A 56,773-nucleotide genomic window follows, 5' to 3' on the forward strand; every position below is an offset into this window, starting at 1 on the left:
AACTCGGGGAATTTATGAAAACGGTGAAAGAATTAAATTAGAAAAATGAGAATCTGATGTATGATATTTTTTGTATCTTTGTGGAGATAATTTATATATTTAATAATTAAACCAACCGTTTATGAAGAAATACTTTTTTTACGGACTTTGTTTTTTTACTTTTTTTATAGGAAAAGCTCAAGAGATTAGTCCAGATCTTATTTTTGAAAATCCTTCTGTACAGGAAGATAATCGCTTACCAATGCGTTCAACTTATTTTGCATTTGAAAATAATCAAGTAGGTCAAAAAGAAAAATCAAATCGTTTTATGGATTTGAATGGTACTTGGAAATTTTTCTTTAATGAGGATGTTCGTAATATTCCTGAAAATTTTGAAGCTATAAATTTTGATGATTCTAAATGGGATAATTTTAAAGTACCCGCCAATTGGGAGTTCAATGGTTACGGAACGCCTATTTATGTTAATCATCCGTTTGAGTTTGCGGTGAAAAATCCAAATCCTCCTATTATTCCCAGAGATAAAACCCAACCGGTAGGTATTTACCGTCGTACGTTTGATTTGCCAGCCAATTGGGAAAATCAGGAAATATTTCTGCATTTGGGAGCTGTAAAATCGGCTTTTCGTTTGTATGTAAACGGAAAATATGTAGGGTTAGGGAAGGATAGTAAGTTGGAATCGGAGTTTAATCTCACAAATTTTGTTCAAAAAGGGAAAAATACGATTGCCATTGAGGTGCGTCGTTGGAACGACGGGAGTTATCTTGAAGCACAGGATTATTGGCGTATAAGTGGTATTCAACGCAATGTGTATCTGTATGCTCGTCCAAAGGTACATTTGTATGATATTTTTGTGAAATCGGGATTGACTAATAACTACACAGACGGAACACTTGAAGTAACACTCGAAGTTTTTAATCAAACGCCTCAAGACAAAGGAGATACTAAAATCAAGATGACTTTAATCGATTCCGAAGGAAATGTTGTATATAACCAAACGCAGAAAGCAATTGGATTAAGACGCCTTAACGGGAAAACTGTAATGCGATTTGAAGGGAAAATTCCGAATGTAAAACCTTGGTCGGCAGAGATTCCTAATCTGTATAAACTTTCAACAGAAGTTATAGCTTCAAACGGAGAACTTTTGGAAGTAGTTCATCAAAATGTAGGTTTTCGAACTTTGGAAATCAAAAATGCTCAATTTTTGGTAAATGGTAAAGCAGTTCATTTTAAGGGAGTTAATCGTCACGAATCACATCCCGAAACACATCACGTGATGACCAAAGAGCAAATGGAAAATGATATCCGCATAATGAAGGAACTGAATATGAATGCTGTAAGGTTATCGCATTATCCGAATGACCCATATTTTTACGAGTTGTGCGACAAATACGGCTTTTATGTTATTGATGAAGCCAATATTGAATCACACGGAATGTACTATGACCCTGAAAGAACTTTGGGGAACGACCCGGCTTGGGAGTATGCTCATCGCATTCGTATTGAGCGAATGGTACAACGTGATAAGAATCATCCTTCTGTAATTGCTTGGAGCTTAGGTAATGAGGCAGGAAACGGCTGGAATTTCTATAAGGCATACTTATGGCTCAAAGGTTTTGACACTACCCGTCCTGTGCAATACGAACGCTCTACAACCGAATGGAATACGGATATGATAGTTCCGCAGTATCCTGACCCAGATTATATGGTAAAATACGCCACCGGCAATCCGCAGCGTCCGTATATAATGAGTGAATACGCTCACGCAATGGGTAACAGTATGGGAAATTTCAAGGAATATTGGGAACTGATTGAAGATGAACGTTATCCATCATTGCAAGGAGGTTACATTTGGGATTGGGTTGACCAAGGAATTTACAAAACCGTGAATGGGAAACGTATTTTTGGTTATGGAGGTGATTGGGGAGATAAGAACACACCCAGCGACAATAATTTCTTAATCAATGGGGTTATCCGAGCGGACAGAACTTGGAATCCGCACGCTTATGAGGTTCGTAAAGTACATCAGGAAGTGAAATTTACACTAAACGAAGCCAAAAACGAACTCAACATCTTCAATAAATATTTCTTCAGAGACTTGTCAAATTATGTTTTTACCGCTCAATTACTCAAAAACGGAACTTCCGTAGAGACTTTAAACCTCGGAACATTCAGCGTTCCTCCACGACAATCGGTTAATGTGCCTATCCATTTCAAAATGAAGACAGATTACAAAAATGAATACCGATTATTAGTACAAGCACACATTATCAATGAGGAAGGACGTATGAAAGCAGGAACTTTTCTTGCAGAAGAAGAATTTTCACTGACAGAGCCTATTGAAAGCAAATTCGTTTCACAGTCTTCGGCGATTGAATTGACAGAATCGGCAAATAGTTTTACTTTGAAGAATAAAACGTTTTCAATTTCGTTCGACAAAACAACGGGACGCTTCTTTGATTATTCGGTTAACAAAACACAACTGATAGAGAAAGGTCCGGAGTTTTCATTATTCCGTCCGTTGAACGATAATGATTTTGGAGCGGGACTTAACCAAAGTGCTGACTATTTGAAGAATCCGAAATTGAAATTAGTTTCGTTAATTCCTCTGAAAAATATCGACAATAGTTACCAAATCACGGCAAAATACACACTTTTAAACGGAGATGCTTCTCTGGTGCAAATCTATACGATAAATTCCGGCGGAGAAATACGCGTAGAAAATCAGTTTAAGGCAGAAAAAGGCAAACATCCGCTTTTGTTACGTATCGGGAATGATTTGGAGTTGCCTAAATCGTTTGAAAATTTCACGTGGTACGGGCGTGGTCCTTGGGAAAGTTATGCCGACCGTAAGTACAGTGCGTCGGTGGGCTTGTATAAAGGCTCTGTAAAGGAACAATATCATCCGTATGTGCGTCCGCAAGAGTCCGGAAATAAAACCGATGTGCGTTGGGCGAGTGTAACTAACAAAAAAGGGAAAGGCTTCCGTATTGATTATCAAGGTGAATTGCTGAACGTCTCGGCATTGCCTTACCGATGGGAACAATTGTACCCTTCTTCCCAAAAAGGACAGGAACATTCCGAACTTTTGGAGGAAGACAAATCCAATCACTTGCGTATCGACCATAAGCAAATGGGAGTAGGCGGAATCGATAGTTGGCACGCCCTTCCGTTACACAAATATCGGCTTCCGTTTAAGGATTATTCGTACAGTTATGTGATACGACCTTTATAACACGTAAAAATGATAAATAGAAAAGACTGATTTTATATAATCGGTCTTTTTTTTGTAAATATTGGAAACCCCGAATCTTCAAGATGCTTGTTTTCTCCTTTCGGGAACACCCCGAATCCTCAAACCGCTTGTTTTCTTCTTTCGGGAACATCCCGATATGATAAAACACTCGTTTTCTATCTTTAGTGATTTGCTCAAAGCCTCAAACCATTCGTTTTTTATCTTTACCTAATTGATTGAAGTGTCAAAACACTTGTTTTCTACTTTCGCCTACTTGGTTGAAGCGTCAAAACACTTGTTTTCTGCTTTCGCCTACTTGGTTGAAGTGTCAAAACACTTGTTTTATACTTTCGCCTATTTGGTTGAAGTGTCAAAACGCTTGTTTTCTGTTTTCGCCTGTTTGGTTGAAGCGTCAAAACACTTGTTTTCTACTTTCGCCTATTTGGTTGAAGCCTCAAATCGTTTGTTTTCTGTTTTCGCCTGTTTGTAGCTAACTCACTTTAAATTGTCGGATTTTAGAATCCTCCTTTGAAGGAGGTGTCCGAAGGACGGAGGATGTTTTCTTAAGATTTACATCCCCCCTTCCCCCCTTCAAAGGGGGAATTAGTACAACAAACTATCTTGGATTAGATATACTAAGGAATTAGAAATCTGTAAGATATGGAAAATTGAGTAAATGAATGGTATTAACTTCTATTACGTTCTTCTGCATTTCCTCCCTCTCTTTTTTGTACCGAAATTTTGCTGTTTCCGAATTTATAGGTAAGAGAAAGACGTAGGTAACGCGTGTCGTAGTATTGACGATAGCTTTCTGTAATGCCTTGTTTTTCAATATGAGCAGTAAAAGTCATTATATCGGTTTTTAAAATATCATTTATGTTGAGGGCAAGGGTTAATTTCTTATCAAAGGTCAAATACTTAATGCCAAAATCCAAACTTGAAGACTCCGAAAGCTTCCTTGTATTGTCGTCCCACGGAAATTGATATTCGTACGATACGCTCGCTTGTAAAGTCTTGTTTTCATTCAGCATAAAAGTATTATGCAAATTTTGATAGCCTCTCCAACTTGTCATTTTATCGGGGAATACAGCAACATAAGGTCTTGCATCTTCATAAGTTACTACCATTGATGCAGAAACTTCCCACCACCAAAACAAATTTTTGTTAATATTCATTGATGCACTCCATTGATTGCTATTGGCAAAGTTTTCCCATTGGATTTGAGTTTCTTCCAAAGCAGGATTGTGATACGTAATTTGAGTTCGACTATCTTCTGTATCAGAGTATGATAACCGAAGCGTTAACCAGTTTTTGAAAGAATAGTTAAGCGTTGCCCCAAGTGAGTATGAAGGTAGTAAGAACGGATTTCCTACTACATACGATTTCGGATTTATATATTGCCTTCCCGGATTAAGTGAAAAAAACTGCGGACGAAAAATACGGCGGTTCACGCTTGCCGAAATACTGTGATTCTCATTGATTTTGTATTGCACGTACAGTGTTGGGAAGAATTTAAAGAAATTGCGTTGATGCGTTTCATTGTTTGCTAAAACGGAAACCCCTTTGGTCTGTGTATTTTCGCCTCGAACGCCTGCTTTTACGCTCCATTTCTTTCCGAAAGATTTTGCCCAATCGGCGTACAGAGCTTGGGTGTCTTCCGTATAAATAAAATGGTCGTTGTGAGTGAGAGTTCGTATTTGATTTTCATCACGAAAGTCGGATTGAGAGATATTATCGGTCTGTGTTCGTGAGAGTTTTGCTCCGAAAGAAAGATTTCCCCACGAAACAGGTATTTCTACATCGGTTTTAAAAGAATAATTATCGATTTGCTGCATAGAAAGAGCATTCCCAAGTAATTTTGGTTGCGTATTCAGTAAATAATTATGGAAAATTGTATTCAAATCTCCGTTTCTGTCTCTTTTATAATGGAAATAATCGGTATCGATGGTAAGTTTAGCTCCTTTCTCTCCGATTTTCTGCAAGAAATTCACATTTACAGACAAATTTTGTATTTTTTGAGGTGTGATTTGATGCGTGATGTATTCTTTTATCAGTTTTGGGTTGTTGTACAGATACGCACGATTTGCAGTAAAATGGTCGCTTGTATTTTCGAAAAAAGTTCCTATAAATTGAACACCGAAAGCACTTTTGTTAGTTATGTCATAGTTTAAATTCAGAAGGGGCGACCAAGTTTTTGCTTTATCTTTGGTTTCCAACCGATTTACCCAGTATTCTTGCGGGTACCAAAAGTGAATATCATTCTCGTAGTGTCCTTTGCCGTCCGTATATCCCAAATCAGCCAAAGCGGACAGCTTATTTTTTCGGTAGGAAAAGTTTACGCCACTGCGTGATTTCCCTTCGATTCCTTGTTGGTAAGAAGTCCGAAGTGTGGTGCTCCAATTATCTTCTTTGGCTTTTTTCAGTACGATATTGATGAGCCCCGCGTTGCCTTCGGCATCGTATTTGGAAGGCGGTGTGGTGATAACTTCAATCTTTTGGATATTGTCGGACGCTATGGATTTAAGGAAGTTAGTCAGTTCTTCCCCTGAAAGTTGCATTATTTTATCATTGACCATTACGCGTACGCCATTTTTCCCAACGATGGAAATGTCTTCGTTGTGAACTTGTACTCCCGGCGTGGATTTTAACGCTTCGAGGGCATCTCCGCCACTTGCCTGCACGGAGTTTTCCACATTGAAGACGAGTCTGTCCACTTTTTGCTCCACGAGTTTTTTCCGACCTTCAACAGTTGTGCCTTCCATCTGAATAGCTTCATCAATTTTTATAACGCCCAAATCGGTATTTTCGGAAATTGATACATTTTTACTTAAAAGTTCCGTTCCGAATTGCTCCAAAATGAGCGTGTAGTTGCCTTTTAGGATTTTTACAGAAAATTTTCCCGAAGCATCGGTAAGTGTTCCCTGTACAACTTTGTCGTCTTTTTTCAAGATGACATTCAGAAATTCAGCAGGTTTTTGTTGTTGATTTTTCACTTCTCCCGAAAGGGTGACTTCTTGGGCAGAAAGATTTATTGCCCATAGTAAAAATAAAAAAGAAAATATATGTTTCATAGCAGTTGTGCTTTTGGTTTCTACCTTAAAGACGCATAAAGATGGAAAATGTTACAAAAAATGAGGAATTTTACTAAAAAAAAAATGTACATTTGCCCAATAACACATTCAAACTTCGTGAAAGAGTTGTTCTTACATATCAAAAAAGCAAAATTCCTCTTATGGGGAATATTGATTTTGTTTTCGCTTACACCTTGTTCAGCGAAAGGATTTCTTTTTGATAGTGTTGAAGTTTCGTTTTTTAAGCCATTTCACAAAAATAGAACAACTGTTTTTTCGTTTCAATGCCAAAACTCTGTAGTTGAGAAGCAAAATACTCAAACAGAATACATTTTAAATATATTTGACAATCAGGAGGATAATTTGTTTTCTTCTGCTGAAATATATACTTCTGAAACGAAAATAAAAAAGGAGTATTTTTATCAAAATTCTATAAATGCTCCTCCTAAGTACATTCTTTTTAGGTGTTTAAGAATTCATTTAAGCTAACTTTTATGAGATGATGTAAAAGTATGATACCTTAAAAAAAGAAGTGTTTTTGTCAGGCTGAGCGTAGTCGAAGCCCTGCAATGATGAGGTGAAGTTGAAGCTCTGTAATTATGAGGCTTCGACTACGCTCAGCCTGACAATCAGAACTGCATCATACTTTTTATAACACGACCGTTTTTTGTAATAAAGTTTTAATATTAAAAAGAGTTTAAATGAAAAATAATACATTTCAAGAACAATTTTCGTCTTGGTCGGGATTGTTCGCTTTGTCGTTACGTTTGGTTATTGGTTGGACGTATTTCTCTGCCTTTTGGCGACGTGTAGTTTTAGAGGATAAACTTTCTTCGGAAGTAGCCGGTTATGTAGGCGAGAAGTTTAATCATTTTTTGCCTAATGCATTGGGAATAAAACCTTTGATTGAATATTTGGTTTCCAATCCTGAAAAGTTAGAATTTGCAATGATTTCCTTCACCATAGTAGAAGCTATTGTGGGGTTATTCATTATGTTAGGATTGTTCACACGTTTGATGAGCATTGGTGTATTTTCCTTAGCAATGGGAATTTTGTTGGGTTCGGGCTGGTTAGGAACTACTTGCTTAGATGAATGGCAGATAGGTGTTTTGGGCTTAGCCGGAGGTTTTACCATTTTCTTAACCGGTGGAGGATTCTATTCACTTGATGATTTCTTTATGCAAAAAAAATATGCTTTTACCTCCAAAAGATGGTTTAACTATTTGGGTTCAGGAGTTTTGGCAATCAGACAATTGAAGCCTTTAGTGTTGGTATTTTCACTGTTTATTTTCGCAATTACATTATTTACAAATCAGTATTTCCACGGAGGTGTATTCGGAAAGTTGCATAACAAATCGGTAAAGCCTAAAGTAGAAATTTCAAATGTGGTTTTGGCTGATAATGAACTCACTTTTGAGGTTTTTCGAGTAGAAGGAGCAGACGTTTATGGTTCTTTTTTGATTGAAATACAAGTTCTTGACGATGGAGGGCAAGTGATTAAAAATTGGGATATGAATTATCTGTCAAAATTCCCAAAAGATAAGATTAATAATCATTATGTTGCAAAAGTGAAACCAGGGAAACATAGTTTGATATTGCCTTTGGGAGCAAAAGCAGATTTGTCAGTTTCGTTAGGTGAGTTGTCTAAATCAGAGGTTAAAACGCTGAAACTTATTGATATTAGCGGAGCTGAATGGACTGCCGAAATACATTGATAGCAATGAAATTAACCGCAAGTATGAAGCTTGTTTGCTGTTATTAGGAAGATTAGTTAACTTTGCCTTATGCAAAGATTAAATTTTAAAGAATATTCCTTCCGATTAAAAAAAATAGATGGTAAAATATTTATTTTTGATGAAATTCGGAGGAAGTTTGTGATGTTACAGCCTGAAGAATGGGTTCGCCAGCACGTGATTCGTTTTCTGATAGAGGAAAAAAAGATGCCAAAATCACTGATAAACGTGGAAAAAGAAATAACTATCAATGGGTTAGCAAAACGCTACGATATAGTGGTTTTTTCAAAAAGTGGCGGTATTCTTTTGGTGGTGGAATGTAAAGCACCGGCAGTACAAATTTCACAATCGGTTTTTGACCAAATTGCACGTTACAATTTAATGTTGAAATCCGAACTTTTAATGATAACCAATGGCTTAAATCATTATTTCTGTCAGGTAGATTATGAAAAAGGTAAGTATCTTTTTCTGAAAGAATTGCCGGAATATGATTTCTTCAGCCAAAACAAAAGAGGATAGAAATCTCTATCCTCTTTTTTATATTTCAAAAAAGTTATCCTATAATCATTCCTGCAATAGTAGCAGAAAGAAGCGAAGCTAACGAGCCACCCAAAACAGCTTTTAACCCAAATTCGGAAAGCGTTTTTCGTTGGCTTGGAGCCAAAGAGCCAATTCCTCCGATTTGTATTCCGATAGAAGCAAAATTTGCAAATCCGCAAAGCATATAGGTCGCAATGATTACCGATTTGTCATATAATAAATGCGTAACACTGGTAACGTTTTTTAAATCAGCTAATTGTGTATAAGCTACAAATTCGGAAGAAGCCAATTTCACTCCTAAAAGTTGTCCCATTAACATCATATCTTCCTTAGGTACGCCAATGAGCCACATCAATGGAGAGAAAATAAATCCTAAAATCATTTCCAATGACAGGCTTTTGTATGGAGTATTTTCTGCAATAAATCCATTTAAAGAAGTAATATCTCCAATCCAAGAAAAGAAATAATTAATCATCGCGATGAAAGCCACAAAAACCAGTAACATAGCTCCTACATTAGCTGCTAATTTTAGTCCTTCGGTAGTTCCGTTGGCAATGGCATCCAATACGTTGGAACCTACGTTTTCAACAGATACTTTTGAGTCGTTTGAAAAAGTTTCGGTTTGCGGATATAATATTTTTGAAACTACGATGGCTCCCGGGGCTGCCATTACGGAAGCTGCCAGCAAGTGTTTGGCAAACATTAATCGTAAAGCGGGGTCATTGCCTCCCAAAAAACCAATATAAGCAGCTAAAACACCGCCGGCTACAGTAGCCATCCCGCCAATCATAACAAGTAAAATTTCAGAACGAGTCATTTTTGCAAGATAAGCTTTAATCATCAGCGGAGCTTCAGTTTGTCCTAAAAATATATTTCCTGCCACAGACAGGCTTTCCGCTCCCGAGATTCCGAGAAATTTTGATAAAAACCAAGCTAAGCCTCTTACAATAATCTGAATTACACCTAAATAGAAAAGGAGTGAAGTTAAAGCAGAGAAGAAAATAATTGTAGGTAAAATCTGGAATACGAAAATAAATCCGTATGTGTTACTGTCCATCAGTCCACCGAGCAAAAATTCACTTCCGGCTTTGGTAAAATCTAATATCAGAACGAAAATTCCTCCTACTTTTTCAAAAATATTTTGTATGAAACTCACTTTAAGAACGCCAAAGGCAAGCAAAATTTGCATTCCGAGTCCGATACCAACAGTTTTCCAATTGATTTTCTTTCGGTTACTACTGAAAATGTAAGCAATCAGCAAAAGAACAACCATTCCTAATACGCCTCTGTACAAATTTTCAAATCCAAATCCTTGACTTTGTATGAGTTTTGTAGTTGCTTCAGCCGAAGTTCCTAATTCTTGCTTCACTTCTTGAGCAAAAACAAACAATGGTAAGAAAAAAAATATGCTAAGAAATTTTAATGCTGTATTCATTTTTAGTCTGTAAGATAATGATTTATAGTGAACTTTCTCTTTTTACGATTTCATCTCTGATTTGAGCCGCTAACTCATAATCTTCGTTTTCTACACAATCATTAAGCATTCGTTTTAAATCTTGAAGTGAATGATGCTCAAAACGGCTTTTTTCTTTAGGAGTTTCCTGTTTTTCAGGATAATCCAATGTAGGGCTTATGGTGGTTTCTATCGTATCAATTTGCCCGGGAATCTGAATTCCGGCTTTTTGCAAAATATGTTTATGTGTGTAAATAGGAGCATTGAAACGCAAGGCGATAGCAATGGCATCACTTGTGCGAGCATCAATGGAATGCTCTACTCCATTTTGTTCACAAATCATATTGGAATGAAAAATTCCCTCTGTTAATCTGTAAATTATAACTTTGGTTACCTTTACATTAAAGGTTGTAGCAAAAATTTTGAAAAGGTCGTGTGTTAAAGGTCTTGGAGGAATCATATTTTTATCCATCTCAAGAGCAATGGCTTGAGCCTCGAAAGCACCAATGACAATCGGCAATTTCAAATCAGATGTCGGTTCGTGTAAAATCAACACAAAAGCCTCATTTTGAGATTGGCTGTAGGCAATTCTTTCTATGGAAAGTTCAACTAAGTCCATTATGATGAAATTCAGTGTAAATAATTCAGATGGTAAAAGTAATGTAAAAAAATAAGATTAAAAAGTTTTTGCTGAAAATTTACTTTTTTAAGGTTGAATATTAATTATAGTTGTGTTACATTTGCCAAAAGTATATCAGATATTTATGCTGATTTGTTTTGAATTAGTTAGAAAATTAAAAATTGTAATATTATGAAATGGGAAGGCAGAAGACAAAGTAAAAACGTGGAAGACCGAAGAGGAATGGGAGCAGGTAAAAAAATAATTGCCGGTGGAGGAGTGCTGGGAATTATCATCGTGTTGTTACAGCTCTTTGGCGGAGAAACAGGACAGAATATTGCTCCAATACTTGAGCAATTTAACAAGGGGCAGCAAGTGGAGCAAACCTCTCAAGTTGTGGAGCTTACAGAAGAGCAAAAAAAAATAGGCGAGTTTGCGGCAACTGTTTTGGCAGATACAGAGGACGTGTGGGATAGAATTTTTGCAGAAAATGGCTTGGGGACATACAAAAAACCAACTTTAGTGTTGTTTACGGATGTTGTAGAATCAGGCTGTGGAAGGGCAACGGCTTCCGTAGGTCCGTTTTATTGTCCTGCAGATTATAAGCTTTATATGGATATGGCTTTTTTTGAGGAACTCCGAACAAGATTTGGTGCAAAAGGGGGAGATTTTGCCATAGCCTATGTAATGGCTCACGAAGTTGGTCATCACATACAAACTCTTTTGGGGACTTCTCAAAAGTTGAGACAAGCACAACAAGGCAAGAGTAAAAAAGAAGCTAATAAACTATCAGTTGCTTTTGAATTGCAAGCTGATTTTTACGCAGGAGTTTGGGCTCATCACAACAAAAAATACTTGGAAGAAGGTGATATAGAGGAAGCTATGAGTGCTGCTCACGCAGTGGGTGATGATGCCATTCAGAAGCGTATGCAGGGACACGTGGTTCCCGATTCGTTCACACACGGAACTTCTGAACAACGTAAAAAGTGGTTTATGAAAGGATACACCACAGGGGACATCCGGCAAGGAAATACCTTTGCTGAAATTGAGTAAAAACAAAAAGATTCAAAAACTTAAAATTAGTTTTTGAATCTTTTTTCTTAGAATACAGGAGCAATTCCCAAACGAATCCCAAATTTTGGGTTTCGTACGCCGTTCACATCGTTAAAATCACTTCGCCAAACAAAGTCAAGACGTATAAAACGGAAATTCCCCAAACCTATATTTTCAATCCCAAATCCGTATTCCCAATACAACTTATTCGGAGCATTGAAAACTACATTTGAAATGGTAGCGTTTTTGTTTTTATCGGAAATAGTTCCGTAAGCAAAACGAGCAAAAATTAAACTTCGCAATCGAGCTTCTTTTATTCGAGGTATTCTGTTGAAAATCAGTCCTTCAAAATGATGTTCGAAATATCCATTAATGTAAGTGTCTGTTACAAAATCATAATAATCCAACAATACAAATGTGTTAGGAGCTGTTGAAAAAGATTGATTTGCAGGGGTAGGACTTAAAACGGTTAAAGGTACTGTTCCGAATATTTTTCCTGCCTCAATCGAAGTCAGAAGCAGTCCGTACCCGAAAACAGGAATGGGCTTTTGAACCAAAAATTGCAATTTATCATAATCGAATTGGCTATCAAAAACGCCTTTCACTCCTTTGGTATATTTAAATTGGTAAGTTGAAAATAGTTTTTTGCCGAAACGCTGTTCAACACCATAGCCATATACGTTTCTTTTGGGAGTGTATGAAAGAACCAATCCCGTGCTGAAATCGTTATAATGTTTAATTATTTCTTGATTTTCAGGATTTTTGTAGGTTATTGAAAAATGCTCTTCATTGGCGGGTTTGGTCTTTTGATGTGTTCCGAAGAATGAAATCTCGAAATTTTTATGTAGTCCGATGGTTACAGAGCTTTGCCATTTTTTATTGTTTGTCAGGTAGTAATTCTCTCCGCGAGCAATGATAAAATTGGTGGTTTTACCGAAATCCAAACGTGTGTCGTCGTGCATTACAAAGCTTCCCAACTGTAAGTTATCATTTTGGAAAGAAGCCCCGAACGTAATGCGTGGAGCGTGAGTCAATAAATATTTGGCACTGATTCCGTATTTAAGTTTATGGTCACGCAATCCGTAAGCTCCGTAGAAGTACGAGCGAAATCTGTCTTCCGTTGAAATATAGGTTTTGAATCCAGCTCTCAATCTTCCTCCTTCAACATCGTTTCTTGAAAAAATTTGCCCGAAATTTCCGAATTTCAGATATTTCCCAACAGAGATGTAGCCTGAGCCGATAATGTCAGTTAAGTCAGCAATGAGTTTTATACGACGATTGTTACCAACTTCTTGTATTAGCATTTTCGTTTTATTCAATCGGTCGGAAGTTGTGGCATTTTCGCTCCAATATGAATTTTCTTTAACGAATTGATTTTTAGAAACTTTTGGGGTTTGCTTTTCATAAAAAGATGCGGGTTTGGGATTGTCTATCATAACTTCTGAAAAGTATATTTCGTTATGTACATACAATCCTTTTTCGTCTTCTTTTTTTGTAATTAACGTAAAATCACCTTCTTGTATTTCTTTTACGGGATAATAAACCGAATCGTTTTCAATGGCAAAATGTTTCTCGAAGAACAAACTCCGTACCATATTTATATTTGTTTTTGGAGTCGTTTTCATTTCTATTGATTTTATAATGAATGTTTTACTATCAACGGTAAAAAAACCTTCTAATGCCAAATCTTCATCTGATTTTGGAAAGAAATGAATTTGATAGAACATTCTATTATTTTCTGAAATAGAGTCACTTAGTACATAATGATACGTTCCGTAGCCAAATTCGGAAAGAGGTCCCACAAAAGGTTTATTTAGAATGATATATGAATTGTCGTAAATTTCAAATTCATCAAAAGCACGGCTAATTCTTTCTAAACCAAATCCCTCCTGAACAATTCCTTGTGAACGCTCAGCCTCAATGTCCACGCGTTTTTTGCCAGCAAGATTGTTTTCATAAACCTTTTCGATAGTTTCTTTCAAGTACATAGGAATGGAGAAATGTTCCTTGTATTTTTTTTCAGAAAGAATTTTTCGTACGGTGTCATACTCTTCTCCCAAGGTGGTTTGCAGGAAGATTGTGTCTAAGTTGTTTAATCCCAGCTCAGTATAGTGGTGTCTTTTATATTCGTATGCCTTGGAATTGTGTAATCCTCGTTTTGATTTGTTTTTCCAAATTCCTTTCAAAATAGGGTATGCCGGATTTTCCTTTTTTGATAATGCTTTTTTAGGCTTTCCGACTACGGTTACTTCTGTAAGTGTTTCTCCTTCAACAAGTACTATGGTCAAATCCAGCAAGTTGGCTTTGCTTAATGATACTCTGTTGGTGGTGTACCCGATGAAAGAAACTTCAATCTCACGATGTTTTTTCTCAGAGTGTAATGAAAATTTTCCCTGCTCATCTGTTGAGGTTCCTATCGTTGTATTAGGAAAAATTACGTTGGCGTATGGGATAGGATTTCCATCCTCGTCAATTACTTTTCCGGAAATGTGGGTTTGGCAGTAGGTAATGAAAGGGATACAAAACAATAATGTTAAAATATATATTCTCATAAATAATAAATCTGTCTGAAAACGGGGCAAATATAAACCTTTTTCAGACAGATTTTAAAAATCAATATTTTTATTTTGTTTATTTAAAATATTTTGCTGTGATTTTTCTTAGTTCGGTTTCCTTTTCTTCCAAACGTTGTAGTAAAACGAATTGGTTACGAGCACGAATGAAATTTTCGTCTTCAAAATGCGTTTTGAAGTAAATATCGTTATTGAAATAATCTGTTAGAAAACGAACTCCGATGATGAAAATCATATACTTGGCTCCGTCCAAAATCATATCTTTTTCGGTGTCGGTCATTACGTTTTTCATTACGGAAAAGCCTTTACAGATTGCCTCAAAAAATGATGTGTTGAATATAATTTTGGAATCATCCAGCTCATTTTCGTTGGTTGGGCTTACGGATGTACGAACCATATCACCAAAATCATATAATAAAATTCCCTGCATTACAGTATCCAAATCAATCACTTTAAAATCATTAGGATTGTCCTTGTTAATCAGTACGTTATTGATTTTGGTGTCATTGTGTGTAACCCGAATAGGAATGCGTTTTTCATCAACAGCTTTTTTCACTTCATCAAAAATGACCTTGTGTGATTTTGCAAAATCATAAAGATGTTGTGCCTTTTTGATGCGTTCGGGCTTGGCTTGAGAGTAAGCTTCTTCCAACTGTTGAAAACGTTTTGGTCCGTTGTGAAAATCAGGAATTGTGTCTTGAAGTTTATCGGTATCTATCTTTTCAAAAGTTTTGATGAAAGTAGCATAAGCCGAGGCAGCTTTTTCTGCCTGCCAAGCTTCTTCTACAAATTCATAAGCGATATAATTTTTTGCAAAAGGAACAGTTCTCCAAACGGCATTTTCTGTTTCGACAGAGTACCCGCCTGTTTTTACAGGTAACATATTTAAAATGATATTGTTATTTGATACTGTTTCCCAAAGTAATTCTATGTTTTTTATAATAGCGTGCGGTTTTTTAAACACGTTGATGTTAATACCTTGAAGAACGTACTCGTCTTCTGTGGTTTTTACCAAAAATGTGTAGTTAATATGTCCGTTTCCAAAAGGTTCTACGGAAACAATTTCTCCTTTCAAATCAAACAAAGGAGCAATTTTTTCAGCTGTGGTTTTCATTATTTCTTAAAATTTAAATAAGATGAAAAAGAAGAATTTTAATTTTTTCAACTTTTTCATCTTAGTGGTTAATTACTTAAAAATTTTCAGGATATTTTCCGTTTTTAGTTAATTTTTCAATTTCATTTTTAACTTTTTCCAAATCTTCACGATATGTCATCCCGAACCAAGCATCGTTATTTGGCAGAACTTCCAAAACATAGCCTTCTTTTTCAATAGCGTGCTGAACGATTAACGGAATGAAAAACTCTGCTTTTGGTTTTTCACGATTTGCCTCCACGAAATCTGCGAAAAGTTTTTCAGTCATTGGGAAAATTTCAGGAGTGAATCCCCAGAAGTTCATTGAAACGAAATCATTGATGTCGTAATTTATTCCTGTTTCTTGGTCAACAACAGTAGTTTCATTCACTTTTATAAGTTTTGTAGCCTCTACAATTGATTGTAAATGATTGTTTTTATCTACTTTACAAATTCCTCGTGATACTGTTCCGTTTTCGCTCAATGTGTTTCTTAGTAGATAGCCGGCAGAGAAGAATGTTTTCTTTTTTCCTGATTTTAACGCTTTTGCCATAAAAGAGAACGCATCTTTTCCGTAATAATCATCGGCATTGATAATTAAGAAAGGATTTTTTACCACGTCTTTCACGCACAGCATTGCGTGTCCGGTTCCCCAAGGTTTTTGACGCTCAATTCCTTTTGGATTTTGTAAATCTTGGTACACGAACGAAACGGGTACTCCTTTAAAACGTTTTTCTAAATGCGTTTTAGTTAATTGGTCAATTTCGGTTCTGATAATCATAACTACATCAGAGAAACCTGCTTCAAGGGCATCAAAAATTCCGTAATCAAATAAAGCATTTCCGTTATAAATTTCCTGTAGTTGTTTGTCCGAACCAAAACGGCTACCCAATCCTGCTGCCAAAATTACTAATGTTGTATTCATACTTTTATATTTTTGTATTTGAATTATAATTCTTTGTAAGTGTTATCCTTCCATATTTTCGATATTTTTGTAGGCTTCGATGATGTTTTTTACCAAAGGATGCCGTACGACGTCTTTATCATCTAAGTGAATAATCCCGATTCCTTTTACATTTCGCAAAATAAGCAAAGCTTCTTTTAATCCGGAAGAAACTCTGCGGGGAAGGTCTATCTGTCCGGGGTCGCCCGTTATCATAAACTTAGCATTCCGCCCCATTCTGGTCAAGAACATCTTCATTTGTGCGTGTGTGGTATTTTGTGCTTCGTCCAGAATTACAAAAGCATTATCAAGCGTGCGTCCTCGCATAAAAGCCAAAGGAGCAATTTCGATTACGCCTGTTTCAATAAATCCGGAGAGTTTCTCGTACGGAATCATATCCCGAAGGGCATCATAAAGAGGCTGCATATAAGGGTCTAACTTTTCTTTTAAATCCCCTGGTAAAAAACCTAAATTTTCACCGGCCTCCACAGCAGGACGTGTCAAAATAATGCGTTTTACTTGTTTTTCCTTCAGGGCTTTAACCGCTAAAGCTACTCCTACATACGTTTTGCCGGTTCCCGCAGGTCCCACCGCAAAAATCATATCGTTTTTCTTCATTAACTCAACCAATTTGATTTGGTTTTTTGTTTGTGGGCGAATGATTTTTCCGCTTACCCCGTGAAGAATAATGTCTTTGTCGTTTTTTTGATTTACCTGAGCATCTTCTCCGTTCGAATTCAAAATGCCATCGATTGATTGTACATCTAATCGGTTATATTTCGTACAGAAATTGATTAGTTGTTCAATTTTTTTTTCAAAATCTTTCAGATGTTCTTCTTCTCCAAAAGCACGAATGCTATTTCCTCGTGCCACAATTTTCAGTTTGGGAAAATGGGCTTTGATTTGTTTTATATTGGCTTCTCCTTCGCCGAAAAAGAGTTGAGGACTTATTTCTGTAAGTTCTAAAGTAATTTCGTTCAAAGTTTTTTAGTTTTTGTGAATCGAATAATGTAATGTTGTTAATTAAAACAGTGCAATTTTATAAAAAAAAACGCTCATTTGCAAGAGAAAAGCTCTTTTTATTTTGGATATTGATTAAGAAAATTTAAATGCTGAAGTATGGAAGATACTTAAAATAAAAAAAGTAGCTAAGTTTTGTATCTTGGCTACTTTTTTTGTAAATATTTAATGAAATTAATTATTAATTGCAGGGTCTTTCATTCCTTGTTCAATCATATTGTAGAATTGATCAAGTTTTGGAAGTACCACAATGCGAGTTCTTCTGTTTTGAGCTTTCCCTTCTTTGGTTCCGTTGGTTGTTACGGGTACGTATTCACTGCGTCCTGCTGCCGTCATACGTGCCGGACTAACACCGAAATCGTTTTGTAAAATACGAACAACTGCGGTAGCTCTAAGTACGCTCAAATCCCAATTATCTTTGATTGCACTATTTGCTTTAAAGGGAACATTATCAGTATGTCCTTCAACCATAAACTCAAAATCAGGTTTATTTTTCACTACCATAGCAACTTTTCCTAAAACTTCTTTGGCACGGCTTGTAACAGCGTAACTTCCACTGCTGAACAATAACTTGTCAGAAATATTAACAAAAACAACCCCTTTTTCTACTTTTATTTCGATATCTTGGTCGTCCAAGTTCCCGATAGCTCCTTTTAAGCTTTGAACTAAAGCCAAGTTAACAGAGTCGCGACGCGTTACAGCATCTCGCAAATTTTTGATTGTCAAATCTTTCTCTCGAAGGCTTTCCAATGATTTTTCAAGATTTTCAGCTCCTTTTTGGGTTAATGTAGTAAGGTTGCCCATATTGCTGATAAGTTGCTGATTGTTTTCTTTCAATAAATCATTTTGGTTTTTAAGACTTGCGATTTGATGTTGCAACCCTTCATAATCCTTCAAGCAGATATTCAACTTCATTGTTGCTGAATTCAATAAATCTTCTGTTTGTTTGTGTTTATCTTCTAATTCAGCGTATTTCTTTTTAGAAACGCACGATGTAGCCAAAAGGCTTACCAACGAAACGGCAATAAAAATTCTTCTCATCTCTATACGTTTAATAAATTGTTAGTTTGCAAAGTTACTAAAAAAATCAATGAAAATCACTAAATAGCTTTTTATTTTTGATAAAATAGAGCCAAACGATTGATTTTGTGATGTAATATGAATAAAAATTGGATTTTAATCTTTTCTTTTTGAATTTGAAAAAGTTACGATAGAAACTCATATGAGCTTTGAATATCGCCCAAGTAAATTGAATTTTGCCTTGTAGGAGAAAACGAATTCCTGCAATTCCGTCCAAAAACATTCTGACCCACAGTGTTTTATATAAGATTTTTTGTGGGAGATTTTTAAGAAGCATAAACAGTCCGTTTCTGAAATTCAGAAAAATTTTTTTCGGGTCATTTACGGGAAGAGTAGCACCGCCAACGTGATAAACAACGCTTTCAGGACAAAAAACAATTCGTTTGCCAAGATGATGAATCCTCCAACAAAGATCTATTTCCTCTTGATGAGCAAAAAAATCTTCATCGAAGCCCTTTAGCCGGTGAAAAACTTCGGAACGGATAAAAAAACAAGCTCCCGAAGCCCAAAAAATATCCGTTAGGTTGTTGTATTGCCCATTATCCTCTTCAATAGTATCAAAAAGTCGTCCGCGACAGAAAGGAAAACCATATTTATCAATAAAACCGCCTGCTCCTCCTGCATATTCGAACATTTTTTTGTTTTTGTAATCCAAAATTTTAGGCTGAATTGCCCCGATTTCAGGATTTTTGAACATATTTATGATTGGAAGTAGCCAATTTTCGGTAACTTCAACATCCGAGTTGAGCAAGCAGTACACATCTGCGGAAATTTCTGCTAATCCTAAATTGTATCCTTGAGCATATCCGCCATTTAACGGATTTCTGACAACCTGAACATTTGGGAAATTATATTTTAAATACTCAATTGAATCATCAGAAGAAGCATTGTCAATTACATAAATATCAGCTCTTTCCGAATGCTTTACCACTGAAGGGAGAAACTTTTCCAACAGGTGTTTTCCGTTCCAATTAAGTATGACGACAGCTATTTTCATAGTATTACTTCACTTCATAGGATATATTGGAGTATTGCGAAACGCGGAAAGCCCCCAACGGATTTTCCTTTGGGTTTTCTGTGTTTACAACGTTGCCATATACACGTGAAGGAATCGTAAATCCGCCTTCTCTTCTGCTGTTGGTTGTGTTGGCTATCAGCAGATTAACAAATTGCTGATATTGGGGAGAAACACGAAAAAGTGTAGCCTTTATTTCATATCCTTTTTTCAAAACCAACTCCATAAGGATTGTAGTAAAGAAGAATTTTTGGTCGGCAAGGAGTTTATCGTCCAAACTGATGAAAACGTCTTTGTTATGGTCTTTGATTCTCACAAAATAGTTATTTACTTCATTTGGGAAGCCATTAAAAGGAAATTTCACTTCGATTTTATTTTTGAAAATTCCGCCATTGTCTTTTTGCGTGATTTCTTCAGGATTTATCACGGGAACTTCCCGCATTTTTTCCTTGGCGATGTATGTTTTGCCTTTGTGTTCGATGCTCAAAATGTATTCTTTTCCTATTGCGGGGATAATACCATCTATGTTCGTATAGATACTTCCTCCTTTGGAAGGAATAAAGGCAATCCCAACTAAGTCTTTATCTTTTATATACAAATCTTTGTAATCTTCCGGAAAGATTTCTTTTAAAATGTAAACTTCCCCGTCATTTGTTGATATTTTTACGGTGGCATCGCTGATTTTTTCCGAAGGATTTTGCTCGTAATAATTTGTGGTGTAGCTCAAATGAACAACGGGATAGGCTTTTTCGTTTCCTTTTTTCCAATCGATGTAGGCGTCAACTACCAATTGTTTTTGTTGCGTGTCCAAAGATAAGTCAATGACTTCCTCACAAGAAACAAGCAAGGTGGCAAGACACAGAAATATGTAAAAAAAATTTTTCATAGCTTAAAAAGTAAAGTTATAGGTTATACTTGGAACAATTCCGAAAATGGAAAGCTTCACTGCTTCATTCTTTCTGGTTTCTTCATTCTCTCTGAAGGAGATTGAAATAGCGTTTTTACGATTGTACACGTTGTATATGCCAAAGTTCCATTCGCTTTTGCAGCGTTTGTTTTTGTTTGCGGGCGTGTAAGTTGCCGATAAATCCAAACGGTGATAGTGGGGGAGCCTGTACGCGTTACGCTCACTGTAATTGGGGATGGTTAATCCCAGATATTGGTATTTTCCGACCGGAAAATTGGCAGGCAAACCTGTTTGATAATTGAAAATCGCTCCGAAAGTCCATTTTTTATTCAATGCATATGTAGCGGTAACAGAAAGGTCGTGAGGTTTGTCATACGCAGTATTGTACCAATTTCCGTAATTAATGCCGATTTCTTCGGGAGTGCGTCCTTTGGTTTGCTGCTCCGATTTGGAGAGTGTATAAGCTATCCAACCGGTTAATTTCCCCGTATTTTTTCGGAGTAATACTTCCAACCCGTATGCACGGCTGTGTCCATTCAATATAACACGCTCAATATCTTCTTTTGCAATGAGATTTGCCCCATCAATGTAATCCAAACGATTTTTGGTAAACTTGTAATAAGCCTCAACTTCCAAACTGTATTTGTCTTCTTTAAAATTATTCGCAAAACCTACGGCAAACTGATTGGCTCGCTGAGGTTTTAAGAATCGGTCGCTCGGAGCCCAAACGTCAAGTGGGGTAGGAGAAGAGGTGTTCGTTATCAAATGCAAATACTGCGAGGTGCGTGCAAAACTCGCTTTGATGGATTTATCATCGTTTAAGGCGTATGCCAATGCAAACCGCGGTTCTAAATTGCTGAACAGGTCAATAATTTTTCCTCGATGATAAAACGTTGAACCTACGGGAGTGGCTTCCTGATAAATTTGTAGGTCGCGATTGAAAACCACTGCTTCATCATCTTTGTAAACGTGCATATAACGACTGCCTAAGTGATAGAAAGAACTTAACCGAAGCCCAAACGAAGCACTAAGTGAAGACGTCAAGTTATGCTCGGAATCAATATACATTCCTGTTTCAAAGGCGTATTTATTAGGAAGCTGAAGTTCTTTTATGGAAGAAGTGGGCGTAGTTGGCGATAATTTTCCGGGCATAAACTTGTAAAGCAAGCCTTGCACTCCGTAACTAACTTTCCACTTCTCGGAAATGTAGTTTCTAAAGTCGTATTTCAAATTGAGGTTCTTAATTCCTGAGTCCCACTGAAACTCAATAGGGTCAAGGCGGAAACCATAATAGTAATCACTGAAAATAAGCGACAGATTCGAGAAAAGACGGCTGTTAAAAATATGATTCCAACGTAAATTGAACAGGGCATTTCCATATACGTTTTTAACCACATCGCTTAGCTCAAATAAATCTCTTCCGAAATATCCTGATAAATAAAAAGTATTATTCTGATTAAGTTGGTAAGAAAGTTTCGTGTTCAAATCATAAAAATATGCCGTATTGTCATTGTTTCTGAGTTTTAAAAACAGATGAGCATACGAGGCTCTTCCTCCGAAAAGAAAAGAAGCCTTATCTTTAATGATGGGACCTTCTGCCAATAATCGGGAAGAAAGCACGCCGATACCGCCGGTCATACCGAAATTGTTACGATTGCCTTCTTTCTGATAAATATCCAACACGGAAGAAATCCTTCCGCCGTATCGTGCCGGAATTCCTCCTTTGTAAAGTTTCATATCACGAACCGCATCGGCATTGAAAACGCTCAGAAATCCGAACAGATGCGAGGAATTGAATATAACGGCTTCGTCCAAAAGTACCAGATTTTGGTCAGCACTGCCTCCACGCACGTTAAACCCTGAGGAGGCTTCGCCGGCATTGCTCACACCGGGGAGTTGCAGTAGTGACTTTACGATGTCCACCTCTCCGATGAGTACGGGAAGTTTTTTAACCGTAGCGATGGGAATGGTTACAGTACTCATTTCGGGTTTCCTGATGTTTGCTTTTTGCGAAATGTTGGCAGTAACTTCCACCACGTCTAATTCCACGGCTTTGGGTGAAATTTTATAGTCTTTCCGTATGTTTTTGTCCAATACAAGGGTGTCAATGATTGATTCGAAGCCCATAAATTCCACCAAAAGGGTGTATTTTCCTTCGGGCAGTGTGATGGAGTAAAAACCATACTCATTGGTATAAGTTCCCGTATTGCCTTCTTTGACGATAAAATTCACACCAAGCATTTTCTCCCCATTTGAGGCATCGGAAATGACGCCGCTGATTGTGTATTTCTTTTGGGAATACATTGCCAAAGCATAAAAAAAGAATATATAAAAGATTATTCGCTTCATAGAAATTAATTTCCCGCAAAGATAGTCATTAATTTATTAATTTTACTGCTTAAAATGTTTTTTGTTGATAAAAAGAATGTCTTTTTTTTAAATGGAATTGTTTATTGAAGTAAATGTCTTAAATTTTTATAATTTTTTCATCAGATGCTGATTGAGAATAGCCAATAACTACAATAATGTATATTTTTTCATATATTCCGATTTTGTTTAAATGTTTAATATTTTTCAAAACGACCAATTACGCGTTGTTGAGGCCTTCTTTTGAATTTTTTTCAATCGGGATATGTTGCTTTTTCTGCTACTTTTTAGTGTGATTTGCATTGAAAAGGAATATTTTGATGCTTTTTTAGATGGAATATTTCAAAAATATGATGTTGATATTGCCTTTTTGATTTAAAAGAAGGTGAAATATTGTATTTTTACTTCTTTTTTAGTATTATTCATATTAAAAAGGAGTGTTAATAAGCTGTTTTCAATTTAAATTACTAAAAAATATGATGTCAAAACCTTCCTGAGATTTCAAAGAAAGAAAAATATTGCCCTTTTGGTCTGTTTTTAATTAAAATCATCAAAAAATATGATATCAAAATCTTCTTGAGATTTCAAAGAAAGAAAAATATTATCGTAATAATTGTTTTTTAATTTTATTTGGCAAAAAATATGACATTGACATCTTCTTTTTAATTCTGAAATTGATGATAATGTCCATTGAAAACATAAAAAGACTACCTTTTAGGTAGCCTTTTTTATACTTTTATAGGTTTTTAAAATAATATCCTATTCCTAACTGAAAATAATTATTGATAATACTTGGAGCAAACTCGGAAATATCACTTATCCCAAAGTTATATCTTGTTTCTAAGAAGAAATCTTTAAAAATACGACATTCTCCACCTATAAATAAAGAGTGATTGCCTGTTTTGATATTGTTAAGTTTGATTTTCTCTTTGCCTATCTGCGTGGTTGCCATCAAATTAAATCCAAGATTCAGTCCTCCGAGTAAAGCAACTCGTCTTGCAGGATATACCTTAATGCCAAGCGGAAGACTGTAAGTGTGTAAATTTATATCGAAATATCCTTCGTGATTGTCTCCTTTATCTATTGCAATGCTTCCAAATACGTTTCTCGCTCCAAGTCCTGCCATAGCAAATTCGGCTTGTCCGGAAATATATTGATTGAAAAAATATTCAGCTTGAATTGCCAAGTAAATATTTGATTTTGAACTTGATGTTAGCTTCATATATTTGAAACCTTCCATCTTAAAAGTTGAATTTACATAGCCTAACTTTGTTCCAAACCTGAATGATTGTGCGTTAAGAACACCTAATGTCATTAAAAATAGAATTGTTAAAAGTCGTTTCATATTTATATATTTTTGTTGTTAATTATTAAATAAAAATCTTGGCGAAATTAAAAATAAAAGTTAAAAAAAGCAAATTTTATTTGATGAAAAAATATGTAAGAAATAGTAATATTTCATTTTGAATATAGGAATTATATGATGTTTTAAGTCTCACAGAAAATTAAAAGATAAAATTGTTGTGTACTGCCAACCTGAAAGTGTTGTGTTTGCTCCTTGTAACGCCACCAAATCTGATGAAGTGTTTAAATTAATCAATGTAAATCAGATATGGAAACGAGAATATTTTTTTGTTCAATGTATTTGGGAGATAAAAAAACTGCCCGAAAAAAATAAATTTCTCGGACAGTAAAAAATAAAAAAACAAATGTATAACCCTCAAATTTAAGTATTAGAACTCGGCGTTTTGTGGCGTTCGGGGGAAAGGAATTACGTCGCGAATGTTGGTCATTCCGGTGGCAAAAAGCACTAATCGTTCAAAACCAAGCCCAAAACCACTGTGTACCGCCGTACCGAATTTACGTAAATCCAAATACCACCATAATTCCTTCTCGTCGATGCCCATAGCTTTGATTTTTTCAACCAAAACGTCGTAGCGTTCCTCACGTTGCGAACCGCCCACGATTTCGCCAATGCCTGGGAAGAGAATATCCATCGCACGAACCGTTTTTCCATCCTCGTTCAGACGCATATAAAACGCTTTGATTTTTGCAGGATAATCAAACAGAATCACAGGACTTTGGAAATGTTTTTCTACCAAATATCGTTCGTGTTCGCTTTGCAAATCTGCTCCCCATTCTTCGATAAGATATTGGAATTTTTTCTTTTTATTATGGTTTGAGTTTTTCAGAATATCAATAGCTTCAGTGTAACTTACACGTTTGAAATTGTTGTTGATAACGAACTCCAATTTTTCGATAAGTGACATCGAACTACGCTCGTTTTGTGGTTTGGTTTTTTCTTCCTCCAAGAAGCGATTGTTCAGGAATTCGATGTCTTCACGGCAACGCTCAAGGGTGTATTTCAGCACATATTTGATGAAATCTTCCGCCAAATCCATATTTCCGTCAAGGTCGAGGAAGGCAACTTCGGGCTCTATCATCCAGAATTCTGCCAAGTGGCGAGAAGTATTTGAATTTTCGGCACGGAAAGTAGGACCAAATGTGTAGATTTTGCCCAAAGCCATTGCAAAGGTTTCACCTTCAAGCTGTCCGGAAACTGTCAAATTCGTTTCTCTTCCGAAGAAATCTTTTTTGAAATCAACGTTTCCTTCTTCGGTAAGTGGCGGATTTTTAGCATCTAAGGTGGTTACACGGAACATTTCGCCCGCACCTTCGGCGTCGCTTCCTGTGATGATAGGTGTGTTCACGTAGAAAAATCCGTTTTGTTGGAAATAATCGTGAATGGCGAATGCCAATACCGAACGCACCCGCATAATAGCCCCGAAAACATTGGTTCGCACCCTTAGGTGAGCATTTTCACGCAAAAACTCAAAAGAGTGTTTTTTAGGTTGAATTGGATATTCTTCCGGATTGGAATCTCCCAAAATATGTACTTCTGTTGCTTGAACTTCAATGGATTGTCCTTTTCCTTGACTTTCTACAACAGTACCTTTTACTTCAATGGCAGCCCCTGTTGTGATGCGTTTGAGAATTTCCTCATCGGTGTTTTCAAAATCTACAACTACTTGCACATTTTCGATAGTTGAACCGTCATTCAAAGCAATAAAACGATTGCTTCGGAAAGTACGCACCCAACCTTTTAAAGTTACTTCTTGTGTTGTTTTACCTTCTTTTAATAAATTTTTAATGTTGATATACATACATTTATGCTTTGTTTGTCTTTTTTGTTGCGGTGATAAATTATTTTGCAAATATAGGAAAAAGATTTGTTACTTAATCACTACTGTTTTGATGTTAGCAAATTCATACATTCCAAATTGAGAAAGTTCACGCCCGTATCCTGAATTTTTCACTCCGCCGAAAGGTAAATGCGGGTCGCTGATGAGCATTTCGTTGATATAAACAGCTCCTTCTTCAAAGCGGTAAGTTTGTGATTTTATGAACTCTACATCTTTTGAAAAGACTGAAACTCCCAAACCGAAATCCGATAAATTACTCAACGTTACAGCTTCATCAAAGGTTTTGAAAAATGTCACAGCTGCGACAGGACCAAAGGTTTCTTCTTTAAAAACAGGCATTTCAGGAGTGACTTCTGACAAAATCGTAGGCTCATAAAAAGAACCTTCACGTTTTCCTCCGCAGATGAGCTTTGCCCCCAGAGAGATACTTTCATTTACTAATTTTTCCAATTCAATAGCCAAGTCTTCCCGTGCCATTTCACCTATTTCCGTATTCAAATCGAATTTATCTCCCTTTTTCAAGGCCTCTACTTTTAGTTTGAAAAGAGAAAGGAATTTTTCTTTCAAATTTTCGTGAACAAGAAAACGTTTGGCAGCAATACAGCTTTGTCCTGCATTTTGCATACGGGCATTAACAGCAGTTGATACAGCTAACTCTAAATCAGCATCTTCACATACGATAAAAGCCGCACTTCCGCCAAGTTCCAACACGGATTTTTTGAGATGTTGCCCTGCACATTGAGCGATGGCTCTTCCTGCGGGTTCGCTACCTGTGAGAGAAACTCCTTTAATGTGTTTGTGAGCAATAATGTCAGCAACGAATTTACTTTCTAAAAACAGATTTTTGTATATAGGAAATTTCAGTTTGTCGGAATTGAAAATGGTTTCCAGTAAATCCGCTGATTTTGGGACGTTTGAGGCGTGTTTTACTACAAAAATATTTCCTAAAATCAAATTCGGAATCACAAAACGAAAAACTTGCCAAAAAGGAAAGTTCCAAGGCATCACCCCAAGCAAAACTCCAATCGGTTCAAAAGTAATGTAACTTTCTGTCCATTTGGTTTTTATCTGCTGCGGTTTCAAGAAATTTTCAGAATTTTCAATATAATAATCGCACAAATAAGCACATTTTTTTATCTCAGCAATGGCTTGCGAAATAGGTTTGTTCATATCTGAGGTAATCGCTCGGGCATATAACTCCGTATTTTTAAGCAGTTTGTCTCGGACTTCCTCAATTATTTCAATACGTTTTTGCAGTGTACACTTTCTCCACTTTTGGTATGAATCGTGAAGCTCTTCAACAACCCAAAAGGCTTTTTCTTTGTTTATGTAATTCATAAATAATGACTTAATAAAATGTAGAAATCAGGATTATTTAGCAAAACTACAAGAAAAGTGATGCCGGCACAAGTTTTTTCGGTAAAAAGTTTTATCTGATGTGTTGAGTGTGATTTTCGGTAAAGTTTTTCATTGCTTCTTGTCAGATATACAAAAAATACGTAGGTTTGCAGATATTTTCAGTATTATGGGGTTTTCGGAGATTTTTTTTATACTTTTTGTGGTTTTAATTCTTTTTGGGGCGGATAAAATTCCGGAGATAGCTCGTGGCTTAGGGAAAGGAATGCGTCAGCTTCGTGATGCGACCAACGAAATCAAGTCCGAAATCAAAAAGAGTGCAGAACAAAATAATATTGATACTTCATTTATAGAAGAAACTCAAAAAGAGATAGATAAAGTAAAAGAAGAGATTGACGAAGCAACCAATATCACAGGAACAGTAAAAAGACAACGATAATTATGAGACCAAAAACGAAGGCATTTTTGTTTAATTTTGTTTGTTTCGGAGTGATTTTTATTGCGATTCGTCTCGGAATCAACTATTTTCTTCCGGAATTAAAACATTTGTTTGCTTCTCTTATTTCTGGGTTGGCAACGATTATTGTCTCACCTCGTTTTGCGGCAGTTCCTACGGATAGAGGAGAAAAACTATTTGTGAAATGGATTTTTCTTAAAGGTGTAAGAAAGATAGGAGATTGATAATCATTCTATTGGAAATATTTTGTACTTTAAATGAGTGCGTTTTACTACATTTTCAGTACGTTCGTGATGTGTGTCGGTAATGAATAACTGCCCGAAGTGTTTTTCTGTTACTAATGAAACCAATTTTGCTACTCGATTGTCATCTAATTTATCAAAAATATCATCTAACAAAAAGATAGGAATAACTTTTAATTGCTTTTTAATTATTTCAAACTGAGATAATTTTAGTGCAATTAAAAATGATTTTTGTTGCCCTTGGCTTCCGTACTTTTTCATCGGGAATCCTTCTATTTCAAAAAGTAAATCGTCTTTGTGAATGCCGGCAGAGGTGTATTGTAAGGTTTTGTCTTTGTTTATGTTTTGTGATAATAAAGTTGCTAAATCTGTTTGATGAAGAGAGCTTTCGTAAGTCAAATTTACATTTTCTTTTCCTTCGGAAATGTATTGGTATTGGTATTCAAAAATGGGCAAAAAGGTTTTCATAAACGCTTTTCTTTTCTCATAAATATATTGCCCAAGCTCGGAAAGTTGAGTATCATAAATTGACAGTGTATCTGCATCAAAAAAATGATTTTCAGCAAAATGTTTTAGTAAAGTGTTTCGCTGTAAAAGAGTTCGGTTGTAACTCATCAGCCTATCCAGATACATCGCATCAGATTGCGAAATTACGTTATCCAAGAATTTTCGGCGTACTTCACTTCCATCCAAAATTAAATCTTGGTCAGCAGGAGAAATGATAACCATAGGATATTTTCCAAGATGGTCAGCCATCCGTTCATAAGCTTTTCCGTTACATTTTATTATTTTTTTTTGTCCGCGTTTTATGCTGCAAACAATCTGTTCTTCACGCATTTGACTTTCAAAAAGTCCGTCAATCACGTAAAATTCTTCTCCGTGCCGAATGCTTTGCGTTGCAGACGAATTGAAGTAACCTTTGCCGACTCCCAAATGGTAAATAGCATCAAGCAGATTGGTTTTCCCTACACCGTTGTTCCCGATAAAGCAATTGATGTTTGCTTCAAAAAGAAAATCTTTTGAAGGAATGTTTTTGTAATTTACAATTGAGAGTTTTTTTAGAAACATAGTTTTTTGGCGTACAAGGTAGAGCTATAAGTAATACTTTGCAAGTGCCTTACTTATAGCTCGTTAATAAATATATGTGAAACTTACGAGTTATCTTTTTAAGTTTTTGATGATGTCTTCCGTCATTTTGTCCAAACAGAAATCGTGCGACCAGCCCCAATCGTTACGAGCTGCCGAGTCGTCAATGCTGTCAGGCCAACTGTCAGCGATTTTTTGCCGGAAATCCGGTTCGTATTTGATTTTGAAATTTGGGATTATTTTTATGATGCTTTCATAAATTTCTTTCGGCGAGAAGGATAAAGCAGAAATATTATAAGAGGTACGAATCTTTATTTTCTCTTCCGGAGCGTCCATCAGGTTGATGGTTGCTTTTATGGCATCAGGCATATACATCATCGGTAGGTATGAATTTTCGTTCAAAAAACAAGAAAATTCTTCCCCCGCAATGGCTTTGTGATAAATATCTACAGCGTAATCGGTAGTACCACCTCCTGGTAACGATTTGTAGCCTATAAGACCGGGATAACGCAAACTGCGAACATCCACGCCGTACTTTTGGAAGTAATACTGGCACCATAATTCTCCTGAAACTTTCGTGATTCCGTAAACGGTATTGGGTTCAGTTACAGTTTCTTGAGGAGTGTTTTGTTTTGGGGTATTTACTCCAAAAGCAGCAATTGATGAAGGCCAATACACTCTATCCAAATTTTTTTTACGGGCGACTTCTAATACGTTGAGCAATCCGTTCATATTGAGGTTCCAAGTAAAAAGCGGATTTTTTTCTCCCACAGCCGAAAGAAGTGCTGCTAAGTGGTAGATTTGTGTAACTTGGTAGCGTTCAACAAGATATTCTAATTTGGCAGCGTCCTGAATATCTAAAACTTCAAAATTACAATATGAAAATTTTTCGGAAACTTTTTCATTAATATCAGTGGCAATGATGTTTTCGCCTCCGAATTTCTGTGCCAAGGCTTCTGTTAGTTCACTGCCTAACTGCCCTCCGGCTCCCGTAAGCAATACTTTTGTTTTTGTCATTTTTCTAATGTTGGTTTAGTTAAAATTTGATTTCACAAAGGTATGAAAAAAATGAATCCGAAATTTATAATTTGATAATTTTTCTATATCCCAAAATATAAAATTCGTAAAAAGTTTTAAGGTGTGAGACAATTAAAAATTCAAGGGGAATAAATAAATCAAAATGTAAGGTTCTGAGCCCAAAAATGCTTATGCGGTGCTATTTTAATTCTTAGGAGATAATCACAAAACAAAATGGTAAGAAAATTTGTATTTCTGTTTTTCAACTTTTTTTGTACCTTTGTCAAAATAAAACAAATAATCATTATGTATAATTTATTGAAAGGGAAAAGAGGAATCATCTTTGGTGCATTAGATGAAAATTCAATAGCTTGGAAAACGGCAGAACGCGTTCACGAAGAAGGAGGTACGTTTGTGCTGACAAATGCTCCTATTGCAATGCGAATGGGGCAAATCAAAAAATTGGCGGAAAAAACGGGTTCTGAAATTATTCCTGCCGATGCTACCAATATGGACGATTTGCAAAATTTGGTAACCAAAGCAATGGAAATTTTGGGAGGCAAGTTGGATTTTGTATTGCATTCCATTGGGATGTCAGTAAATGTTCGAAAAAATATTCCTTATACAGAATCAAATTACGATTTTACGGCAAAAGGTTGGGACGTTTCGGCTCTTTCTTTCCATAAAGTTTGTCAGGTTCTATATAAAAACGACGCAATGAACGAGTGGGGGAGCATTGTGGCACTTACGTATATGGCAGCACAACGAACGTTCCCTGACTACAATGATATGGCGGATAATAAAGCATATTTGGAATCAATTGCACGTAGTTTTGGATATTTCTTTGGGAAAGATAAAAAAGTACGGGTAAACACTATTTCACAATCGCCAACGCCAACCACTGCCGGACAAGGAGTTAAAGGTTTTGACGGATTCATTTCGTATGCCGAAAAAATGTCGCCACTTGGCAATGCCACAGCTCAGGATTGTGCCGATTATACCGTGAGCCTTTTCTCTGATCTTACCCGAAAAGTTACAATGCAAAACCTTTTCCACGACGGAGGTTTTTCAAATACGGGTGTTAGTCAGGAGGTTATAGAGCGATTCAGCTAAGATTGTTCTTACAAAGGTCGTGTTATAAAAAGTATGATGATAGTTTCGATTGTCAGGCTGAGCGAAGTCGAAGCCTTATTATTACAAGGCTTCGACTTTACTCAGCCTGACAGAAATGTTCTTTTTTTTAAGGAATCATACTTTTTGCATCACTTCCCTTATAAATTTATTTAGGTAGTGAACCGTGAATTTTTGACATTGTTCTTCCATTACTCACTACCTAATTGTTTTATAGTTTAGTATGCTAAAAAAAATATTTATACTTCCTTTTGTACTATTGGTGCGTTTTTATCAGTTGTTTATATCTCCTTTAAAACCACCTACTTGCAGATACACACCTACTTGTTCACAATATGCTTTGGAAGCTTTGAAAAAGCACGGACTTTTTAAAGGAGGAAGGCTTGCATTAAAACGGATTTTTAGCTGTCATCCTTGGGGAGGAAGTGGATATGACCCTGTGCCATAATCTTAAAATCTATTATAAAATTGATGAATTGGGAAAACTTACTATCGCTTAACAGATTTGGAGACACGAAAAAACGTCTCAGAAAAGGACAGGACGCAACACGTTCAAATTTTGATTCGGATTATGACCGTGTTGTTTTTTCGAGTGCCTTTCGCAGTTTGCAGGATAAAACGCAGGTAATACCTTTATCTAAAACTGGTTTTGTGCATACAAGACTTACGCACAGTATGGAAGTTTCCGTTGTAGGAAGAAGTTTGGGGCGTGCGGTAGGAAGTCATCTCTTGGAAAAATATCCAAGTTTGGAAGAGTTAGGATATCAAGCAAATGATTTTGGAGCTATTGTGGCAGCAGCGTCTGTGGCACACGACATTGGAAATCCGCCCTTTGGACATAGTGGAGAAAAGGCAATCGGAGAATTTTTTAAGTATAAGAAAGGGGCAGCAATTAAGAATTTGCTAACGGATAAGCAATATGAAGATTTGTGTAGTTTTGAAGGAAATGCCAATGGTTTTCGTATTTTAAATGAGTCAAGACCTGGCGTGGAAGGAGGATTGCGTCTTTCTTTTGCCACACTCGGGGCGTTTATGAAATATCCGAAAGAATCTCTTCCGTTTCGTCCTACCAAAAATATTGCTGATAAAAAATATGGTGTTTTTCAATCAGAAAGAGATTTTTTTGCTAAAGTAGCTCAGGAATTGCAACTTAAATCCAATTCAGAAGTAAATAATCACTTGCGTTTTGCAAGACATCCGCTTGCTTTTTTGGTAGAAGCCGCCGACGATATTTGTTATACAATCATTGATTTTGAAGATGGTATTAATTTAGGACTTATTTCAGAAGATTTAGCTTTGGAATATCTCGGTAAATTAATAAGTGAAAGGATTAATTCTCATAAATACAGTAAGTTATCAACTAAGGAAGAACGTATAGCTTATTTACGAGCTGTCGCCATCGGAACGCTTATTCAAGAAGCTACCGAAATATTCATCAATCACGAAGAGGAAATTCTCGAAGGTACGTTTCATTCTTCATTGTTGAGCCAAAGTGTGTACAAACCGCAGATAGAGGATATTATAAGTATAAGTGTTTCACATATTTACCAATCAGACGAGGTTGTAGAAAAAGAAATATCAGGCTATGTTGTACTTCAAAATTTACTTGATGTTTTCTTTACGGCTGCGGTAAATGATTATGAAGGAAAACTCACATCTTTTGATAAATTGATTCTCAAAATTCTTCCAGAAAAATACAGAAAAGATGAATCTCTTTATGATAAAATTATGGGAGTTACTTGCTACATTGCCAGTTTAACGGATAGCAAAGCCGTTGAAATTCACTTAAAAACCTTAGGTAAGTTGTAAGTTGTTTTGTGTGTTTGCACTAAATTCGTTGTCGCATCACTTCATATAAGAAAACACCACAAGCAACCGATACGTTTAGCGAGCTGATTTCACCAATCATAGGGAGTTTAGCTTTATCGTCGGCAAGTTTGATTAATGCAGGAGATACGCCAATGTCCTCAGCACCCATTATGATTGCCAAAGGCTCAGTCATCGAAACTTCGTACAAGAGTTTGTCTGTTTTTTCAGTGGCAACAACGGTTTTGATTCCGCTTCCTTGAAGATAATACACGGCATCTTTCAGGTTATCAACTTTACAGACAGGAACTTTGAAAACTGCTCCTGCTGAGGTTTTTACAGTGTCTGCAGTGATTGAAACGCTTCCTTTTTTAGGGATAACGATTCCTGAAACGCCCGTACATTCGGCTGTACGAATAATGGCTCCAAAATTGCGAACATCCGAAAGATGGTCTAATACAAGAAATAGAGGATTGCTCCCGCTTTCAATCGTGCTTATAACAAGATTTTCAAAATCGTGATATGCTACGGGAGAAAGATTCGCCACAACGCCTTGATGATTTTTTTTCGTTAATCGGTTAAGTTTTTCAACAGGAACGTAAGAAACAGCAATTTGTTCTTCCTTTAACAATGTTTGTAATTCCTGAAAAAGAGGACTTTTCAGCCCCTTTTGGATGAAAATTTTGTCAATTGTTTTTCCTGCTGAAATAGCTTCTATAACGGCACGAATGCCAAAAATTTGATATTCTTTTTCCATAGTTTTTAAATTTGAAGATAATAAAGTGTTGTTTTGTTACTAAAAACTCATAAAAGGATACTTTTCGATGATTTTGTTTATTTTTTCAGTTAATTTTTCTTGAAAAATCTTGGATTGCTCACTTTCCGGATTAAAAACTCTGTGTTTCAGTCCTTTTTGTATAGAATCTATTTGCTTCATATCAGAAAAACATTCTTCACTGATGTACGTTTCCATAAATCGTTCCCAAATATATTCGATTGCAAATTCTGACGGATGCAGCATATCTTCCGCATAAAAACGGTAATCTCGTAATTCATCTAACAAAATTTCGTACGACGGAAAATATTCTATTTCAGTATTCTGTGATAAGACAGAATGTAATCCGGTGATTAAGTGTGCTTTACTTATTTGATTTTCAACAAAACCATCTTTCAAGTGCCTAATGGGTGAAATTGTGTATATAATCTTTATTTTGGAATTTATATTTTTTACTTGATTTACAGTGTTTTGAATACTTTTTTCAATTTCTTTGACAGAAAGCAATTTTTTTGAGAAATGCGTCTGTGGAACTTTATGACAATTGGCTACAATATTTCCGCTTGTATGTGTATATACCCAAGATGTTCCCAGTGTAATAAACATAAAATCAGAGTTTTGCAATGCATTTCTGAACTCTCCGATTTTTTGATTTGCTACACTTATTGCTTCGTCTAATGTGATTTGGCTAAGCTCGGAATGTAAGTCAAACGAATGCCATAAGTCATTGTGTTTGAAGAAGTCATCTTTATTGAAAAGACTATTTTTTAATGTTTTCTCAATTAATTTTTCAATTGCTAAAGGATGGAAAAGAATTCCAAAGGGATTTGTAACTGTTTGAAAATTATAATATTTCAGTTTTTTGGAGATGTTCACCGAAAAACACGACCCGACACTCAAAATTCTGTCATTATAACTGATTTTGAAGTCTGATTGTTTTACGGGAACGATAGTTCTGAAATCCATTCTGAAAGGTAATTTGTGGCAAAAGTATGAAATTTTCGGTTAATACGCGGATTATTGCTTTTTTACTTGATTTTATTTTTTTCAAGTTAAAAAGAGTGAAAGTGAACGCGAATATGAAAAAAATGTGTAACTTCGGCGATTGTTTTCTTGTGATAATAAGCAAGATGAGTTATGAGTAATTTTTAAGAAGGAAAGATGGATTTGATAAATCATTTGATGTCAGCAGTTTTGATGCTAATTACCTTTGCCATAGGTAGTTCTTTACGTTTTAGTGACTTTGAGAATATTTTTAAAAAGTCGAAAGCGTTTAATATAGGTTTGATAGCTCAAATGGTGTTTTTGCCAATTTTAGCATTTTTAATAGCTTATTTTGCCGACTTATCTCCCGAGCTAAAGGTAGGTTTAATCATTGTAGCTATTTGTCCCGGTGGCACAACATCTAACTTTATTTCTTATTTGGTTAATGCGGATACAGCTTTGGCAGTGGCTTTAACAACAATAAATAGTATTTTGATTTTGCTCACAATTCCTACTTTAGCCAATGTAGCCATATCGTTATTTATGGGTACATCTTCGGAGTTTTCTCTGTCAATGGCAGATACTTTTTGGGAGGTCAGCAAAATTACTATAATTCCCGCTTTTTTGGGTTTGGTATTTAATCGTTATTTTCCGGATGTGACAGCGAGAATCAAGATTCCTCTAAAGATTATTAACACAATCTTACTTGGGTTGGTTTTTATGATTAAATTTTTTGCAGATACAGAGTCAGGAGGGACAGGAATTGTTCTTGATGAAATCTTAAGAATATTTCCTTATGCTTTGGTTATGCATTTGAGCTCGATGATTTTGAGTTATGTGGTTTGCAAAAAGATTTTTCATATTACGAATACACAATCTGCTACAATTGGTATAGAGGTAGGGTTACAAAATACTGTTCTTGCTATTTATGTGGCGGGGCTTATTCAAAGTGTGGAAATGGCGAAACCAGCTCTTGTTTTCGCGATGTTTTCCTTTTTTACTACATTAATTTTTGCTTTCATCGTGATGAGAGCAAAGTACAACAGATAAACAGATTTAAAATTTTTAAAAAGATAGAAAGTAAAATTCTTAAAAGTCAGATGATGAAAATTAAATTGAATTTATCAATCGCATTTTTTTTGTGTTTCTTGTCACTTTTTTCTCAAAATCAAGTAGAGTTAATCAGTGCAGAAGCCAATCTTTATAAGGTGGATGATAAACTCTATCGCAGTGAGCAATTAAGAGAAGAAGATAAACAAACCATAGAAAAAACTCCAATAAAAACAATTATAAATCTGCGATACTTTACACGTAGCGGAAATCGTAAAGTTTTTAATAAAGGAAGCGATATGACTCTGATAAACATTCCGTTACTAACTTGGAGAATCAAGGCGAAAGACATAGCAAATGTGCTATCAAATATCAAGAAGCATCAACAAAAAGGAGCTGTATTGGTGCATTGTTATCACGGAGCCGACCGCACGGGAATTATGGTGGCGATGTATCGTGTTGTTTACCATAATTGGAGTATCGAACAAGCCAAAAAAGAAATGCAACAAGGACCTTTTGGATATCACAGTATTTGGAGGAATTTGGATAGGCTCCTAACAGAAAAAACTGTAAACGAGGTTAAAAAAATATTGGGAGTCCATTAAATTAAGTACAAACAAAGAGATGTAGCTTGTTGAATAACTGTAAAATTCGAAAGCGTCAAGAAAAATTTTGTGATATATGTAACAAAAATGTTTTTTAAGAAACTCTTGTTTTTGAGTTTAATTGTTTGATGTTTAGTGTTTTAAATTTTTGAGTGTGATTTTATGATTTGACTGAGTTGAAAATTAATATCTTATTAACATCTTGATTTCTTGTTGTTTTCAAAATAAAACTATACTTTTGCACCCGCAAATTATGGAGTGGGAGAAAGAAGTTCTGAGTTTGCAAATGAGGTTTTTAGAGAGAAACCTGGTTAAAATGAAGTAAATTAATTTTAAGTAAATAATATTGTAAATTAAATTATGCCAACAATTTCACAATTAGTACGAAAAGGAAGAACCAGAATTACCAAGAAGAGTAAATCGGTTGCTTTGGATTCGTGTCCTCAACGAAGAGGGGTGTGTACGCGTGTTTACACAACAACGCCGAAAAAACCAAATTCGGCAATGCGTAAAGTTGCCCGTGTTCGTTTGACAAATGGCAATGAAGTGAATGCTTACATTCCGGGAGAAGGGCACAACCTCCAAGAGCACTCGATAGTATTGGTACGAGGTGGAAGGGTAAAAGATTTACCAGGTGTTCGTTACCATATCGTTCGTGGTGCGTTAGACACGGCGGGGGTAGCAGGAAGAACGCAAAGACGTTCTAAATACGGAGCTAAACGTCCAAAACCAGGGCAAGCAGCTGCGCCAGCAAAAGGGAAAAAGTAATAAAAAAATCTTTTAACGAGAAGAAATGAGAAAAAGACAGGCTAAAAAGAGACCTCTTTTACCAGATCCGAAATTTAATGATCAGTTGGTAACACGTTTTGTTAACAACCTAATGTGGGACGGTAAAAAGTCAGTGGCTTTTAAAGTATTTTATGATGCTCTTGATATTGTGGAGCAAAAGAAAAATAATGATGAAAAATCGGCTTTGGAAGTGTGGAAAGATGCTTTGACAAACGTAATGCCACACGTTGAAGTGCGTTCTCGCCGTGTAGGTGGAGCAACTTTTCAAATTCCTATGCAAATCAGACCTGACCGTAAAGTGTCAATGGCTATGAAGTGGCTTATTGGTTATGCTCGTAAGCGTAATGAAAAATCAATGGCTCAAAAATTGGCGGGAGAGATTTTGTCGGCGGCTAAAGAAGAAGGAGCTGCTGTTAAGAAAAGAATGGATACGCACAAAATGGCAGAAGCAAATAAAGCATTTTCACATTTTAGATTTTAGTGTATGGCAAGAGACTTAAAATATACAAGAAATATCGGTATTGCTGCACATATTGATGCAGGAAAAACAACCACTACTGAGCGTATTCTTTTCTATACAGGAAAAACGCACAAGTTGGGAGAGGTTCACGATGGAGCTTCAACAATGGACTGGATGGAGCAAGAAGCAGAACGTGGTATTACTATTCAGTCAGCTGCGACTACTTGTGTTTGGAATTTTCCAACAGAACAAGGAAAACCCACAGCTGATGCCAAAGAGTACCACTTCAATATCATCGATACTCCCGGTCACGTGGATTTTACCGTTGAGGTAAATCGTTCATTGCGTGTATTGGACGGATTAGTGTTCTTGTTTTCGGCAGTAGATGGTGTAGAGCCTCAGTCAGAAACTAACTGGCGTTTGGCTGATAATTACAAAGTACCACGTATCGGGTTTGTAAATAAAATGGATAGACAAGGTGCAAACTTCTTGAATGTTTGTAACCAAGTTAAAGATATGTTGAAGTCAAACGCAGTGCCTATCGTGCTTCCTATCGGAGACGAAGCGGACTTTAAAGGTGTTGTGGATTTGATTAAAAACCGTGCTATCGTATGGCACGAAGAAACGCAAGGAGCTACTTTTGACGTTGTAGAAATTCCTGCAGAAATGAAAGACGAAGTTCACGAGTATCGTGCTCACCTTATTGAAGAAGTGGCAGGATATGATGAAGGGCTTTTGGAGAAATTTATGGAGGATGAAAACTCTATTACAGAGGAAGAAATTCATAAAGCTTTAAGAGCTGCTGTTATGGATATGGCAATTATTCCGATGGTTTGCGGATCTTCTTTCAAAAACAAAGGAGTTCAGTTTATGTTGGATGCGGTTTGTCGTTACTTACCTTCGCCTTTGGATAAAGAAGCTATTGAGGGTACAGATCCTGATACTGGAGCGGATATTGCTAGAAAACCTTCTGTTTCTGAGCCTTTTGCAGCTTTAGCATTTAAAATTGCAACAGATCCTTATGTAGGTCGTTTGGCTTTCTTCCGTGCTTATTCTGGTCACTTGGATGCAGGTTCTTACGTACTTAATACGCGTTCAGGAAACAAGGAGCGTATTTCTCGTATCTATCAGATGCATGCTAACAAACAAAATCCAATTGAGTATATTGAGGCAGGAGATATTGGAGCAGCGGTAGGTTTTAAAGATATCAAAACGGGAGATACTCTTTGCGATGAAAAACATCCAATCGTACTTGAATCAATGATATTCCCTGATCCGGTAATTGGTATTGCTATTGAGCCAAAAACGAAAGCTGACGTGGATAAAATGGGTATGGCTTTGGCTAAATTAGCTGAGGAAGATCCAACTTTCCAAGTTAAAACAGATCAAGCTTCAGGGCAAACAATTATTTCAGGAATGGGAGAGCTTCACTTAGATATCATCGTTGACCGTTTGAAACGTGAATTTAAAGTTGAAGTAAACCAAGGAGAACCTCAAGTAGAGTACAAAGAGGCATTGACTGCAGTAGCTGAACACAGAGAAGTTTATAAAAAACAATCTGGTGGGCGTGGTAAATTTGCTGATATTGTGTTCCGTATGGAGCCTGCTGAGGAAGGAAAAGTGGGACTTGAATTCATTAATGAAATCAAAGGTGGTAATATCCCGAAAGAATATATTCCTTCCGTAGAAAAAGGATTTAAAGAAGCTATGAAAAATGGTCCTTTGGCAGGATTTGAGATGGATTCAATGAAAGTTACTTTAGTGGATGGTTCATTCCACGCGGTTGACTCTGATTCATTGTCATTTGAATTGGCTGCTAAGTTAGGGTACAAAGAAGCAGCTCGTGCAGCGAAAGCCGTATTGATGGAACCTATAATGAAGTTGGAAGTAATAACTCCAGAAGAAAATATGGGTGATATTGTTGGGGATTTGAATCGTCGTCGCGGTCAAGTAAATGATATGGGAGACAGAAACGGTGCTAAAGTAATTAAAGCAAATGTTCCTTTATCAGAAATGTTTGGATATGTAACAACCCTTAGAACACTTTCATCAGGGCGTGCTACTTCAACAATGGAGTTCTCTCACTATGCTGAAACACCTTCAAACATAGCTGAGGAAGTAATTAAAAAAGCAAAAGGCAACTAATTTTTTATAAAAAATGAGCAGTCAAAAAATCAGAATAAAATTAAAATCTTATGATCATAATTTGGTTGATAAGTCAGCTGAGAAGATTGTAAAAACGGTGAAGGCAACAGGAGCAGTAGTAACGGGACCTATTCCGTTACCAACTCACAAAAAAATATTTACTGTGTTGCGTTCTCCTCACGTAAACAAGAAGGCTCGTGAGCAGTTTCAGTTAAGCTCTCACAAACGTCTTCTCGACATCTACAGTTCTTCATCAAAAACTATTGATGCTTTGATGAAACTGGAGTTGCCAAGTGGAGTGGAAGTTGAAATTAAAGTGTGATAATAGCCACTCAATTTCAAAAGAAGGTTTAACTTCGTCTTAAATGTCCTTAAGCCTGTGAGCTGAGGAAAAACGGATAAAAATGATTCAGGGTCAAATGGCTGAGGCATTTTTTGACCCTGAACTTTATAAAAAAGTAAATAATTAATTAAATTAAATTTATGTCTGGGTTAATTGGAAAAAAAGTAGGCATGACAAGTCTTTTTGATGAGAACGGGAAAAATATTCCTTGTACTATCATTGAGGCAGGTCCTTGCGTAGTTACCCAAGTCAGAACCGTAGAGGTTGATGGGTATGAAGCTCTTCAACTTGGTTTCGATGACAAAGCAGAACATCGTACTAACAAAGCTGAGTTAGGACATTTCAAAAAGGCAGGAGCTTCTGTTAAGAAAAAAGTTATCGAATTTCAAGGATTTGAAGCAAATTACAAGTTAGGTGATACAATCACTGTTGATTTGTTTACAGAAGGAGAATTTGTTGATATAACAGGTATCTCTAAAGGTAAAGGGTTTCAAGGGGTTGTTAAAAGACACGGCTTTGGTGGTGTAGGTCAAACTACTCACGGTCAGCACAACCGTTTGAGAGCACCTGGTTCTATTGGAGCATCGTCATATCCTTCAAGAGTATTTAAAGGAATGCGAATGGCTGGTAGAATGGGGGCAGAAAAAGTAACAGTACAAAACTTGAAAGTATTGAAAGTGGTAGCCGAGAAAAATCTTTTAGTGGTTAAAGGATGTGTTCCGGGACACAAAAATGCTTACGTAACTATTCACAAATAATGGAAGTAGCAGTATTAAATAGTCAAGGAAAAGAAACAGGCAGAAAAATTACTCTTTCTGATTCTGTTTTCGGGTTAGAGCCTAATAATCACGTGATTTACTTGGATGTTAAGCGTTATTTAGCAAATCAACGTCAAGGAACACACAAGGCTAAGGAGAGAAATGAAGTAGCTGGAAGTACTCGTAAGATTAAAAAACAAAAAGGTACTGGTACGGCTCGTGCAGGTAGTGTTAAATCACCTGTATTTGTTGGTGGAGGACGTATTTTTGGTCCTCGTCCAAAAGATTATACACAAAAATTGACTAAAAATGTAAAAAGATTGGCACGTCGTTCTGCATTGAGTGCAAAAGCAAAAAGCCAATCAATTTTAGTTGTTGAGGATTTGAATTTTGAAACTCCAAAAACTAAAGAATTTACTAATATTTTGAAATCTTTGGGGTTAGAGAATAAAAAATCACTTTTTGTGTTGCCAGATACAAATAATAACGTATATTTGTCGTCACGAAATTTGAAGAACTCTAATGTTGTAACTGCTTCTGAATTAAATACTTATGAAGTGGTGAATGCTTCAAATGTAGTTTTATTGGAGAGTTCTGTCAATGTTTTAGAGTCAATTTTAACAAAATAAGTAAGAAATGAGCGTATTAATTAGACCTGTAATTACAGAAAAAGCAAACGCAAATAGTGAATTAAAGAATTGTTATACATTCGAAGTTTCTAAACAAGCGAATAAAATTCAGATCAAAGAAGCTATTGAAGCCACTTATGGAGTTAAAGTTAAGGATGTTCGGACATTGAATTACGGACCTAAACGTACAACTCGTTACACAAAAACAGGTTTGCAAGTTGGAAAAACTAATGCTGTTAAGAAAGCAGTTGTTCAAGTGGCAGATGGAGGAGCTATAGATTTTTATAGTAATATATAAGTGTTTAACAAATAGACAAAGATGTCAGTTAGAAAATTAAAACCGATTACCCCTGGTCAGCGTTTTAGAGTAGTAAACGATTTTGACACCATTACTACTGATAAGCCGGAGAAAAGCCTTTTGGTTCCGTTGAAAAAGACTGGTGGTAGAAATAATCAAGGAAAAATGACCATGCGTTATATTGGTGGTGGTCACAAGAAAAAGTATCGTATTGTTGATTTCAAACGAAACAAATTTGGTGTTGACGCTAAAGTAGTTTCTATTGAATACGATCCAAACAGAACGGCATTTATTGCTTTGGTTCAGTATACAGACGGAGAGAAACGTTATATAATTGCTCCTGCTGGTTTAAAAGTGGATCAAACAATCGTTTCAGGGCAGGAAAATGTAGCTCCAGAGATTGGAAATGCAATGCCTTTGTCACAAATCCCATTAGGAACAGTAATTTCTTGTATAGAATTGCGTCCGGGACAAGGAGCTAACATTGCACGTTCTGCGGGAACTTTTGCTCAGTTGATGGCAAAAGATGGAAGATATGCAACAGTGAAGTTGCCTTCAGGAGAAACTCGTATGATTTTACTTACTTGTTTGGCTACAATTGGAGCTGTATCTAATTCTGATCATCAGTTAATAGTGTCAGGTAAAGCTGGTCGTTCACGTTGGTTAGGTAGAAGACCAAGAACCAGACCAGTTGTTATGAACCCAGTTGATCACCCAATGGGTGGAGGTGAAGGTAGAGCAACCGGAGGTCACCCAAGATCAAGAAAAGGTATCCCAGCTAAAGGTTACAGAACACGTTCTAAAACCAAGGCAAGTAATAAGTATATTGTAGAACGTAGAAAAAAATAAAAGACTAAGAGATGGCACGTTCATTAAAGAAAGGACCTTACGTTCACTATAGTTTGGAGAAAAAAATTCAACAAAACATTGAAACAGGTAAAAAGACAGTTATCAAAACTTGGTCAAGAGCTTCGATGATAACACCTGACTTTGTTGGTCAAACGATAGCAGTTCATAATGGTCGTCAGTTTGTTCCGGTGTATATCACTGAGAATATGGTAGGACACAAATTAGGAGAGTTTTCACCAACACGTTCATTTAGAGGACACGCTGGTGCAAAAAATAAAGGTAAAAAATAATAGAAGGCTATGGGAGTTCGTAAAAGAGAAAAAGCAGCAGAAATAAAAGAAGCTAAAAAGAGCTTGGCTTTTGCAAAGTTGAATAACTGCCCTACTTCGCCTCGAAAAATGCGTTTGGTAGCGGATTTAGTTCGTGGTCAGCAAGTAGATAAAGCCCTTGCTATTTTGAAATTCAACCAAAAAGAAGCGTCGGCTCGTTTGGAGAAATTATTGTTGTCAGCAATAGCTAACTGGCAAGCAAAAAACGAAGATGCAAATTTGGAAGAAGCAGGATTATTTATTAAGGAAATTCGTGTGGATGGAGGAATGATTTTGAAAAGATTGCGTCCTGCTCCACAAGGAAGAGCACACAGAATTAGAAAACGCTCAAATCACGTAACGTTGGTTTTAGGAGCTAAAAATTATAACACAGAAAGCTAAGATAAACTATGGGACAAAAGACAAATCCAATCGGAAATCGCCTTGGAATTATCAGAGGATGGGAGTCTAACTGGTATGGAGGTAATGACTACGGAGATAAACTTGCTGAAGATGATAAAATCAGAAAGTATGTACAAACCCGTTTGTCTAAGGCTAGTGTTTCTCGTGTGATTATTGAAAGAACTTTGAAGCTTGTAACCGTTACTATCACTACTGCTCGTCCTGGTATCATTATCGGAAGAGGAGGTCAAGAGGTAGACAAGCTGAAAGAGGAATTGAAAAAAATCACTGGTAAAGATATCCAAATCAATATCTTTGAAATCAAAAGACCTGAATTAGACGCTAACTTGGTTGCTGCAAGTATTGCTCGTCAGATAGAAGGGCGTGTTTCATATCGTAGAGCTATTAAAATGGCTATCGCGGCTGCAATGCGTATGAATGCTGAAGGAATCAAAGTGATGATTTCTGGTCGTTTGAATGGTGCAGAGATGGCTCGTTCTGAAAGCTATAAAGAAGGAAGAATTCCTTTGTCTACTTTCAGAGCAGACATTGATTATGCACTTGATGAAGCACATACTACGTACGGTCGTATGGGAATTAAGGTGTGGATTATGAAAGGTGAAATCTACGGTAAGAGAGAGCTTTCTCCGCTTGTAGGAATGACTAAAAAATCTGCAGGTTCGGCGGCAGGTAAATCTGCTTCGGACAAAGCCCAAGGAGGACCTAAAAAAGCACGTCGTAAAAAGTAATTTTTAAAGTAAAAAGAAATGTTACAGCCAAAAAGAACGAAATATCGTAGAGTACAGAAAGGCAGGATGAAAGGAGTTTCTCATCGTGGAACCTTACTTTCTAATGGTATGTTTGGGATAAAGTCTTTGGATTCTGCATTCATTACCTCTCGTCAAATTGAGTCGGCTCGTATTGCAGCAACTCGTTATATGAAACGTGAAGGTCAGTTGTGGATTAAAATTTTTCCAGATAAACCAATTACTAAGAAACCTTTAGAGGTACGTATGGGTAAAGGTAAAGGTGCCGTAGAATACTGGGCAGCTGTTGTTAAACCAGGAAGAATTATGTTTGAGGTAGGAGGAGTGTCAATTGAAGTGGCAAAAGAAGCTTTGCGTTTGGCAGCACAAAAACTACCTGTGAGAACAAAATTCGTTGTAGCAAGAGATTATCAAGATTAATTAAAGAGCAATGAAACAGTCTGAAATTAAAAAATTGACAATAGCTGAGCTGCAAGAAAAGCTTGGTGAATATAAAAAATCGTATGCAGATTTGAAAATGGCTCACGCCATTCAACCACTTGAAAAACCAATTCAATTACGTCAAGTAAGAAGAACTGTAGCAAGATTGGCATGCGAGTTAACTAAACGAGAGTTACAATAATTCTATGCTGCGTTAAACATGGAAAAAAGAAATTTAAGAAAAGAAAGAGTAGGGGTTGTTAGTAGCAACAAAATGGAGAAAACCATCGTGGTTTCAGAAGTTAAGCGTGTAAAGCACCCTATGTATGGTAAATTCGTGTTGCGTACTAAGAAATATGTAGCACACGATGAAAAGAACGAATGCAACATTGGTGACACGGTTCGAATTATGGAAACTCGTCCACAAAGTAAAACCAAATGTTGGAGATTAGTTGAAATCATTGAAAGAGCGAAGTAATTATGGTACAACAAGAGTCGAGATTAAAAGTAGCCGATAATACAGGGGCAAAAGAGGTATTGACAATCCGTGTTTTGGGAGGAACAAAACGTCGTTATGCTTCTGTAGGTGATAAAATTGTAGTTACCGTTAAAGAGGCAACTCCGAACGGAAACGTAAAAAAAGGGCAAGTTTCTACTGCTGTGGTAGTAAGAACTAAAAAAGAAGTACGTCGTGCTGATGGCTCTTACATACGTTTCGATGAAAATGCTTGCGTTCTTTTGAATGCGGCTGGTGAGATGAGAGGGACACGTGTTTTTGGTCCTGTTGCGAGAGAACTTCGTGATAAACAATTTATGAAAATTGTGTCATTAGCACCTGAAGTGCTTTAATTTTTAATAATATTAAGTAATGAAGCTAAAAATTAAAACAGGAGACACAGTACGAGTAATCGCTGGAGAACATAAAGGTTCAGAAGGTAAAGTGCTACGTGTTGATCGCGAGAAGAATAAGGCGATTGTAGAGGGAGTGAACTTGGTGTCTAAACACACAAAACCAAGTGCTCAAAATCCTCAAGGAGGAATCGTTAAAAAAGAAGCTTTTATTCACATTTCAAACCTTTCTTTAATTGATCCAAAATCAGGAAAAACAACCCGAGTAGGCTTTGAAGTAAGAGATGGTAAGAAAGTGAGATTTTCTAAAAAATCTAATGAAGTAATATAGTTATGGCTTACGTACCTAGACTAAAACAAGAATATAAAGAGCGTGTGATAGCGGCTCTAAAAGAAGAATTTGGCTATAAGAATGTAATGCAGGTTCCTAAACTTGAAAAAATAGTTGTGAGCCGTGGTGTTGGTTCAGCAGTTGCAGACAAAAAACAAATAGATTATGCAGTTGAGGAATTGACTAAAATTACAGGACAAAAAGCAGTTGCTACGGTTTCTAAAAAGGACGTAGCTTCTTTCAAACTTCGTAAAGGAATGGCAATTGGAGCTAAAGTTACCTTGAGAGGGGAAAGAATGTACGAATTCTTAGACAGATTGATAACAACGGCTCTTCCACGAGTAAGAGATTTTCAAGGAATCAAAGCCGATGGTTTCGATGGTAGAGGAAACTACAATTTAGGTGTTACCGAACAGATTATCTTCCCTGAAATTGATATTGATAAAATCAATAAAATTGCAGGAATGGATATAACTTTCGTTACATCTGCTGCAACTGATAAAGAAGCCAAATCATTATTAAGCGAATTAGGATTACCTTTTAAAAAGAACTAAGTATATGGCTAAAGAATCAATGAAAGCCCGTGAGGTTAAAAGACAAAAATTGGTAGCAAAATATGCCGCAAAACGCAAAGCATTGAAAGAAGCTGGTGATTATGAGGCTCTTCAAAAACTACCTAAAAACGCATCTCCGGTACGTTTGCACAATCGTTGTAAATTAACGGGTCGTCCAAAAGGATATATGCGTACATTTGGAATTTCACGTGTTTTATTCCGTGAAATGGCAAATAAAGGATTAATTCCGGGCGTGAAAAAAGCAAGTTGGTAATATTAAAAGGATAAAAATATGTATACAGATCCTATAGCAGATTATTTAACAAGAATTAGAAATGCGAATAATGCAAGGCATAGAGTAGTTGAAATTCCTGCATCTAATTTGAAAAAAGAGATTACAAAAATCTTGTTTGATCAGGGATATATTTTGAGCTATAAATTTGAGGATAACGCCGTTCAAGGTACTATCAAAATAGCTTTGAAATATGATAAAGTAACTAAAGAGCCTGTCATTAAGCATATTGAGAGAGCAAGCAGACCGGGTCTTAGAAAATATGCCGGAGCTGATAATCTTCCTCGTGTATTAAATGGCTTAGGAATTGCCATCATTTCAACTTCAAAAGGAGTAATGACAGGCAAAAAAGCTAAAGAGCTAAATGTTGGCGGGGAAGTAGTTTGTTATGTTTACTAATAAATAAAAGACAAAGAAATGTCAAGAATAGGTAAATTACCCATCAAAATTCCAACAGGAGTTACAGTTACTATCAATGATGGTGTTGTGACAGTGAAAGGAAAATTAGGCGAATTGACCCAAGAGGTTAAAGACATTGCTGTAAAGCAAGAGGATGGACAATTAGTGTTGGAGCCTACTGCTCAAACTAAAGACCAAAATGCAAAGCACGGTTTGTACAGAGCCTTGCTTAACAATATGGTAGTTGGTGTGTCAGAAGGATTCACTAAAGAATTAGAGTTAGTCGGGGTTGGATACCGTGCTTCACACCAAGGTCAAAAGTTAGATTTGGCTTTAGGTTTTTCTCATAATATTGTTTTGGAGTTGCCACAAGAGGTAAAACTTGAAACAGTAACTGAGAAAGGTAAAAACCCAATTATTAAATTGACATCTCACGACAAGCAATTGGTTGGACAAGTAGCAGCTAAAATCCGTAGTTTCCGTAAGCCTGAGCCTTACAAAGGAAAAGGAGTTAAGTTTGTTGGTGAAGTGTTGAGAAGAAAAGCAGGTAAATCAGCTTAATAGTTAGAACAATGGCATTATCAAAGATAAAAAGAAGAGAACGTATTAAAAGCAGAATCAGAAAAGTAGTTAACGGTACTGCAACGCAACCTCGTTTGGCTGTTTTCAGAAGTAATAACGAGATTTATGCTCAAATTATTGATGACACCAAAGGAACTACTTTAGTGGCTGCATCTTCGAGAGATAAAGAAATTAGTGCTGTCAAAGCAACCAAAACTGAAAAAGCAGCATTAGTAGGAAAAGCTGTTGCAGAGAAAGCTCTAAAACAAGGTATTGAGAAAATTTCTTTTGACAGAGGAGGATACTTGTATCACGGAAGAGTAAAATCATTGGCTGAAGGAGCTAGAGAAGGCGGACTTAAATTCTAATAAACTATGTATCAGAAATATAAAAATGTAGAATATGTAAAGCCAAGTGGTCTTGAATTGAAAGACCGTTTGGTAGGGGTTCAACGTGTTACCAAAGTAACTAAGGGAGGACGTGCATTCGGTTTCTCAGCTATCGTTGTGGTGGGTGATGAAAACGGAGTTGTGGGTCACGGCTTAGGAAAATCTAAGGAGGTAGCCGATGCAATCGCAAAAGCTGTTGAAGATGCGAAGAAGAATTTAGTTCGTATTCCGCTTAACGGAACAACTTTGCCACACGAACAAAAAGGGAAATTTGGTGGAGCTAGAGTATATTTGCAACCAGCAACAGAAGGTACCGGAGTAATCGCCGGAGGTGCGGTTCGTGCTGTTTTAGAGTCTGTTGGAGTTCACAACGTACTTTCAAAATCACAAGGTTCATCAAATCCTCATAATGTGGTAAAAGCTACTTTTGATGCATTGTTGCAATTGCGTTCTGCAAAAACTATCGCAGCTCAACGTGGAATTTCCTTAGAAAAATTGTTTAAAGGTTAATAAATTTAGAACAATGGCAAAAGTTAAAGTAACACAGGTGAAAAGTAGTATCAAGCGTCTGAAAAGTCAAAAATTGACTTTGCAGGCTCTTGGTTTGAAAAGAATAGGACAGGTTGTTGAGCATAACGCTACACCAAGTATCCTAGGTATGATTAATAAAGTGAAACACTTAGTTTCTGTTGAAGAAATTAAATAATATTTTTATACAAAGTTATGAACTTGAGTAATTTACAACCTGCAGAAGGTTCAATTCACAGAGAAGGGAAGCGCGTTGGTCGTGGGCAAGGTTCCGGAAAAGGAGGTACTGCTACACGTGGACATAAAGGGGCAAAATCTCGTTCAGGCTACTCTAAAAAGGTTGGTTTTGAAGGAGGACAAATGCCTTTGCAAAGACGCGTACCAAAATTCGGTTTCAAAAACTTTAACCGTAAGGAGTATGTAGGAATCAACTTAGGACAATTACAAAGTTTGGTTGATTCAGGCAAAATCACAGATACGGTTGATTTGGAAACGTTAGTTCAACTTCACATCGTTAAAAAGACAGATTTGGTAAAAATCTTAGGTGGAGGAGAATTAAAAGCAAAATTAAAAATTTCTGTTCATAAGTTTACAGCAAATGCTAAATCAGCTGTTGAAGCAGCAGGAGGAGAGGCTGTGACCTTGTAATGTATTAAATTATTATGAAGTTTATCGAGAACCTAACCAACATTTGGAAAATAGAAGAGTTAAAAAATCGTATTATTTTAACTTTAGGGATATTGTTAGTTTATCGTTTTGGGGCACATATAGTTCTCCCTGGAGTTGATTCAACTCAGTTGCACGAGTTGGCTACAAAGACTTCAGGCGGGGGCTTGCTTGATATCTTAAACGCTTTTACTGGAGGAGCTTTCGCTAACGCTTCAGTTTTTGCATTAGGTATTATGCCTTACATTTCTGCTTCAATTGTAGTTCAGTTGATGGGGATAGCAATTCCTTACTTACAAAAACTACAGAAGGAAGGAGAAAGTGGCCGAAGAAAGATAAATCAAATTACTCGATGGCTAACCATTGCGATATGTATTGTTCAGGCTCCTGTTTACCTTTACGGAATAGGTCAGTTGGGTGTGCCTGACAGTGCTTTTGTACTTGGGAAAGGACTTGATTTCATTATTCCTGCTGTTCTGATTCTTGTAACAGGAACTATTTTTGCAATGTGGTTGGGAGAAAAAATCACAGACAAAGGTATAGGTAATGGTATTTCGTTACTTATTATGGTTGGGATTATCGCTCGTTTACCAATGGCTTTTGCAGCAGAGTTTGATGCTCGTGTTGCACAGTCAAATGGTGGATTGATGATGATTCTTATCGAGATTATTATTTGGTTTGTGATTATATTACTTTGTATTTATCTAATCAAAGCAACTCGTCAAATACCTGTTCAGTACGCACGTAGAACAGCAGATGGAGGTGTGGCAGTTGAAAAAAATATATTTGGTGCTCGCCAATATATCCCTTTGAAATTAAATGCATCGGGGGTTATGCCAATTATCTTTGCACAAGCTTTGATGTTTATACCAGCAACAGTTGCTGGCTTATCCAAGTCAGAAACAGCTTTGAGTATTCAGCAGGCTTTTAGTAATATGTTCGGTTTTTGGTACAACTTGCTATTTGCAACAATGATTATATTGTTCACTTATTTTTATACGGCAATTACAGTGCCAACTAATAAGATGGCTGACGACTTAAAAAGAAGTGGAGGTTTCATTCCGGGGATACGTCCAGGAAAGGAAACAAGTGACTATTTGGATAAAATTATGTCACTTATCACGTTCCCTGGTTCTATATTTTTGGCTTTAATCGCTGTTTTCCCTGCTTTCTTGAAAGTTATTGGAATGCAAGATGGGTGGGCGTTGTTTTATGGAGGAACTTCGCTACTAATTTTGGTGGGAGTTGCCATAGATACGATGCAACAGGTTAATTCATACTTGCTAAATCGTCATTATGACGGTTTGATGAAAACTGGTAAAAACAGAAAGGCTTAAGGTTTATGGCTAAGCAAGCAGCAATAGAACAAGATGGAACAATTGTAGAAGCGTTGTCAAACGCAATGTTTCGAGTTGAGTTGGATAATGGGCACGTAGTGATAGCTCATATCTCTGGTAAGATGCGTATGCATTACATAAAATTACTTCCTGGGGATAAGGTAAAACTTGAAATGAGTCCCTATGATTTAAGTAAAGCTCGAATTACGTATCGTTACTAAAAGAGATTCGATTAGAAAATTTTTATAGAATGCTTGAATAAGATAAAAACTTTGTCAAAGTTTTTTAACTTTGGCAAAGTTCTGTATGATGAGTACTTTTCTGGTAATCAGTTTGGTATAAGTTATTTTATCAAATAGAATGCATTTTGATAAAAATTAGGAGTAGTATTTTATTTTAAAATTACATATAAATTCAAAATATTTTGTAGTTTTGCAAACTCTATTGATTAAACAATAAAGAAATGAAAGTTAGAGCATCAATTAAAAAGAGAAGTCCCGAGTGCATAGTTGTGCGTAGAAAAGGGGTGTTGTACGTAATTAACAAAAAGAATCCTAAATTTAAACAAAGACAAGGATAATTATGGCAAGAATTGCAGGTATTGATTTACCAAAGAATAAACGTGGAGTTATTGGATTAACTTACATTTTTGGTATAGGAAAAAGTAGAGCTAAAGAAATTTTAGAAAAGGCTCAAGTTAATGAGGACAAAAAAGTAAACGAATGGAATGATGAAGAAATCACAAGCATTCGTGAGGCGGTTGCGTCTTATAAAATTGAAGGAGAATTGCGTTCTGAAATTCAATTAAACATAAAACGTTTAATGGATATTGGTTGCTATCGTGGAATTCGTCACAGAATTGGCTTGCCACTACGTGGACAAAAAACTAAGAACAATTCTCGTACAAGAAAAGGTAGAAGAAAAACTGTTGCTAACAAGAAAAAAGCAACTAAATAATAAGTAGGTTAGTATGGCAAAATCAAATGCAAAGAACGCAAAGGTTTCTAAAAAGAGAAAGGTAGTTGTAGAATCAGTGGGTGAGGCACACGTTTCTGCTACATTCAACAACGTGATTATTTCTCTTACAAATAAAAAAGGAGACGTGATTTCTTGGTCGTCAGCTGGTAAAATGGGATTCCGTGGGTCTAAGAAAAATACACCGTATGCTGCACAAGTAGCCGCTGAAGATGCTGCAAAAGTGGCTTTTGACGCTGGTTTGAAAAAAGTAAAAGTGTATGTTAAAGGACCAGGAAACGGAAGAGAGTCAGCTATCAGAACAATTCACAATGCTGGAATTGAAGTTACTGAAATCATTGATGTTACTCCGCTACCCCACAATGGTTGTCGTCCACCAAAAAGACGTAGAGTTTAATTTTAATAATAACAAACGAGAGGATTTTGATTATCGAAGGAGGATGCCTTAATTCATAATCCCTTTCATCTAAAAAGAATAAAATGGCAAGATATACAGGACCAAAAACGAAAATAGCTCGTAAGTTTGGAGAGGCTATTTTTGGAGATGATAAATCTTTTGAGAAGAAAAATTATCCACCAGGGCAACACGGTATTGCCCGCCGTAGAGCAAAACGCTCTGAGTATGCTATTCAGTTGCAAGAGAAGCAAAAAGCAAAATACACGTATGGTATTTTAGAGAAGCAATTCCGCAACTTGTATGAGAAAGCAAAAAGAAGTAAACACGTTACAGGTGAGGTGTTATTGCAATTATGCGAGTCACGTTTAGATAATGTGGTTTACCGTATGGGAATAGCTCCAACACGTAGTGCAGCTCGTCAATTAGTATCGCACCGTCATATCACAGTAAATGGGAATATTGTTAACATTCCTTCTTACGCTTTAAAACCAGGAGATGTAGTAGGTGTTCGTGAGAAATCAAAATCATTGAGTGTAATAGAGAACTCATTGGCTTCTAATAGCACTGTTTATGAATGGATTACTTGGAATACTGAAAAATTAGAAGGTACATTTGTTGCCGTTCCTCAACGTATCCAAATTCCTGAAAATATTAAAGAACAGTTAATCGTAGAGTTGTACTCTAAATAATAAATAAGACAGCAGTCAAATTATGGCATTATTCAACTTTCAAAAACCCGATAAGGTTATAATGATTGAATCATCTGATTTTGAGGGGCGATTTGAATTTCGTCCTTTGGAACCAGGTTATGGTTTAACTATAGGTAACGCATTACGTAGAGTTATGCTCTCTTCTTTAGAGGGTTTCGCAATCACTTCTGTAAAATTTGATAAAGTAGGACACGAGTTTTCTACTATATCAGGTGTTGTAGAAGATGTTACTGAAATTATCTTGAATTTGAAACAAGTTCGTTTTAAACGACAGATTGAAGATGTAGAGAATGAAACAGCAACAATTTCTGTTTCAGGAAAAAAACAGTTGACTGCCGGTGATTTTCAGAAGTATCTATCAGGATTTCAAATCTTGAACACAGATTTGGTAATTTGTAATATGGAATCGTCAGTAACTTTTGATATGGAGATAACCATTGATAAGGGGCGTGGCTATGTTCCTGCAGAGGAAAATGCAAATCCGAATGCAGCGATAGGAGTTATCGCAACCGATGCAATTTTTACACCTATCAAAAATGTTAAGTATTCTGTTGAGAATTACCGTGTTGAACAAAAAACTGACTATGAAAAGTTAGTTTTTGAAATCAAGACAGATGGTTCAATACATCCAAGACAAGCTTTAACAGAGGCAGCAAAAACGTTGATTCATCATTTTATGTTGTTTTCCGATGAAAGAATTACCTTGGAATCTGATGAAATTGCTCAAATTGATGCTTACGACGAGGAGTCATTACATATGCGTCAGTTATTGAAAACCAAGTTGATGGATATGGACTTGTCGGTTAGAGCGTTAAACTGTTTGAAAGCCGCCGAAGTTGATACTTTGGGCGATTTGGTTTCGTTCAACAAAGCTGATTTGATGAAATTTAGAAATTTCGGAAAGAAATCACTTACAGAACTTGATGAATTGGTTGCCAATAAAGGTTTAACATTCGGGATGGATTTGTCAAAGTATAAGTTAGATAGAGATTAACCCGCTTTTGCGTTATTTAATTAAGGAAAGATGAGACACGGAAATAAAATTAATCATTTAGGAAGAAAAACCGCTCACAGAAAAGCAATGTTAGCTAATATGGCTTGTTCATTGATTGAGCACAAGAGAATAAATACGACTTTGGCAAAGGCAAAAGCTCTTAAGTTGTTTATAGAGCCATTAGTGACAAAGTCAAAAGAGGATACGACTCACAACCGTCGTATTGCTTTCAGTAAATTAAGAAATAAATATGCTGTAACTGAACTGTTCAAAGAAGTTTCTGTAAAAGTAGGAGACAGACCAGGAGGATACACACGTATTATAAAATTAGGAAACCGTTTGGGAGATAATGCAGAGATGGCATTGATAGAATTGGTTGATTATAATACAACTTACAATGTAGAAAAGGCTTCTAGTAAGAAAAAAGCTACACGTCGTGGTAGAAAAAAATCTGCTGAGTCAACCGAACAAAAAGAAGTTGCAAATACAGAATCAGCTGAATAATTTAAGAACTTTATTAAGTTTTGAAAAAGACAAGTATTCAAATACTTGTCTTTTTTTGTTTAATTATAAATGTGTTGTTTCTACTTATTAATTATATTTTTGTTGTAATTATAACTTTTTGTGAAACATAATAATATTGTTTATACTTTTGCCTTACAACTTAATAAAAAAGAATGAAAAAAGAACATTTGCGTAGTATCTCATTGCTTGAAGCTATTTTTCCGATAACAGTGCTTATTATCCTTTTGGGGTATAATGTATTTTTTGTGTATGGAGATAATGCTCTTGGAGGTTCAAATCAATTTATTTTGCTTTTTGGAGCCGCCGTTGCAGTTGTGGTCGGAATTTTTAACAAAGTTCCAATCCATACGATGACACAAGAAATATACAATAACATAAAGTCCACCAGCGGGGCAATTCTTATCTTGCTTTTGGTGGGAGCTTTATCGGGAACGTGGTTATTGAGCGGAATTATACCTTCAATGATTTATTATGGATTGAAAATTCTGACTCCATCGATATTCTTACCTGCTTGTGTGATTATCTGCTCTTTGGTTTCGGTGGCTGTAGGCAGTAGCTGGACAACTTCTGCAACAATAGGAATTGCTTTGGTGGGTATCGGAAGCTCTTTAGGAATTCACGAAGGGCTTATTGGAGGAGCAATTATTTCAGGTGGATATTTCGGAGATAAAATGTCACCAATGAGTGACACAACTAATTTGGCACCAGCTTTAGCTGGAACGGATATATTTACCCACATACGATATATGTCTTTAACCACAGTTCCTACAATCACTATTACATTGATAATCTTCACAATTATAGGATTAAACCTTGAAACAGTAGGTGTTTCGGATACAACTGCGATACAGAATGCCATCTTGGAGCGATTTAATGTTACGCCTTGGGTATTTATTGTTCCCGCTATAATTTTGCTAATGATTTACAAGAAAGCAGAACCATTAGTGGCTTTATTCTGTGGTGTACTTTTGGGGGCAATATTTGCAATTTTATTTCAGCAGAATTTACTACTGGAATTAACCCAAAAATCAACGTTAGAGTTTTCCGCTCTTTACAAAGTAATTATGGAAACAATAACAACTTCTACACAAATACCTACGGATAACGAAGCTCTGAACGAATTGTTTTCTTCTTCAGGAATGAGTGGAATGCTCAACACAATATGGCTTATTATCTGTGCGATGGCTTTTGGCGGTGTTATGGAGGCTATTGGAGCTTTAGAACGTATAACTGCTTTTTTATTGCATTTATTTACTTCTGCCTTTGGATTATTTGCCAGCACGGTTATGAGTTGCTTGGCGTTAAATATCACCACTTCCGACCAATATTTAGCGTTGGTAGTGCCGGGGAAAATGTTCTCTAAAGCGTATGCAAGAAAAGGATTAGCTCCTGAAAACTTAAGCAGAACATTGGAAGATTCAGGTACGGTGACTTCTGTTTTAGTTCCGTGGAATACTTGTGCCGCCTACAATAGCGGAGTTTTAGGAATTCCGACCTTGACGTATCTTCCGTATGCGTTTTTTAACATATTAAGTCCGTTTATGACACTTCTTTTTGTGGCATTAAATATCAAAATAAGAAAGATAGAATTCAATAAGTAACTATTCACTTTTTTGACTTATAAATATTTTAGTTTGATTCTATTGAGAATTAGCAATGATTCGGTTACGTAAAATGGAGTAAAAATTTATAAAAAGAAATTTTGTTTTTCTATGAATTGATATTAAACCTGTCTAAATTTTAAAAAAGTAAAAATTTAGACAGGTTTTTATATTTTGAAGATAAACATCTAAAAATTAACGAAATGAGATATGTAGCTTTTAATTTTATAAGTTGGAATAATTTTCTTATTTTTGTGGACATTCATTTTGTGAGTGGATAAGTTAAATTTTGAATCAATCAAACTAATATTAATCGAAACGTATGAAAACACTAACGAGTTTTTTGTATTTATCATTTCTGGTTTTGTTTTTTCAGCAAAATTGGGCACAAAATCCTCACTTGGATAGTATTTTTGAAAATCCTGCTATTCAGGAAATTAATCGGATGCCAATGCGAAGTCATTATTTTCCCTTTGAAACTTCGGAACAGGCTCAGAAAAACGATTATAAACTATCAAATCGGTATATTAATCTCAACGGACAATGGAAATTCTTGTGGAAAGAAGACTTTAAAGAACTTCCCAAAGACTTCTTCAAACCCAATTACAACGATTCTCGCTGGGATAAAATAAATGTGCCTTCGGTTTGGGAACTTAACGGATACGGAATTCCGATTTATGTAAACGAAAAGTTTGAATTTGCCATAAAAAATCCGAATCCTCCCGATATTCCAGATGATTTGAAACAATCAGCTGGGCTTTATCGAAAGGAATTTGAGGTTCCTTCCAATTGGAAGAATGAACAAACTTATTTGCATTTAGGAGCTGTTAAATCTGCTTTTAAATTGTACGTAAACGGAAAATTCGTAGGAATAGGGAAGGACAGTAAACTTCCGTCAGAGTTTGATATAACTCCTTATGTTTCAGTTGGTAAAAATAATATTTCTTTAGAAGTACGCCGATGGTCAGATGGTAGTTTTCTGGAAGCACAAGATATGTGGAGATTATCCGGAATTACACGGGACTGCTACGTGTACGCCCGTCCGAA

65 protein-coding genes (1 of these 65 cut by a window edge) are annotated in these 56,773 nt (G+C 36.2%); 47 read left to right on the top strand and 18 right to left on the bottom strand.

Annotated features, from left to right (window positions below; all coding sequences use genetic code 11):
* Positions 1-121 precede the first annotated feature (121 nt).
* Both GN105_RS05810 and GN105_RS05815 read left to right on the top strand, forming a co-directional pair.
* Positions 122-3,232 (top strand): glycoside hydrolase family 2 TIM barrel-domain containing protein, encoded by a 3,111-nt coding sequence (locus GN105_RS05810; protein WP_155284494.1) that lies wholly within the window; start codon positions 122-124, stop codon positions 3,230-3,232.
* A 241-nt stretch (positions 3,233-3,473) separates the two neighbouring features.
* Positions 3,474-3,722 carry a hypothetical protein gene (locus tag GN105_RS05815; protein ID WP_155284495.1) on the top strand — a complete coding sequence of 83 codons (249 nt, stop codon included), beginning with the start codon at positions 3,474-3,476 and terminating at the stop codon, positions 3,720-3,722.
* 196 nt (positions 3,723-3,918) lie between these two features.
* Here the strand turns inward: GN105_RS05815 and GN105_RS05820 are convergent, their stop codons facing one another.
* Positions 3,919-6,303 carry a TonB-dependent receptor gene (locus tag GN105_RS05820; RefSeq protein WP_155284496.1) on the bottom strand — a complete coding sequence of 795 codons (2,385 nt, stop codon included), beginning with the start codon at positions 6,301-6,303 and terminating at the stop codon, positions 3,919-3,921.
* 701 nt (positions 6,304-7,004) lie between these two features.
* On the opposite strand from GN105_RS05820, the gene GN105_RS05825 reads away from it, so the two are divergent.
* Entirely contained in the window at positions 7,005-8,018 is a 1,014-nt protein-coding gene (locus tag GN105_RS05825) for a TQO small subunit DoxD (RefSeq protein WP_155284497.1), read from the top strand.
* A 69-nt stretch (positions 8,019-8,087) separates the two neighbouring features.
* Positions 8,088-8,555, top strand: coding sequence for a type I restriction enzyme HsdR N-terminal domain-containing protein (locus GN105_RS05830; protein ID WP_155284498.1), 468 nt, complete (start codon positions 8,088-8,090; stop codon positions 8,553-8,555).
* 34 nt (positions 8,556-8,589) lie between these two features.
* Here the strand turns inward: GN105_RS05830 and GN105_RS05835 are convergent, their stop codons facing one another.
* Both GN105_RS05835 and GN105_RS05840 read right to left on the bottom strand, forming a co-directional pair.
* The gene (locus tag GN105_RS05835) at positions 8,590-10,011 is read right to left on the bottom strand and encodes a NupC/NupG family nucleoside CNT transporter (RefSeq protein WP_173014972.1); all 1,422 of its coding nucleotides are present in this window, start codon (positions 10,009-10,011) and stop codon (positions 8,590-8,592) included.
* 22 nt (positions 10,012-10,033) lie between these two features.
* Complete coding sequence (locus tag GN105_RS05840) at positions 10,034-10,648, bottom strand: bifunctional nuclease family protein (RefSeq protein WP_155284499.1); 615 nt, start codon at positions 10,646-10,648, stop codon at positions 10,034-10,036.
* 192 nt (positions 10,649-10,840) lie between these two features.
* Between GN105_RS05840 and ypfJ the strand changes: the two genes are divergently transcribed.
* Positions 10,841-11,701: a KPN_02809 family neutral zinc metallopeptidase gene (gene ypfJ / locus GN105_RS05845; protein WP_155284500.1), complete on the top strand. Its 861-nt coding sequence runs from the start codon at positions 10,841-10,843 to the stop codon at positions 11,699-11,701.
* A 47-nt stretch (positions 11,702-11,748) separates the two neighbouring features.
* Here the strand turns inward: ypfJ and GN105_RS05850 are convergent, their stop codons facing one another.
* From GN105_RS05850 to GN105_RS05900, 11 genes are all read right to left on the bottom strand, one after another.
* On the bottom strand, positions 11,749-14,253 hold the full coding sequence (locus GN105_RS05850; protein ID WP_155284501.1) for a DUF5686 and carboxypeptidase-like regulatory domain-containing protein: 2,505 nt from the start codon (positions 14,251-14,253) through the stop codon (positions 11,749-11,751).
* A 79-nt stretch (positions 14,254-14,332) separates the two neighbouring features.
* Complete coding sequence (locus GN105_RS05855; protein WP_155284502.1) at positions 14,333-15,388, bottom strand: phosphotransferase; 1,056 nt, start codon at positions 15,386-15,388, stop codon at positions 14,333-14,335.
* Positions 15,389-15,464: 76 nt separating this feature from the next.
* Entirely contained in the window at positions 15,465-16,331 is an 867-nt protein-coding gene (locus GN105_RS05860) for a sugar phosphate nucleotidyltransferase (protein ID WP_155284503.1), read from the bottom strand.
* A 42-nt stretch (positions 16,332-16,373) separates the two neighbouring features.
* Positions 16,374-17,330: a PhoH family protein gene (locus GN105_RS05865; RefSeq protein WP_155284504.1), complete on the bottom strand. Its 957-nt coding sequence runs from the start codon at positions 17,328-17,330 to the stop codon at positions 16,374-16,376.
* Between the two features lie 213 nt (positions 17,331-17,543).
* Positions 17,544-18,410: an OmpA family protein gene (locus GN105_RS05870; protein ID WP_155284505.1), complete on the bottom strand. Its 867-nt coding sequence runs from the start codon at positions 18,408-18,410 to the stop codon at positions 17,544-17,546.
* Positions 18,411-18,456: 46 nt separating this feature from the next.
* Positions 18,457-19,446 (bottom strand): glycosyltransferase family 2 protein, encoded by a 990-nt coding sequence (locus GN105_RS05875; RefSeq protein ID WP_155284506.1) that lies wholly within the window; start codon positions 19,444-19,446, stop codon positions 18,457-18,459.
* A 4-nt stretch (positions 19,447-19,450) separates the two neighbouring features.
* A complete protein-coding gene (locus tag GN105_RS05880) occupies positions 19,451-20,350 on the bottom strand; it encodes a DUF4249 family protein (protein WP_155284507.1) in 900 nt (299 codons plus the stop codon).
* 3 nt (positions 20,351-20,353) lie between these two features.
* Positions 20,354-22,720: a TonB-dependent receptor gene (locus GN105_RS05885; protein WP_155284508.1), complete on the bottom strand. Its 2,367-nt coding sequence runs from the start codon at positions 22,718-22,720 to the stop codon at positions 20,354-20,356.
* Positions 22,721-23,474: 754 nt separating this feature from the next.
* Positions 23,475-24,083 (bottom strand): outer membrane beta-barrel protein, encoded by a 609-nt coding sequence (locus GN105_RS05890; protein WP_155284509.1) that lies wholly within the window; start codon positions 24,081-24,083, stop codon positions 23,475-23,477.
* A 388-nt stretch (positions 24,084-24,471) separates the two neighbouring features.
* Positions 24,472-25,902 carry an asparagine--tRNA ligase gene (asnS, locus tag GN105_RS05895; protein ID WP_095896356.1) on the bottom strand — a complete coding sequence of 477 codons (1,431 nt, stop codon included), beginning with the start codon at positions 25,900-25,902 and terminating at the stop codon, positions 24,472-24,474.
* A 69-nt stretch (positions 25,903-25,971) separates the two neighbouring features.
* Positions 25,972-27,279 carry an NAD-dependent succinate-semialdehyde dehydrogenase gene (locus GN105_RS05900; protein ID WP_155284510.1) on the bottom strand — a complete coding sequence of 436 codons (1,308 nt, stop codon included), beginning with the start codon at positions 27,277-27,279 and terminating at the stop codon, positions 25,972-25,974.
* 187 nt (positions 27,280-27,466) lie between these two features.
* On the opposite strand from GN105_RS05900, the gene GN105_RS05905 reads away from it, so the two are divergent.
* Positions 27,467-27,736, top strand: coding sequence for a Sec-independent protein translocase subunit TatA/TatB (locus GN105_RS05905; protein WP_155284511.1), 270 nt, complete (start codon positions 27,467-27,469; stop codon positions 27,734-27,736).
* Positions 27,737-27,738: 2 nt separating this feature from the next.
* The gene (locus tag GN105_RS05910; RefSeq protein WP_155284512.1) at positions 27,739-27,978 is read left to right on the top strand and encodes a hypothetical protein; all 240 of its coding nucleotides are present in this window, start codon (positions 27,739-27,741) and stop codon (positions 27,976-27,978) included.
* Between the two features lie 3 nt (positions 27,979-27,981).
* Here the strand turns inward: GN105_RS05910 and recF are convergent, their stop codons facing one another.
* Positions 27,982-29,064, bottom strand: coding sequence for a DNA replication/repair protein RecF (gene recF / locus GN105_RS05915; protein WP_155284513.1), 1,083 nt, complete (start codon positions 29,062-29,064; stop codon positions 27,982-27,984).
* A 90-nt stretch (positions 29,065-29,154) separates the two neighbouring features.
* Positions 29,155-30,099: an NAD-dependent epimerase/dehydratase family protein gene (locus tag GN105_RS05920; protein WP_155284514.1), complete on the bottom strand. Its 945-nt coding sequence runs from the start codon at positions 30,097-30,099 to the stop codon at positions 29,155-29,157.
* Between the two features lie 306 nt (positions 30,100-30,405).
* On the opposite strand from GN105_RS05920, the gene GN105_RS05925 reads away from it, so the two are divergent.
* The 4 genes from GN105_RS05925 to dgt all read left to right on the top strand — a co-directional run bounded on the left by GN105_RS05925 (position 30,406) and on the right by dgt (position 33,039).
* Positions 30,406-31,212, top strand: coding sequence for an enoyl-ACP reductase FabI (locus GN105_RS05925; protein ID WP_155284515.1), 807 nt, complete (start codon positions 30,406-30,408; stop codon positions 31,210-31,212).
* A gap of 33 nt (positions 31,213-31,245) precedes the next feature.
* Entirely contained in the window at positions 31,246-31,386 is a 141-nt protein-coding gene (locus GN105_RS05930; RefSeq protein ID WP_155284516.1) for a hypothetical protein, read from the top strand.
* 67 nt (positions 31,387-31,453) lie between these two features.
* Entirely contained in the window at positions 31,454-31,678 is a 225-nt protein-coding gene (yidD, locus tag GN105_RS05935; RefSeq protein ID WP_155284517.1) for a membrane protein insertion efficiency factor YidD, read from the top strand.
* Positions 31,679-31,701: 23 nt separating this feature from the next.
* Complete coding sequence (dgt, locus tag GN105_RS05940) at positions 31,702-33,039, top strand: dGTP triphosphohydrolase (RefSeq protein WP_155284518.1); 1,338 nt, start codon at positions 31,702-31,704, stop codon at positions 33,037-33,039.
* Positions 33,040-33,058: 19 nt separating this feature from the next.
* Here dgt and rlmB read toward each other — a convergent pair whose 3' ends face one another.
* Positions 33,059-33,793, bottom strand: a complete 735-nt coding sequence (gene rlmB, locus GN105_RS05945) for a 23S rRNA (guanosine(2251)-2'-O)-methyltransferase RlmB (RefSeq protein ID WP_155284519.1) — start codon at positions 33,791-33,793, stop codon at positions 33,059-33,061.
* A gap of 39 nt (positions 33,794-33,832) precedes the next feature.
* On the bottom strand, positions 33,833-34,777 hold the full coding sequence (locus tag GN105_RS05950) for a GSCFA domain-containing protein (protein ID WP_155284520.1): 945 nt from the start codon (positions 34,775-34,777) through the stop codon (positions 33,833-33,835).
* A gap of 195 nt (positions 34,778-34,972) precedes the next feature.
* On the opposite strand from GN105_RS05950, the gene GN105_RS05955 reads away from it, so the two are divergent.
* The 36 genes from GN105_RS05955 to GN105_RS06130 all read left to right on the top strand — a co-directional run.
* A complete protein-coding gene (locus GN105_RS05955) occupies positions 34,973-35,845 on the top strand; it encodes a bile acid:sodium symporter family protein (protein ID WP_155284521.1) in 873 nt (290 codons plus the stop codon).
* Positions 35,846-35,904: 59 nt separating this feature from the next.
* Positions 35,905-36,450 carry a tyrosine-protein phosphatase gene (locus GN105_RS05960; protein ID WP_373279395.1) on the top strand — a complete coding sequence of 182 codons (546 nt, stop codon included), beginning with the start codon at positions 35,905-35,907 and terminating at the stop codon, positions 36,448-36,450.
* A 360-nt stretch (positions 36,451-36,810) separates the two neighbouring features.
* Complete coding sequence (rpsL, locus tag GN105_RS05965) at positions 36,811-37,218, top strand: 30S ribosomal protein S12 (protein ID WP_018279584.1); 408 nt, start codon at positions 36,811-36,813, stop codon at positions 37,216-37,218.
* 25 nt (positions 37,219-37,243) lie between these two features.
* A complete protein-coding gene (gene rpsG / locus GN105_RS05970) occupies positions 37,244-37,720 on the top strand; it encodes a 30S ribosomal protein S7 (RefSeq protein WP_095896367.1) in 477 nt (158 codons plus the stop codon).
* 3 nt (positions 37,721-37,723) lie between these two features.
* A complete protein-coding gene (gene fusA / locus GN105_RS05975; RefSeq protein ID WP_155284522.1) occupies positions 37,724-39,844 on the top strand; it encodes an elongation factor G in 2,121 nt (706 codons plus the stop codon).
* Positions 39,845-39,857: 13 nt separating this feature from the next.
* A complete protein-coding gene (gene rpsJ, locus GN105_RS05980; protein WP_018279587.1) occupies positions 39,858-40,166 on the top strand; it encodes a 30S ribosomal protein S10 in 309 nt (102 codons plus the stop codon).
* Between the two features lie 161 nt (positions 40,167-40,327).
* Positions 40,328-40,945, top strand: a complete 618-nt coding sequence (gene rplC / locus GN105_RS05985) for a 50S ribosomal protein L3 (protein ID WP_155284523.1) — start codon at positions 40,328-40,330, stop codon at positions 40,943-40,945.
* Entirely contained in the window at positions 40,945-41,574 is a 630-nt protein-coding gene (gene rplD, locus GN105_RS05990; protein WP_155284524.1) for a 50S ribosomal protein L4, read from the top strand. The genes rplC and rplD overlap by 1 nt, the downstream gene beginning before the upstream one ends.
* Positions 41,575-41,581: 7 nt before the next feature.
* Positions 41,582-41,872: a 50S ribosomal protein L23 gene (rplW, locus tag GN105_RS05995; RefSeq protein WP_155284525.1), complete on the top strand. Its 291-nt coding sequence runs from the start codon at positions 41,582-41,584 to the stop codon at positions 41,870-41,872.
* A 21-nt stretch (positions 41,873-41,893) separates the two neighbouring features.
* On the top strand, positions 41,894-42,721 hold the full coding sequence (gene rplB / locus GN105_RS06000; RefSeq protein ID WP_155284526.1) for a 50S ribosomal protein L2: 828 nt from the start codon (positions 41,894-41,896) through the stop codon (positions 42,719-42,721).
* A gap of 11 nt (positions 42,722-42,732) precedes the next feature.
* Entirely contained in the window at positions 42,733-43,011 is a 279-nt protein-coding gene (rpsS, locus tag GN105_RS06005; protein WP_018279592.1) for a 30S ribosomal protein S19, read from the top strand.
* 9 nt (positions 43,012-43,020) lie between these two features.
* On the top strand, positions 43,021-43,431 hold the full coding sequence (gene rplV, locus GN105_RS06010) for a 50S ribosomal protein L22 (RefSeq protein ID WP_155284527.1): 411 nt from the start codon (positions 43,021-43,023) through the stop codon (positions 43,429-43,431).
* Positions 43,432-43,439: 8 nt separating this feature from the next.
* The gene (gene rpsC, locus GN105_RS06015; protein ID WP_155284528.1) at positions 43,440-44,180 is read left to right on the top strand and encodes a 30S ribosomal protein S3; all 741 of its coding nucleotides are present in this window, start codon (positions 43,440-43,442) and stop codon (positions 44,178-44,180) included.
* Positions 44,181-44,198: 18 nt separating this feature from the next.
* Positions 44,199-44,618: a 50S ribosomal protein L16 gene (gene rplP, locus GN105_RS06020; protein WP_095896375.1), complete on the top strand. Its 420-nt coding sequence runs from the start codon at positions 44,199-44,201 to the stop codon at positions 44,616-44,618.
* A 10-nt stretch (positions 44,619-44,628) separates the two neighbouring features.
* Positions 44,629-44,820: a 50S ribosomal protein L29 gene (rpmC, locus tag GN105_RS06025; RefSeq protein ID WP_095896376.1), complete on the top strand. Its 192-nt coding sequence runs from the start codon at positions 44,629-44,631 to the stop codon at positions 44,818-44,820.
* A gap of 18 nt (positions 44,821-44,838) precedes the next feature.
* Positions 44,839-45,096 carry a 30S ribosomal protein S17 gene (gene rpsQ, locus GN105_RS06030; RefSeq protein ID WP_155284529.1) on the top strand — a complete coding sequence of 86 codons (258 nt, stop codon included), beginning with the start codon at positions 44,839-44,841 and terminating at the stop codon, positions 45,094-45,096.
* A gap of 2 nt (positions 45,097-45,098) precedes the next feature.
* A complete protein-coding gene (rplN, locus tag GN105_RS06035; RefSeq protein WP_002675043.1) occupies positions 45,099-45,467 on the top strand; it encodes a 50S ribosomal protein L14 in 369 nt (122 codons plus the stop codon).
* A gap of 19 nt (positions 45,468-45,486) precedes the next feature.
* Positions 45,487-45,798: a 50S ribosomal protein L24 gene (gene rplX, locus GN105_RS06040; protein ID WP_095896377.1), complete on the top strand. Its 312-nt coding sequence runs from the start codon at positions 45,487-45,489 to the stop codon at positions 45,796-45,798.
* Positions 45,799-45,800: 2 nt separating this feature from the next.
* Complete coding sequence (gene rplE, locus GN105_RS06045; RefSeq protein WP_095896378.1) at positions 45,801-46,352, top strand: 50S ribosomal protein L5; 552 nt, start codon at positions 45,801-45,803, stop codon at positions 46,350-46,352.
* A 4-nt stretch (positions 46,353-46,356) separates the two neighbouring features.
* The gene (gene rpsN / locus GN105_RS06050; RefSeq protein ID WP_013996569.1) at positions 46,357-46,626 is read left to right on the top strand and encodes a 30S ribosomal protein S14; all 270 of its coding nucleotides are present in this window, start codon (positions 46,357-46,359) and stop codon (positions 46,624-46,626) included.
* An 18-nt stretch (positions 46,627-46,644) separates the two neighbouring features.
* Positions 46,645-47,043 (top strand): 30S ribosomal protein S8, encoded by a 399-nt coding sequence (rpsH, locus tag GN105_RS06055; protein ID WP_155284530.1) that lies wholly within the window; start codon positions 46,645-46,647, stop codon positions 47,041-47,043.
* Between the two features lie 18 nt (positions 47,044-47,061).
* Entirely contained in the window at positions 47,062-47,604 is a 543-nt protein-coding gene (gene rplF, locus GN105_RS06060; RefSeq protein ID WP_155284531.1) for a 50S ribosomal protein L6, read from the top strand.
* Positions 47,605-47,615: 11 nt separating this feature from the next.
* Positions 47,616-47,972: a 50S ribosomal protein L18 gene (gene rplR, locus GN105_RS06065; RefSeq protein WP_095896381.1), complete on the top strand. Its 357-nt coding sequence runs from the start codon at positions 47,616-47,618 to the stop codon at positions 47,970-47,972.
* Positions 47,973-47,978: 6 nt separating this feature from the next.
* On the top strand, positions 47,979-48,503 hold the full coding sequence (gene rpsE / locus GN105_RS06070) for a 30S ribosomal protein S5 (protein WP_018279603.1): 525 nt from the start codon (positions 47,979-47,981) through the stop codon (positions 48,501-48,503).
* Positions 48,504-48,516: 13 nt separating this feature from the next.
* Positions 48,517-48,699 carry a 50S ribosomal protein L30 gene (rpmD, locus tag GN105_RS06075; protein ID WP_095896382.1) on the top strand — a complete coding sequence of 61 codons (183 nt, stop codon included), beginning with the start codon at positions 48,517-48,519 and terminating at the stop codon, positions 48,697-48,699.
* Between the two features lie 17 nt (positions 48,700-48,716).
* Positions 48,717-49,169, top strand: a complete 453-nt coding sequence (gene rplO / locus GN105_RS06080) for a 50S ribosomal protein L15 (protein ID WP_095896383.1) — start codon at positions 48,717-48,719, stop codon at positions 49,167-49,169.
* Between the two features lie 11 nt (positions 49,170-49,180).
* The gene (gene secY / locus GN105_RS06085) at positions 49,181-50,524 is read left to right on the top strand and encodes a preprotein translocase subunit SecY (protein WP_155284532.1); all 1,344 of its coding nucleotides are present in this window, start codon (positions 49,181-49,183) and stop codon (positions 50,522-50,524) included.
* 5 nt (positions 50,525-50,529) lie between these two features.
* On the top strand, positions 50,530-50,745 hold the full coding sequence (gene infA, locus GN105_RS06090; protein ID WP_002675066.1) for a translation initiation factor IF-1: 216 nt from the start codon (positions 50,530-50,532) through the stop codon (positions 50,743-50,745).
* A gap of 242 nt (positions 50,746-50,987) precedes the next feature.
* Positions 50,988-51,104 carry a type B 50S ribosomal protein L36 gene (ykgO, locus tag GN105_RS06095; protein ID WP_095896385.1) on the top strand — a complete coding sequence of 39 codons (117 nt, stop codon included), beginning with the start codon at positions 50,988-50,990 and terminating at the stop codon, positions 51,102-51,104.
* Positions 51,105-51,106: 2 nt separating this feature from the next.
* Complete coding sequence (gene rpsM / locus GN105_RS06100) at positions 51,107-51,481, top strand: 30S ribosomal protein S13 (protein WP_155284533.1); 375 nt, start codon at positions 51,107-51,109, stop codon at positions 51,479-51,481.
* A 13-nt stretch (positions 51,482-51,494) separates the two neighbouring features.
* Positions 51,495-51,896 carry a 30S ribosomal protein S11 gene (rpsK, locus tag GN105_RS06105; protein WP_018279608.1) on the top strand — a complete coding sequence of 134 codons (402 nt, stop codon included), beginning with the start codon at positions 51,495-51,497 and terminating at the stop codon, positions 51,894-51,896.
* An 83-nt stretch (positions 51,897-51,979) separates the two neighbouring features.
* Positions 51,980-52,585: a 30S ribosomal protein S4 gene (gene rpsD, locus GN105_RS06110; protein ID WP_095896386.1), complete on the top strand. Its 606-nt coding sequence runs from the start codon at positions 51,980-51,982 to the stop codon at positions 52,583-52,585.
* Between the two features lie 22 nt (positions 52,586-52,607).
* On the top strand, positions 52,608-53,600 hold the full coding sequence (locus GN105_RS06115) for a DNA-directed RNA polymerase subunit alpha (protein ID WP_155284534.1): 993 nt from the start codon (positions 52,608-52,610) through the stop codon (positions 53,598-53,600).
* 30 nt (positions 53,601-53,630) lie between these two features.
* A complete protein-coding gene (rplQ, locus tag GN105_RS06120) occupies positions 53,631-54,104 on the top strand; it encodes a 50S ribosomal protein L17 (RefSeq protein WP_155284535.1) in 474 nt (157 codons plus the stop codon).
* A 173-nt stretch (positions 54,105-54,277) separates the two neighbouring features.
* The gene (locus tag GN105_RS06125) at positions 54,278-55,726 is read left to right on the top strand and encodes a Na+/H+ antiporter NhaC family protein (RefSeq protein ID WP_155284536.1); all 1,449 of its coding nucleotides are present in this window, start codon (positions 54,278-54,280) and stop codon (positions 55,724-55,726) included.
* Positions 55,727-56,048: 322 nt separating this feature from the next.
* On the top strand, positions 56,049-56,773 hold the start of the coding sequence (locus tag GN105_RS06130; protein ID WP_155284537.1) for a glycoside hydrolase family 2 TIM barrel-domain containing protein. 2,446 nt of this gene lie beyond the right edge of the window; 725 of the gene's 3,171 nt are visible here — the first part of the coding sequence; it begins with the start codon at positions 56,049-56,051; its stop codon lies beyond the right edge, outside the window.

The sequence above is a fragment of the Capnocytophaga felis genome (assembly GCF_009684755.1).
Classification (GTDB): domain Bacteria; phylum Bacteroidota; class Bacteroidia; order Flavobacteriales; family Flavobacteriaceae; genus Capnocytophaga; species Capnocytophaga felis.

Bases quoted from the DNA above. Each gene is read 5' to 3' on its own strand.
- GN105_RS05810 (WP_155284494.1), top strand. From the start codon at position 122: ATGAAGAAATACTTTTTTTACGGACTTTGTTTTTTTACTTTTTTTATA.
- GN105_RS05820 (WP_155284496.1), bottom strand. From the start codon at position 6,303: ATGAAACATATATTTTCTTTTTTATTTTTACTATGGGCAATAAATCTT.
- GN105_RS05825 (WP_155284497.1), top strand. From the start codon at position 7,005: ATGAAAAATAATACATTTCAAGAACAATTTTCGTCTTGGTCGGGATTG.
- GN105_RS05830 (WP_155284498.1), top strand. From the start codon at position 8,088: ATGCAAAGATTAAATTTTAAAGAATATTCCTTCCGATTAAAAAAAATA.
- GN105_RS05835 (WP_173014972.1), bottom strand. From the start codon at position 10,011: ATGAATACAGCATTAAAATTTCTTAGCATATTTTTTTTCTTACCATTG.
- GN105_RS05840 (WP_155284499.1), bottom strand. From the start codon at position 10,648: ATGGACTTAGTTGAACTTTCCATAGAAAGAATTGCCTACAGCCAATCT.
- ypfJ (WP_155284500.1), top strand. From the start codon at position 10,841: ATGAAATGGGAAGGCAGAAGACAAAGTAAAAACGTGGAAGACCGAAGA.
- GN105_RS05850 (WP_155284501.1), bottom strand. From the start codon at position 14,253: ATGAGAATATATATTTTAACATTATTGTTTTGTATCCCTTTCATTACC.
- GN105_RS05855 (WP_155284502.1), bottom strand. From the start codon at position 15,388: ATGAAAACCACAGCTGAAAAAATTGCTCCTTTGTTTGATTTGAAAGGA.
- GN105_RS05860 (WP_155284503.1), bottom strand. From the start codon at position 16,331: ATGAATACAACATTAGTAATTTTGGCAGCAGGATTGGGTAGCCGTTTT.
- GN105_RS05870 (WP_155284505.1), bottom strand. From the start codon at position 18,410: ATGAGAAGAATTTTTATTGCCGTTTCGTTGGTAAGCCTTTTGGCTACA.
- GN105_RS05875 (WP_155284506.1), bottom strand. From the start codon at position 19,446: ATGAAAATAGCTGTCGTCATACTTAATTGGAACGGAAAACACCTGTTG.
- GN105_RS05880 (WP_155284507.1), bottom strand. From the start codon at position 20,350: ATGAAAAATTTTTTTTACATATTTCTGTGTCTTGCCACCTTGCTTGTT.
- GN105_RS05885 (WP_155284508.1), bottom strand. From the start codon at position 22,720: ATGAAGCGAATAATCTTTTATATATTCTTTTTTTATGCTTTGGCAATG.
- GN105_RS05890 (WP_155284509.1), bottom strand. From the start codon at position 24,083: ATGAAACGACTTTTAACAATTCTATTTTTAATGACATTAGGTGTTCTT.
- asnS (WP_095896356.1), bottom strand. From the start codon at position 25,902: ATGTATATCAACATTAAAAATTTATTAAAAGAAGGTAAAACAACACAA.
- GN105_RS05900 (WP_155284510.1), bottom strand. From the start codon at position 27,279: ATGAATTACATAAACAAAGAAAAAGCCTTTTGGGTTGTTGAAGAGCTT.
- GN105_RS05905 (WP_155284511.1), top strand. From the start codon at position 27,467: ATGGGGTTTTCGGAGATTTTTTTTATACTTTTTGTGGTTTTAATTCTT.
- GN105_RS05910 (WP_155284512.1), top strand. From the start codon at position 27,739: ATGAGACCAAAAACGAAGGCATTTTTGTTTAATTTTGTTTGTTTCGGA.
- recF (WP_155284513.1), bottom strand. From the start codon at position 29,064: ATGTTTCTAAAAAAACTCTCAATTGTAAATTACAAAAACATTCCTTCA.
- GN105_RS05920 (WP_155284514.1), bottom strand. From the start codon at position 30,099: ATGACAAAAACAAAAGTATTGCTTACGGGAGCCGGAGGGCAGTTAGGC.
- GN105_RS05925 (WP_155284515.1), top strand. From the start codon at position 30,406: ATGTATAATTTATTGAAAGGGAAAAGAGGAATCATCTTTGGTGCATTA.
- GN105_RS05930 (WP_155284516.1), top strand. From the start codon at position 31,246: ATGATGATAGTTTCGATTGTCAGGCTGAGCGAAGTCGAAGCCTTATTA.
- yidD (WP_155284517.1), top strand. From the start codon at position 31,454: ATGCTAAAAAAAATATTTATACTTCCTTTTGTACTATTGGTGCGTTTT.
- dgt (WP_155284518.1), top strand. From the start codon at position 31,702: ATGAATTGGGAAAACTTACTATCGCTTAACAGATTTGGAGACACGAAA.
- rlmB (WP_155284519.1), bottom strand. From the start codon at position 33,793: ATGGAAAAAGAATATCAAATTTTTGGCATTCGTGCCGTTATAGAAGCT.
- GN105_RS05950 (WP_155284520.1), bottom strand. From the start codon at position 34,777: ATGGATTTCAGAACTATCGTTCCCGTAAAACAATCAGACTTCAAAATC.
- GN105_RS05955 (WP_155284521.1), top strand. From the start codon at position 34,973: ATGGATTTGATAAATCATTTGATGTCAGCAGTTTTGATGCTAATTACC.
- rpsL (WP_018279584.1), top strand. From the start codon at position 36,811: ATGCCAACAATTTCACAATTAGTACGAAAAGGAAGAACCAGAATTACC.
- rpsG (WP_095896367.1), top strand. From the start codon at position 37,244: ATGAGAAAAAGACAGGCTAAAAAGAGACCTCTTTTACCAGATCCGAAA.
- fusA (WP_155284522.1), top strand. From the start codon at position 37,724: ATGGCAAGAGACTTAAAATATACAAGAAATATCGGTATTGCTGCACAT.
- rpsJ (WP_018279587.1), top strand. From the start codon at position 39,858: ATGAGCAGTCAAAAAATCAGAATAAAATTAAAATCTTATGATCATAAT.
- rplC (WP_155284523.1), top strand. From the start codon at position 40,328: ATGTCTGGGTTAATTGGAAAAAAAGTAGGCATGACAAGTCTTTTTGAT.
- rplD (WP_155284524.1), top strand. From the start codon at position 40,945: ATGGAAGTAGCAGTATTAAATAGTCAAGGAAAAGAAACAGGCAGAAAA.
- rplW (WP_155284525.1), top strand. From the start codon at position 41,582: ATGAGCGTATTAATTAGACCTGTAATTACAGAAAAAGCAAACGCAAAT.
- rplB (WP_155284526.1), top strand. From the start codon at position 41,894: ATGTCAGTTAGAAAATTAAAACCGATTACCCCTGGTCAGCGTTTTAGA.
- rpsS (WP_018279592.1), top strand. From the start codon at position 42,733: ATGGCACGTTCATTAAAGAAAGGACCTTACGTTCACTATAGTTTGGAG.
- rplV (WP_155284527.1), top strand. From the start codon at position 43,021: ATGGGAGTTCGTAAAAGAGAAAAAGCAGCAGAAATAAAAGAAGCTAAA.
- rpsC (WP_155284528.1), top strand. From the start codon at position 43,440: ATGGGACAAAAGACAAATCCAATCGGAAATCGCCTTGGAATTATCAGA.
- rplP (WP_095896375.1), top strand. From the start codon at position 44,199: ATGTTACAGCCAAAAAGAACGAAATATCGTAGAGTACAGAAAGGCAGG.
- rpmC (WP_095896376.1), top strand. From the start codon at position 44,629: ATGAAACAGTCTGAAATTAAAAAATTGACAATAGCTGAGCTGCAAGAA.
- rpsQ (WP_155284529.1), top strand. From the start codon at position 44,839: ATGGAAAAAAGAAATTTAAGAAAAGAAAGAGTAGGGGTTGTTAGTAGC.
- rplN (WP_002675043.1), top strand. From the start codon at position 45,099: ATGGTACAACAAGAGTCGAGATTAAAAGTAGCCGATAATACAGGGGCA.
- rplX (WP_095896377.1), top strand. From the start codon at position 45,487: ATGAAGCTAAAAATTAAAACAGGAGACACAGTACGAGTAATCGCTGGA.
- rplE (WP_095896378.1), top strand. From the start codon at position 45,801: ATGGCTTACGTACCTAGACTAAAACAAGAATATAAAGAGCGTGTGATA.
- rpsN (WP_013996569.1), top strand. From the start codon at position 46,357: ATGGCTAAAGAATCAATGAAAGCCCGTGAGGTTAAAAGACAAAAATTG.
- rpsH (WP_155284530.1), top strand. From the start codon at position 46,645: ATGTATACAGATCCTATAGCAGATTATTTAACAAGAATTAGAAATGCG.
- rplF (WP_155284531.1), top strand. From the start codon at position 47,062: ATGTCAAGAATAGGTAAATTACCCATCAAAATTCCAACAGGAGTTACA.
- rplR (WP_095896381.1), top strand. From the start codon at position 47,616: ATGGCATTATCAAAGATAAAAAGAAGAGAACGTATTAAAAGCAGAATC.
- rpsE (WP_018279603.1), top strand. From the start codon at position 47,979: ATGTATCAGAAATATAAAAATGTAGAATATGTAAAGCCAAGTGGTCTT.
- rpmD (WP_095896382.1), top strand. From the start codon at position 48,517: ATGGCAAAAGTTAAAGTAACACAGGTGAAAAGTAGTATCAAGCGTCTG.
- rplO (WP_095896383.1), top strand. From the start codon at position 48,717: ATGAACTTGAGTAATTTACAACCTGCAGAAGGTTCAATTCACAGAGAA.
- infA (WP_002675066.1), top strand. From the start codon at position 50,530: ATGGCTAAGCAAGCAGCAATAGAACAAGATGGAACAATTGTAGAAGCG.
- ykgO (WP_095896385.1), top strand. From the start codon at position 50,988: ATGAAAGTTAGAGCATCAATTAAAAAGAGAAGTCCCGAGTGCATAGTT.
- rpsM (WP_155284533.1), top strand. From the start codon at position 51,107: ATGGCAAGAATTGCAGGTATTGATTTACCAAAGAATAAACGTGGAGTT.
- rpsK (WP_018279608.1), top strand. From the start codon at position 51,495: ATGGCAAAATCAAATGCAAAGAACGCAAAGGTTTCTAAAAAGAGAAAG.
- rpsD (WP_095896386.1), top strand. From the start codon at position 51,980: ATGGCAAGATATACAGGACCAAAAACGAAAATAGCTCGTAAGTTTGGA.
- GN105_RS06115 (WP_155284534.1), top strand. From the start codon at position 52,608: ATGGCATTATTCAACTTTCAAAAACCCGATAAGGTTATAATGATTGAA.
- rplQ (WP_155284535.1), top strand. From the start codon at position 53,631: ATGAGACACGGAAATAAAATTAATCATTTAGGAAGAAAAACCGCTCAC.
- GN105_RS06125 (WP_155284536.1), top strand. From the start codon at position 54,278: ATGAAAAAAGAACATTTGCGTAGTATCTCATTGCTTGAAGCTATTTTT.